The following is a 57,671-nucleotide window of genomic DNA, read 5'->3' as shown; positions in this document are numbered from 1 at the left end:
GACGCGGGTGACGCAGAACTCTTCTCTTGAGAAAGAGGGGAGGGAGTTTCTGTTGTGGCGTGGTGCGCGTTACGGCGAGTAGAAGGAGCCGCTTCGCGGCGCGTCTTTGGGAGGCGCAAGCGCCGAACAGCAAGAAGAGCACCCGGGGCGTTTGTCGTGCCCGGGGTGCTCTTCTTGCTTGTGCCGACCGGTGCCCCAGGTCAGAGCAACGGTGCTTGTTCGTGTGGCGGCGGGTCCGGAGCCGGGGCCGGTGGCCGACTCATTTCGATGTAGCGGGCCGTTCTGGTGCGGCCCCAGTCGATCAGGACACCCCGGGCCGCCAGGGTCGGTTGGAGACGCTTGAGGCGATCGGAGAGGACTTTTCCGGTGGTTGGCCAGCCCTTGGGCGGGGTACGGCAGTCCTCCCCGGCGTAGAGCTGGGTGAGATTGTGCAGCCACTCAGCGGACGTCTTCCGCTCCTCTGCGCCTGGCGTGAGGCTGGCGGCGTGCTGGAGAACGGTCTGTGCCAGTACGTCGCCCTCGATCACGTCGTCGTTGAGGTCATCCAGGCTGGCCCGGTACGCCTTGAGCGCTCCCAGGCCGGTGGCCACATCGAGCTGGGCGCATAGGTGGGCGAAGTCAGCCATCCGCAGGTCGGTGGGAATGTCCGCCTGGGCCGCGCGGACTTGGACCGTCAGATCCAGGAGTGACCCCAGGACGGTGGGCAGGATCTCCTCGAACTCCGCCCACAGCTCCGCCTCGGTCCGCCGCACTGTGGGGCGTACCAGGCGCAGCGGGAGAAGACGCTCGGCGAGGTCGGGGCGGATGACGCCGACGTCGATACCGGTCATCAACAACGGGCGGCGGTAGCCGACACGGAATACATCCCCGTCGGTGAACAGGGCACGCTTGACGTTCTCCGCACCGGTGACGATGCAGCACATCGCGTCCGAGAGGTCCGGGCCCAGGTGCGAGAGGTTGTCCAGCGCGGTCACCCATCCGGCGGCCACTGCGGCGATCAGGTTCTCCTCATCCTTGGGTGCGCGGCGTAGGTCCCCGCTCATGCCCTCGATGATCCTCACCAGCATGCGCCCGCCGGTGGACTTGCCCGCGCCTTGCGGGCCGGTGAGGAACGGGGCAGGTACCGGCACGGACGGTCCCAGGCAGCCGATCAGCCAGGCCAGAGCCAGGCATTCGGTCTCCGCGCTGGCGAAGTTGCACAGCCGCAGCAGCAGATCGATGCCCTTGCCGTCGGTGTCTCGTGCGGGGAGGGGGAGTTCGCCGGTGAGCTGGGTGCGGCGCCAGCACACCTCACGCGGGTCGGGGGTGAGGATGTCCCACCCGTGGGGATGGATGCGTACGGACTGGCCATCTGCGCGGCCCAGGTCCAGCCACGTCGCTCCGTCGACTCCGGGAGCGACACGGATGTGCACGGACTGGGTGGTCTCGTTCATCGCGAGTGCTTCAATCAAGTCCAACGCCTCCTTGAGGGCAGTGCCGTTGAACACGCCGTGCCCGTCGTGGAACAGGCCGACCATGAGTTCCTGCCGGTGACTGCCGGTCGTCCCTTGGGAGCGGATCGGACGGGCTACAGGCTGCCCATTGCGCTGCGCGTACACGGTGCCGTCGGTGGTGCGGAAGTACCGGAAGTGCTGGTGCGCGTACTGTGCGATGACTTCGCGGGCCGGGGTCTTTTCGTCGTCGGACATGGCTACATCCCCAACTTGGTACGGGCGTTGGTCCACGCCTCGTTGCAGTGCCGGGCGGTTTCACCTTTGGTGTGGGCGGCGGTGAACAGCCGCTCGACGTGCTCGGGAGCGAGGCAGCCGCACCGGCCGTGCGCGTTCAGCACCGCGAGGAAAGTGCGGTAGACCGTCGCGTGAACCCCACCTGCGGCCTCACGGATCTGCTGTTCGGCCATGGTGATGCCGCGTTCCAGGTAGGCGGGCGTGCGGTGCCGGCACTCCCCACCCCCGCTCTGCGCCGGCACGGGGATGGTCTGCGGCGCCGGCTGGCGCGTGGCGGTCTGCTTCACGGCCAGCGCACGCACGGCGTCCGGCAGGTCGACCAGGTGGCCGGTGCCGGGGCTGATCCAGCGGGCGTAGGACATGCGGGACTTGATGTCGACCCCGTCCCGGACAGCGTTCGCGGAGAGCATGGTGCCTCGGTAGATCCAGTGTTGGCCGCGCGTTGTCGGCACGGTGCGGGTGGGCGGCAGCGTGGCGCGGGCCCACCCGATGGCGTCGGAGTGGTCCAGGTCCACGACGGTGATTCCGGCGCCGCCGGGGTGGTAGGCCACCGCCGCCGCCACGCGCCACGCCCGTGCCCATGTTGGTGAGTTGATGGTGTGCGGGTCGGTGGTGGCAGCCGCCCAGCCGTGACAGGGCTCCGGACAGGTGCAGGGGCCGGCGGTCTTCATGTTCGGCCGGCCACCGCACACGTTGTCACGGCAACGCGAGCAGTTGCCCACCGGCAGCTTGGCGGCCCTGAGCGGTAGTACCGGCAGACCCGAGGCTGCCAAAAGCAGCGCTGAGCAGATCGGGAAGGGTTGAGTCATGATGGAGTAACCTCCAGTTCATTGGGTTGTGCTGGATGGACGGCGGCCCCGGTCATTGGCGTGAGGGGGCCGCCGTACTCGTTGGGATCGCTCTGTGCGGTCAGGCCGCCGATTCGAGGCGTGCGGCGAGTTGGGTGGCGGCGGTGAGGAGTACGCGGATGTCCGCTCCCACGCCCGTGGATGGTGCGGTGGGTGCTGGCATCGGGGGAGAGGGTTGCGGAGTCGGGGTCCGGCGGGGCCCGTAGAGGGCCACCGCTAGGACGCCGAGACTGATCGTGAGGCAAAGCAGGTAGGCGAGTGCCATCACGCGGCCTCCACATCGATCGTGGTCTGTCCCTTGAGGGGTTGGGGTCCGCGCTCGGCATCGAGTTGTGCGTAGACCTTGTGGACGTAGGAGCGGGAGCGGGTGGAGGCTTCGGCTGCCTCGGTGACGGACTGGCCCATGACCCAGGCGACGCGGATGCGGTTCTTCGCTTCGAAAGCGGAGAGCCGGTCAGTGTCGGTGTTCCCCTCGGTGTCCACCTCGTTGGTGGTCTCTCCTGGTGCGGACTCCGGCTGTCCCCCGTCTGTGAGCTGGGGTGACGCTGATTTCGGCCCGAGAGGATGGTGGTTGGGGGGTGTCACCTTGGTGTCCTCTTCGACGCGTTCCAGGGTCACCGGCTCCACCGGTCCCCACAGCGGCAGTTCCCACCGGGGCCGCGTCCCGCCCACTGGGGTGGTCACGGAGGTCAACGCCCGTGCGGTTTCGGTGCCGGTCCGGGCTGCCTCCACAGTCGACCATGCTTGGGCGAGTCGGCCGGCTGTCTCGGCTTGGGCCTCAGCGACGCGTGCGCCGGCCTCAGTCACGGCCTCCAGCCGGGTTTGCTCTGTGCCCGCCTCGGCCCGGAGCTGGGCACGTGCTACTGCGGCTTCATCGCGGGCGCTTTGCTGGATGTCGCGGATCTGGTCCAACGCGTCCGGGGTGAGCGCGGTGTGCTCCCACAGGCCGTGCACCAGCCACAAGGCTTTGGCCGCCAGAGGGAGCCAGGCGACCGCCAGCCAGGCACCGGGGGAGCCCTCCCCGAGCGCGTGCGCGATCAGCACGAGGGTCGCTACCGCGCCGAAGGCCCAGCCCGTCCGCGTCACGGTGGTGTTGTGGTCCCCTTGGGCGGCCAACCGCCGCTCGTAGGCGAGCGTGGCCAGCCAGCCGCCATCGAGGCCGAGGCCAACCACCAGGGCGACCGGCCACGGAATCGACTCCCCGAGCCACATCAGGACCACGGCTAGCGTCAGGACCATGGAGACGGCCGTCATGGCGACGGCTGGCAGGACGGTCACCAGCCGCTTGAAGCTTGGTTTCTTCATGAGTGCACCTCCGTGCGGGAGCGGGAGAGCATCCCGCGCGTCTGCGGCGTGACCTGGGTGTGTTTGACGACCGGAGCGTTGTAGACGTGGGTAGAGCTGCTGCTGCTGCTGCCCGCCCGGTTGAGGGCGGCGCCGACCGCGAGAACGACCAGGGCGACGCCGACGAACGGCACCAAGGCGGCCAGTACGCCGGTCAGGGTGATGGCGGCGAGGCCCTGAGCGGCCAGCCATATGGCGCAGCCGATTCCGACCGAGCCGGCTCCCAGGCCGATCGAGGCAACGGCCGTGCCCACGGCCCACGTCGGGACGACACGGGTATCGGGCTGTGCGACCGGCTCCGCTCCGGTCGGCTCCGGCGGAGCGTTGTCACGGAACGAGGTGTATGCCGGGACGGGAGCCTCGAATGCTTCAGCGATGATTCGCTGTGCCTCGCGCTCGGCTTCCTGAGGTGTCATGGACTCGCTCATCAGGCCGCTACCTCCCCGGTGGTGAGCATCCCGTCCTCGCACTTGACCAGAGCGCCCGTCGAGATGAGCGCTTTCACCTCGCGCGAGACGGTGCCCTTGTTCAGCCCGGTGCGGTCGGTGATGTCCCGACCGGTGCGGGCACCTTCGACGACGGCCGACAGCACGCGGTTTCGGTTGCTGACCGGCTCGGCCTGTACCGGGGAGGCAGCCGCGGGCTTCTCGTTCTTGACCAGTCGCAGAGCAGGCCGGGCGGTCTCCGTCTCTGGTGCGGGTACGGACTCCTGGGGCCCGGTGTTGTTGCGGTGCCAGATCGTGGTCGCGGGTAGGTTCACGACTTCGTCGTCGGTCATGTACCGCACCTTCAGCGGGTCGGGCGTACGCTGCCCGTCCCGCAGCATCGCGACGCCGGGCATGGGCAGTTCGTCAGCCTTCCAGCCCTTGTCTTGGGCCGACTCCCCGAAGACCACCCGGGCCTCGCTCGGGGACTCGACCGCGAGGCCCAGGCGGGTGCCGAGCTGTTTGGCGATCTGCCGGGGGACGCCGTCGCCGTAGGTTGGGGACTGCGTCATCCACCACAGGTCGATGCACGCCGCGCGGCCCATGCGGGCAATGGAGTCGAGACCTTCCAGGGCGTCACGCTTCTCGGTGATCGCTTTGCCCTTGTCGGTGTAGCCGACGGTGGTCTCCACCGTCGTGCACGAACTCATGACCTCGGCGCCCTCATCCACCACGAGCGTGATGCGGGGCCGCTGGGCCGTGGGCACGAGAGTGGCCTGCCCCTTGGGCAACACGTCCAAGCGCTCGTCCAGTTCCTCGACCAGTTCGTCCACGAGGCCGACGACGCTGGCCGGGTCGTGGGCGACGCGGGCCCGGTGGTCCCACAACCGCCCCTCGACCTTCTTCAGGTCGATGATGACCAGCACGTTCTCCGGCCCCTCGGATGCCTTGTGCAGCAGCGGGCGGGACGCGGTGGATTTACCCGAGCCCGACATGCCCGCGATCAGCATCCGCAGACCCAGCGGCACATCCACCTCCGTGCCGTTGACCATGTCCACCGCGAGCGCGTCCCCAGGCTTGAAGGGGATCGCACCATCGGGCGCCGCCGAGCGAGTACGTAGCCGGAGCACGGCCCAGCCGCCCCGCGAGGCGGACGCGACCAGCATCGGCAGTCCGGTGCGGGCACCCAGCAGCGCGCGGACCGAATCGGCAGCCACCCGCAGCTTCTTGACCGTCCACTGGCCATCCAGCCGGATCTCGCACTCGATCCCGGCGCTGGTGATGGCCGGCGGCGTGGTCACCGTCCCAGCCAACCCGCGCGCGTCGGCGTGCTCGACCCAGTACGACGGGCCCAGCCGCTCCATCAGCTGCCGCTCTTCCGCGCTCACGTCCTCGGTGATTGGGGCGGTGACCTTCCGGCGCCCCAGCAGCAGACCACCGATGTTCGCCGCGATGAGCACGGCGGAGACCGAGGCCGGCCATATCGTCCAGTCTTGCTCGGTCGAGAGCACGTAGGAGGACAGTCCGGCCGCGCTGGCGTGCGCGGCATGAACCTTGGTCGCCACTGAGGTGAGCGTGGCGGGGTAGTTCTTCCGCGCGGCTGACAGCCCCTGCTTGGCCTGCCGCGCGTGCTTGGATGCCGCCTTGTCTGCCCGCTTGGCTGAGCGGCGCGCGGCCGAGAGCGGGTTCTTCTCGTTCCTACGCGCCAGCGCCCGCTGTGACCGTGCCGAAGACGCTTGCACCCGTGCGGAGTTGTGTTCCTTCTGCGCCTTCAGCAGCGCCTTGAGGTTTTCCTGGGTGCGCAGTTGGCGACGCCGGTCGTCCTCCGCGTCCCAGCGGGCCGCGAACGGAGCGCACAGCGGGGCCGCCGCATCTACGGCAGCCGAGGTGTGGTTGATGCCTTCAGTCGAGAAGCGACGGGCCGTCTTGGCGGCGGCGCTGATCTTGTCCGATGCTGCTGTGTAGTCCACGAGGCTCCTCCAAGATCGTGGATGCGGGCCGGAGACTTCGTTGGCGCGGGGCTCCGGCCCGACCGTTCATGACGGGTTGCGCCCACCGGTTGCACCACGGTGGGCAGTTGACCCCCTGCAACCGCTTGTGACCTGCGAAGTTGCCGGTTGAGGCGAGGTGCGGGGAGAGGACTCTACGCGTGCGCGTGTGCGCGCGAGGGCAGAAACATCCCTCACACAGCGCCGCAAAGGGGGTTCTCGCGGCCCGACAGACCCCGGGGGTCTCCGCCCTACGCGGAAGGGGTGCCAGGCGTTCAGAAAGCCGTCTGTCGCGTTCGGCCCGACCAGAGACCGGACGACTTCCTACAGCGCGCTCCCTACGACCGTGATCGCTGCGGCTACGGCGAACAGTCCGCCCGCGATACGAGTCAGGTCGACCGCCCGCGCGACGCCCTTGTGCTTGGCCACCGCGATACGGGCCAGCACCGTCACCGCGTCCGCCCGACGGTCCGTGCCCAGGTCCGCGCGCACCCCGGCCGCATCCAAGCTGGCCCAGTGCGGGAACGTCCCCTCACACGGCGTCAGCCGGGGCCGAATCACCGACAGCAGCACCGTGCACGCGGCCACCAGCACGGTCAGCCCGGCCACCCCCGGGACCATCGCGGCCAATGGAACGCGGACACTCGCGGCGACCGTTCCCAAGCCAGCCAACACCGCACCGGTGAAGGCGAACAGCAGCGAGGCTTTCGTGTCCGTGCGGGCGATCTCGGCCTTCACATCCGCGTGCGCGGCCGTCAGCGAAGAATCCAAGGAGTACGTCATGCCGACTCCTCCACCCCGGACACCTGGTTGGTCTGCTCACACACAGCGGCCAACAACCGACGGCGAGCACGACGAATACGACGCTCATCCAGCTCCGATACCGGCCGGCCCAACACGAGGATCTGGGCGTCCAGCAACTCGACCTCCGCCGTGATGACGGGCATCTCGGCCTCGATCTCCTTCAGTTCCGCGTCCGTGGGCTCCATCCACGGTGCGAACGCCGTAACAGCTTCCTGAACAGTGACGATGTGCTCCATGGGTTGTGCTCCCTTCACAGTGGAACGGCCCGAAAGCGGCCCCGGTGTTGCACCACCGGGGCCGCGCCGTTGAAGTCGGGAAACCCGGCTCCCCACGCCCCGCCCGTACGAGACGGGCGGGGGAGGCAACCGGCCGCAGCACACGGAGCGCTGCGGAAGGTGTGTGACGTGCTAGTTCGTCTCCTTCGGGGGCGACGACTCCCGTATCAGGTAGAGCCGCCTTGTCCCGTGTAGGCGTATGGAGACATGGCCTTTCGGCCTAGCCCTCCGGATGACAAGGCCCCGGGGTGCCTCGGCCCGCTCTGTCCCGGGCCCCTCACCGCGCAGCGCAGGAAAGCCCAACGGGCACCCGTACTGTCTCGCAGTCCTAGGACTGCGTCGGCTGAACATGACTATGCCCACTGAGCCCGATGCTGTCAACAGTCCTAGGACTGTGTTTCACTTGAGGTGTCGAGAGGAGCTGGGCATGGCACCGAAGTGGCGAGAGCTGGCTGACGAGCTGGCTGAACAGATCAAGGCGGGCGAGTACACGCCTGGCCAGCAGTTGCCCGAGATTCGGGAGCTAGTCAATGAGGGCAAGGGCTCCAAGCAGACCGTCCACACCGCGTACAAGACATTGGAAGCGGAAGGGCTGGTCACCTCGTCACGTGGCCACGGCACGGTCGTCCGCCCGCAGACTCCACTCAAGCGCCTCGGCATCGAGCGGTACGACAAGGCCAAGTGGCGCGACGGTGACCAGGTGGCGTTCATTGCCGACCGAGTGGCGTCGGGACGTGCCTACCGCCGTGGTGAGCAAACCCAATCCGTCCAGCGCGTGGAAGCGCCCCCGGCTGTCGCGGCTGCCCATGGGTTGCCTGCCGGTGCCGAGGTGTACGCCCGAGAGCGGCTGGTCAAGGAAGGCCAGCAGCCGACGCACACACTGACCAGCTACTACCGACCGGAGCACGTGGAAGGGACACGGATCGTTGACCCGTCCCCTGGCCCGGCTGGTCGCGGAGGTGGCTTCCGGGTGCTCTACGACGCGGGATACGAGATCGACCACATGCGGGAGGAACTGGACCCACGGATGCCTACGCCGGATGAGGCGAAGCTCCTGCAACTGTCTCCCGGGGAATGGGTGGTCGAGCTGCATCGGACGACCTTCACAGCGGATGGCACGGTGGTGGAGTTCGCCATCGGCGTGCACGCTGCCTCGCGCTTCGCGTGGGCGTACGACTTCAAGGTCCCCGACTCGGCATCGGATGAGGGGACAGGCAAGTGATTTCCGCGCAGGCATGGGCCGACGCTCGGCAGCTGTGGGACTACCACCGGATGCACCATGAGCTACGGCCGTGCTCGGTGGCGGTCGGTCTGGGCAGCCATGACTTGGGCGTGGCTGACACGGCCGTTGACCTGTACGAACGCGGAATGGCCCCGCTGATTGTCTTCACCGGGGCGACAAGCCGCACCACCGAGGCGCGGATGCCGCGAGGCGAAGCAGTCCACTACCGGGAGCGGGCGCTCGAACGCGGGGTGCCCAGTTCGGTCGTACTCGCGGAGCCCAACGCCCGGAACACGGGAGAGAACATCCGCTTCACACGCGAAGTCCTCGATCAGGCCGGCGTCGAAGTGTCCTCCGTGCTCCTGATCAGTAAGCCGTACGAGGAGCGGCGCGCGTACGCCACAGCACGCAAGCTCTGGCCGGAAGTTGAGATCGTGAGTGCGTCTACCCCGATGGAGTTCCAGGAGTATGTGGACTCCATCGGGGACACCCGCATGGTGATCGACATGCTGGTCGGCGCGCTACAGCGGCTCGTCATCTATCCCGACCAAGGGTTCATGATCCGTCAGAAGGTCCCGGACGATGTGCTCGCGGCGTACGAACGGCTGTGTAGCGCGGGCTTCACAAGCCGCCTTCTGCCAAGCAGCTGACCCCGGCAGACACTGGGCACCGCAGCCGGGCGCCGTACTCACATGAGACGGAGCTCTGACATCAACGCCAACATCAAAGTCAGCGAACAAGGGCGTACGCCCACATACCAATGCTGGCCCTACTTCGGAACGACCGGTCCAGCTCCCGGGCTAGTGACCGCCTGAAAAGCGGAAGGTCGCCGGTGAGGGACTGGGCGGTCGAATCCTCGATTGGGTCGGCGCGGTCGCCCGGAGCCGTGGCCTTCCTTGGGTGCGGCTCCACTGCTGGCGCACCAACACGGCCTTGCTGGACTACTACCTGCGCGAGGGCTTCACCCACGTACGGACAGAAGCGCCAGAGCATCGTCTCTCCGGCTGGATGGCACAGCGAGACGCGTCCGTCGTCATGTATCCCGATATGCAACTTGAATTGACACAGGCGAGTAGCAGTGCGCCGCCAGCCGCGTAAGAGGTTGAGAGCAGTCGTCAGAGCGTGTTTCCGACCGCGGAACACCCCCGCATGGGCGGGGAGCACGCCCTCCGCAGATCTTCGGCCAGTTGCACGTACGGAACACCCCCGCATGGGCGGGGAGCACGTGCGGGGACACTAGATGTGGTGTCTCAGGACGTTGGTTCCACGAAGTCGTCGAGCGCGAGTTGCCGCGGGAAGACGTCCATGGGCTCGGGTGGGTGGCCGAAGGTGATGCGGTAGTCGCTGCTGGCGGTCCGGCTGACCGGCGGCTGGCCGCCAAGCGCGGTGTGCGGGCGTTCGTGGTTGTAGTAGTTGAGGAAGTCCGCCAGTGCGGCTTGGCGGTCGCGCTCGGAGGTGTAGGCGCGTACGTATGCCCACTCGCGGGCCAGCGTCGAGTGGAACCTCTCGACCTTCCCGTTGGTGCGCGGGGTGTAGGGCCGGGTGCGCTTGTGTCGCGTGCAGGTCTCGGCGAGCGCAGCAGCCCAGGTGCGGGAGCGGTAGCAGGCGCCGTTGTCTGTGAGCACGCGGTGGATCGGGGTGACGTCGTGTTCGGTGAAGAAGGCCACCGCGCGGCGCCAGAACGCGGCCGCGGAGGCGGCACGTTCGTCTTCGAGGGACTCGGTGTAGGCGAGCCGGGAGTGGTCGTCCAGCGCGGTGTGGAGGTAGACGTATCCGACGCGGCCGGTGCCAGGACCGGCGCGTTTGGAAGCACGGGCAGCGTGGGTGCCGATGCCGTGTATTCGCCAGCCGCCGCCAGTTGGTATGCGGCCGAGTTTCTTGACGTCGACGTGGATCATGTCGCCTGGCTGGTCATGTTCGTAGCGGATGACCTGCTGTAATGGCTCGCCGGTGGGTGGGTCGAGGTCGCGTAATCGGTTCAGCCCGCGGCGGGTCAGGATGCGGTGGATGGTGGCCGGCGCCAGCGTGACGTCGTGCAGTCGCTTCAGGTCGGCGGCTAGTCGGACCGGGCCGTGCTTGGTCTGCCGCCGTAGCGCCTCGACCAGGTCAGCGACGTCGCCGGGAGTTCGGGCGGGGCTGGCGGCGGGACGTGAGGTGCGGTCGTGGAGCCCGTCCTCGCCGTGGGAGAGCCAGCGGGCGTACCACTTGGCCAGACAGCGGCGGGAGATCCCAGCCTCCGAGGCGACGTGCGCGAGTGGGCGTCCGGCGTCAACGCGCAGGCATAGGCGCAGACGCCCTTCCGGCGTCAACGGTGCATTGCGGTGCCCGGCCATGGCTGTCCGCACAGGCGGCAGCCATCGACACAGCGAGAGCGGGGAGGGTCACGCGGACGATGTGCTGCACCGTGCGCTCCCTCCCCTCCGGGTCTATGCGACGTCGAACAGTGACAGCGTCTCGCTGTCGGACTCTTCATCCTGCACGCCGGCACTGACAATCGCGCTGACGTCTGAGTCGGCGCCGTGGTCGATGAGGTCGTCGGCGGCCAGGTGCGCGATGATCTGATCGGCTGCGGCGCTGGTGGCCGGGTCCTCATCCACGCCCCACCGCTGCCGCAACTCCCGCAGGCACTTCAGGAGACCGCCGTCCGGCTCGGGTTCGGCGATGACCTGCCCGACGCGGGCAGGTGACAGCGCGACGAGATCGGCGATCTGCCGCACCGACATCCCGGCCCGGTGCTCGCGCCGGATGGTCGTATCGCGTTCCAAGCGGGCGGCTTCATCGCGGAACGCCGAGAGCGTCAGACGGGCGCGACCCTGCGCACGACTGTCCAGTTTTCTGGACATCTGGGTCCCCTTTCCGGGAGACGTCGAGAGATGGATGCGGGTGGAGTGGCGGGCCAGGGAGGTCAGCACCCGCTCACGCCAACGGAAGGCAAAACGGGGGCAGTTCGCGCAGTTCTTGTGTTTGGTCTCGCAGCCGGGCAGCGCGAAGCGCTTGCGGCGGGCGTCGTAGGACCAGGCCATGGAGTCCGAGGACGTCAACTGCCTGCCGTAGGCGCCCAAGCCGGAGGTCTTGATGCCGAACCCGTGGAGCCGGATTCCCGGCACCGCCTCACGTACGGCGGTGATGATCTCGGCCGCTTCGAGTGTGCCCTGGCGCCGGCAGACGCTGCCGATACCCACCGTCGCCTCCGATGCAAGGTCTGCCCCGGCCTCCCGGTACATCTGAGCGCAAGCCAGGTAGTCCTCTGTGAGGTTGCCTTGCAGTACGTAGATGAAGGGCAGGTCAGGGGCTATCGCCCGCAGGTGCAGTCCGTTCTCCACGGTGCGTTTCTGGTGCTCGGTGACGCTGAGACCGGTACCGACAAAGCCAGCTCCGCCCTGGATGACGACGGATTCGCACATCCAGTCTTGCGGGGCTGCCCACAGCAGGCCACCGATCTCGTCCCGGTACCGGCGCACCCGGTCCGCGTACTCACGCGGGGAGGTCTCCCACCGCCCGTACTGCTGGAGTTCGGTGAATCCCCCCGAGTCCAGCGCCCACGTCCCGCGGGCGGTCGGAAGGGTCTTGTATTCGCGCAGCCGCCGGTCGGAGATGAACAGCGGCGCGGTCGTGAGCCGCAGCCAGTGCGGCTGATGAGTACCGAGGAAGAACCTCATGCGCTTATCCCCCTGATCAAGGTGGCTAGCCACCTCAGTCTACTGACGGGATGGACGGGTGGCTAGCGACCGTGACACGCTGTTTTCATGCCCAGCCGACACAGGAATCCCGCAGCGGTCTACCGCCCCGATCCCGACCTCCACGAGCGAGCCAAGACGGCCGTGGCCGACGTCGGATCGGACATGAACGCCCACATCCTTGGCTTCCTGTCCTGGCTCGTCGGCGACACCGACGAACTCCCCCCACGCCCGGCTTCAGCCGGGCAGGCCGCCGTCACTCGCGAGGCGACCACGACCGCGCAGTAACCGCGACCGTGGCACCAACCTCACGAGACAGCACAACTAGAGGTGAAGGTGTGGTCGTGGAACACCCCCGCATGGGCGGGGAGCACGAGGACATTCCGGATCGTCTGGTACCGGACATCGGAACACCCCCGCATGGGCGGGGAGCACCCTTTCTGACCTGCAACTTAGCAGCGACTTTGCCATGTTTTAACTGTCTGAGTTCGTTTGTCGCTGCTGCTCACGCAAGAAGCATAGGGGCTGCAGAGTCTTGTCGCCGACGTGACTGTCAGGACTACGTCCGGCGTGCTGCTTTACGGTCTCAGTAGCGGTCTCAGTCGGCTTGTGGTTCGTGACGGTTCGTTGCCGTCCATAAATGTCCAGCAAGTCTTGTGACCAGCAGCGCGAATCTCGTGGTGGATACTCGCGGACGCTGACGGACCAAGATCGGACAACTCGTAATGCGTAGGTCGGGGGTTCGACTCCCCCAGGCGGCTCCGACGAAGCCCAGGTCACCTAGCCCGTGACCTGGGCTTTCTCTTATGCGCTGACCCTCCGGGGTCGGAACTCAAGGATCTTCGCACCCTCATGTGAGGCCCATGTGAGGCCATCGGGTTCGCTGGCGGTTTCGGAGTTCCGCGGGTCGGCCTCACGTGAGGCCGGTTTCCGGCGGCGATGCCGATCCCCGCGAACGCCGCGGGCAACGCCGCCAGCGCCCCGCCCGCGACGAGCGTTCCAGCGGACAGCGCGGTCATGGACGCCTTCACCACGCTGCCCAGACTCACGCCCGCGCGGTCCGCGCCCCCACTGACAGCCTCACCCAACGCGATGCCCATCGCGGCGGATTCCGCCACGAACCGGCCCCGCATATCCCGCAGCCGCCCATCGGTCGACCGCTGCAACCCCTGCATCGCGTTCTGCGTACGAGCCACACCGCGCCGCGCACCCGAGGCGTCCAGGTTGATGTACCCGACCAACTCGCCAATGGTCAGCGCGATACGGCATCACCCCTTTTCAGTTTTTGGTTGAGGAGCTTCGAACCTGTTCCACTTAGAAGTGGTGACAAAGTGGGGAAGAGGAGCTATTGCGAATGTCCATCAGGAATGCTAAACGGTAGCAACTTGATGCTTGTCAAACTCACGTAAAATAGGGCAAATTGCCCTTGCATGTAATCAACGTGGGGATTTCGACGGTTCAGAGCGACACGGCTACCCTCTTGTCGCCGTTCTCGTGGCTCAGTTCCTCGAACGTGCCCCAGTTGGAAGTGGCGACTAAGTGGGGGTGAACTGCTACAAGTTGTGGCAGTTCTATGCCGATCAAGTCCGGTAAGGTCGTACCTGACTTGACCCCGACTTGCCCAAGCACCGCCTCAAAAGGGGCGGCTCGCATCAGCGAGCAAACCAACGCAGGAAGGGGTCAGGTCAGGTATGGCAACACAAGAGGGCGAGGAGCCGCAGCGCAGTCGTTTCACGCGAACGCAGCGATTCGAACTGATGCTTGCGCTTCTGGTCGCAGTTTCCGCTGTTGCCGGGTGCGTGGAGGCTCTCGCGGGATGAGTCCCGCGTGATGGGGCTAGGTGGGCCGGGCTGAGTCGAGACCGCCGCAAGGCGGGTCCGACCGGGTACAAGTCGGCCGGACCTCGCCCTGGGCACACGCAACGTGTCTGGGCTCCGGGTGGTTCCGGAGCCCAGACCTGCGTGCGGCCTGGACCTGCCTATGTTGCGATGATTGCCAGAGGCAAGAATAGAGTCTTAAGAGTCAATCTTGGCACAACTCTAACACTTGGGCACGTGTAGCCGGGTTAGTTGGTGAGGTGCTGAGGGCTCTACGCTCCGACAGGTGTCGAGGTCAACGCGGCGATCTCGCTTGGGTTGGTGACCGTGCTGGGCGTACGGGCCCATGTGTGAGGGAACGCGGCCTTGGCGGGTAGCCCGCCGATCGAAGATGTCGGCTGTGGTAGCGCAGCTCTGTTCGATCGCGCCTTGGTGAAGCTGGGCGACGACGAGGTGCGCTGTGGCCATGGCGCGGTTAGTTGTCGTTGGTGCGCCAGCATAAAAGTGGAGTTCCAAACCCGTATCTGTGCCGCTGGGTCTTGCGACATCCCTGCCAGTCTCAGTCCCTCATTCAAATGTTCCTGCGCCCGGTCGAGTTGTCGTGCGTCCACACAGGACCAGGCCGCAGTGGAGAAGTAGGCCGCGGCCACTGTGAACAGGCTTTGCCTCAGGGGTCCTTTCAGAATGCTGGGATCTTGCGGGCGTGGGTCATGCGGTGGGCGAGTTGGAGGAAGCTGTCATGGGATGTCGTCGCGGGTCTCCCAGCGGATGCGCAGGCATCGGGGTCCGTGCCGCCAGGAGAGGGCCGCTTCGGCGACCCAGCGGGTGCGGCCCAGGCCGGAATCGTGTTCTGTGCCGCGGCGGCGAGGCGGGGGTGATGTCGTGCTCGCGCAGTCGACGCCGATAGATATCCGTGGTCGTAGGCGCGGGTTGGCACACACCCGCCCCGGGCTCGCGGCGTGGACGGCCTCGCTTGCCGCCCACCGCCGAGGCGGTGTCGAACAGGGGCAGCACCTGGGTGACGTCGTTGCGGTTTCCGCCGGTCAGCGACACCCGTAGCGGTGTCCCGTGCCCGTCAGTGAGGACATGACGCTTCGAGCCCGGCCGTCCCCGGGTCAACCGGACTCGGTCCGAGTTTTGGGCGGCTTCGCCCCCGCTTGGCCTGCACGTGCGAGGCGTCCACGGTCGCGCGGGAGAGTCCAGCCGGTCCGCCGTCCGCAGCCGGGCCAGCAGTACCTGCTGCAACTCCTCCCACAGTCCCGCCTCCTGCTTACTGCGCCAGCCGACGCCAGCACGTCGGACCCGATCCACAGCCCAGCTCCCGTGGCGGGTACTCCCACTGAATACCGGTGTAGAGCACGAACAGGACCCCCTGAGGTGCGTCCTGCGGTCATCGATCCGCTTACGGCCCGGAGGTCGGAACCGCCGCTGCGGCTTCGGAAGTAACGACTCGAGCACCGCCCACAACTCGTCACTGACCTCCCATGGCTTCGTCCGTGCCACCAACACCCCGCACACGCGGTCAGTTACACACTCCCACCGTGCCACACAAGATCATTCTGAAGGAACCCTCAGGGCCAAGGCATGACCACAAGTCATCCTCTCCAACTGTTAGCTTGCAGGTGCATGGCATTCGCAATAGAGGTCGGAGGACGTTGAACATGGCGCTTTACACACTTCCGGAGCTTCCGTACGACTACGCGGAGCTGGCCCCGGTCATCAGTCCCGAGATCATCGAGCTGCACCACGACAAGCACCACGCGGCGTACGTGAAGGGTGCCAACGACACCCTCGAACAGCTGGAAGAGGCCCGGGACAAGGACTCCTGGGGCTCGATCAACGGACTGGAGAAAAACCTGGCGTTTCACCTGTCCGGTCACATCCTGCACAGCATCTACTGGCACAACATGTCCGGCGACGGCGGTGGCGAGCCGCTGGAGAAGGACGGCACGGGCGAGCTGGCGGACGCCATCGCGGAGTCCTTCGGCTCGTTCGCGAAGTTCAAGGCGCAGATGACGAAGGCCTCGGCCACCACCCAGGGTTCGGGCTGGGGCGTGCTCGCGTACGAGCCGGTCACCGGCCGCCTCATCGTCGAGCAGATCTACGACCACCAGGGCAACGTCGGCCAGGGCTCGACCCCGATCCTGGTCTTCGACGCCTGGGAGCACGCTTTCTACCTGCAGTACAAGAACCAGAAAGTCGACTTCATCGAAGCCATGTGGAAGGTCGTCAACTGGCAGGACGTGGCCAAGCGCTACACCGCGGCGAAGCAGCGCGGTGACAACCTGCTGCTCGCCCCGTGACGGAGTAGCGCGCGAGTGTCCTGCTCGTGATCGTCTTCTCACCGCTCACCGGCAGGCAGTAAGGGAGGGTTCCCGCGGACAGCCACCCGCGGGAACCCTCCGTGCTCACGTCACCGGTGTGAGCTGTGGCACTGCGTCGGCAGCTTCACCGAGGACCTCTCCGCGGCCCCCGCGTCAGCAACGTGGACGTCGACCTCGCCGCCGAAACGGTGACCATTCGCGGTGCTTCTCTTCGGTGACGTCTGTGGTGCCGGGCAGGTCTGTGGTGCAGGGGCAGGGGAGTACCCTCGGCCGTCCGCGGGCCGACCTCACGTGTCCGACCAGCGTGCTGATCCTGCCAGCTGGCCCAACTCCTTGGTACGGGCTCGGGCGTTGGTCTAGCGTCTGTGCCGAGCCGGGTTGCTCCGTCCGGTCGTGGCGGGGCGGGGTTCCGGTGTCGTTCTGGAGTGAAGGAGTGAATTCCGTGGCGGGTGGCAGGTGTTGGTTCATCACGGGCGGCTCTCGTGGCCTGGGCCGTGCGCTGGTTGAGGCCGCGTTGTCCAACGGAGACCGGGTGGTCGCGGTCGCTCGGGACGTTGAGCCACTCGCCGGGCTGGCTGACGAGTATCCGGACGATCTCGTACGGCTTCCTCTGGACGTGTCCGATCGCCGAGCGGTGTTCGCGGGAGTCGAGCAAGCACTCGCGACGCTCGGGCAGTTGGACGTCGTGGTCAACAACGCCGGCGGCCTGCTGTACGGCATGCTGGAGGAAGCCACGGAGGAGCAGATCAGGGCCCATCTCGACGTCAACTTCCTCGGTGCGGTGTGGGTGACCCAGGCCGTGCTCCCGCATCTCCGTGCGCAGGGCTTCGGACACCTGCTTCAGGTCACGTCGATGACCGTGGGTGGTATGGCGTCCGTCGGGCTGTACGGGGCGGGGAAGGCGGCGCTCGACTCCGTCAGCGAGGCGGTGGCGATGGAGGCCGAGCCGTTCGGGGTGAAGGTCACCGTGCTGCAGATGGGCGGCTATGACACGGGTCTGTTCACCGCGGGCGTCACGATGACCGAGCCCGACCCGGCGTACGAGGCGTTGCGTGCCCGGATGGCCGAGATGTGGGGCGACGAGGTGGCCCCGGACCCCAGCACCGTGCCTCCCGTCCTCATGAAGCTGGTTGAGCTGGCGGACCCGCCGCGCCGCCTGATCGTGGGCGACCGGTCGTACGACCAGGTCCAGGAGATGCACAAGGCCCGTGCCGAGCAGTACGAGGCGTGGGAGGCCCTCAGCCGGATGGCGCCGGGCTGAGGTTGAGCGAGCAGCGACCCGGGCCCGGGCGTGAGCACGGGTGGGTCACTGGCTGACGTTGTCCGTCACTGGCCTGACGCGGCGTCCGGTCGGCTGACACCGAGTCGGTCGGACGGGCCCGGGCGCGCGCATGCCCCGGGCCCGTCTCCAGGGGCTGATCGCCCCGCCCGGTCCGCAACACCTAGACTGCGCCGGCATGAAGGCTCTCGTACTGTCCGGTGGGGCTGGGACCCGCCTGCGGCCTATCACCCACACTTGTGCCAAGCAGCTCGTCCTCGTGGCGAACAAGCCCGTCCTCTTCTACGGACTGGAGGCCATCGCGGAGGCAGGCATCACCGACGTCGGCATCGTCGTCGGCGACACGGCCTCCGAGATCGAACGGGCGGTCGGTGACGGCTCCGCCTTCGGTCTCGACATCACCTACATCCGGCAGTCGGCGCCCCTCGGCCTCGCCCACGCCGTCCTGATCGCCAGGGAGTTCCTTGGTGACGAGGACTTCGTCATGTACCTCGGGGACAACTTCATCGTCGGCGGCATCGCGGATCTCGTGGACGAGTTCCGGAGCAGCCGTCCGGACGCGCAGATCCTGCTCACCAAGGTGCCCGACCCCAGCGCCTTCGGCGTCGCCGAACTCGACGTCTCGGGCAAGGTGGTGAACCTGGAGGAGAAGCCGGCCGTCCCGCGCAGTGATCTGGCGCTGGTCGGCGCGTTCCTTCTGACTCCGGCCGTGCACGAGGCCGTGCGCGGGATCGAACCGTCCGCGCGCGGCGAGTTGGAGATCACGGACGCCCTGCAGTGGCTCATCGACCACCGGTGTGACGTCCGGTCCACGACCATCTCCGGTTACTGGAAGGACACCGGGAACGTCATCGACATGCTCGAGGTCAACCGGGCCGTACTGGAACGGGTCGGGGGCCGTGTCGACGGCTGGGTCGACGCGGACAGCGAGATCATCGGCCAGGTCACGATCGAAGCCGGCGCCGAGATCCGGGGCTCGCGGATCGTGGGACCGGCCGTGATCGGCGCGAACACGCTGGTCGTCGATTCCTACGTCGGCCCCTCCACCTCGATAGCCCCGGACTGTCGGATCGAGTCCAGCGAGATAGAGTTCTCCATCATCCTGGCGGAGTGCACGGTCCGGGGGGTCCGCCGGATCGAGGGCTCGTTGATCGGGCAGAAGGCGGAAGTCACCCCCGCCACCGGCGTACGGGCGGCCCATCGGCTGGTTCTCGGCGACCACAGCAAGGTGCGTATCTCGTCGTGAACACCAACAGGATTCTTGTCACCGGTGGTGCCGGCTTCATCGGCTCGCACTACGTCCGCACCCTGCTCGGCCCGGACGGGCCCGACGGAGCGCGGGTCACCGTGCTCGACAAGCTGACCTACGCGGGCAACCCGGCCAATCTCGACCCGGTGCGCGCACACCCCGGTTTCTCCCTCGTCAAGGGTGACGTCTGCGACGCCGAGGTCGTGGATCAACTGGTCGCCGAGCACGACCAGATCGTGCACTTCGCCGCGGAGTCACACGTGGACCGGTCGATACGGGGCGCCGCCGAGTTCGTACGGACGAACGTCAGCGGGACGCAGGTCCTGCTCGACGCGGCTCTGCGCCACCACGGCGACGGCCGGGGCGTCTTCGTCCACATCTCCACGGACGAGGTGTACGGCTCCATACCGCACGGCTCCTGGCCGGAGTCCCACCCGCTGTCGCCCAACTCGCCCTACGCGGCCTCGAAGGCGTCCGCCGACCTCGTCGCCCTCGCCTACCACCGCACCCACGGTCTCGACGTACGGGTGACCCGCTGTTCCAACAACTACGGCCATCACCACTTCCCCGAGAAGCTGATCCCGCTGTTCATCACCCGGCTGATGCAGGGACGGACGGTCCCGCTGTACGGCGACGGGCTCAACGTCCGCGACTGGCTGCACATCGACGATCACGTCCAGGGCATCGAGCTGGTCCGCGCGAAGGGCCGTCCGGGCGAGGTCTACAACATCGGCGGCGGCACCGAACTCACCAACAAGGAACTGACCTCGCTGCTGCTGGAGGCGTGCGAGGCGGACTGGGACTCGGTGGAGTACGTCACTGACCGCCAGGGCCACGACCGTCGTTACTCGGTCGACTGCACCAAGATCACCCTGGAGCTGGGCTACCGGCCGCGTAAGGACTTCGTCACCGGCCTCGCCGAGACCGTCGACTGGTACCGCGAGAACCAGGACTGGTGGAAGCCGCTGCAACAGCGTGCCGAGCTGGGAGCGGTCGGGTGACCCGGCGCCCCGTGGTGCCGGCCTCGCGGAGGGGCCGGGCGGCCGTGACCGGCTGCCTCGGCCTCGTCGACCGGTGATGAGCTCGGACGGACTCCCGGCACCTCGTACGTCATGGTCAACCGGCCGCTCCGGAGCCGGGCGGTCACCTGCCCGCGGAGCGGCCGCGGAGCCGGCGGGCGCCCGGCGGACGGCGCGGGCGTGCTAGGGGAGCCAGCAGCGGCCCACGCCGCCGACCGGAACGGGACTAGTTCGCGGGAACGTTGGCGACGCCCTGCGGCAGGAACCTCCTGCCGGTCACCCGCTCCGACACGCCGGCCCGGTCGAGGTACGGTGTGATCCCGCCGAGCCAGAACGGCCAGCCGACGCCCAGAATCAGGCAGCGGTCGACGTCCTGCGGCTCGGCCACCACGCCCTCGTCCAGCAGCCGCCGGATCTCGTCGGCGAGAGCGGCCGTCGCCCGGTCCAGTACGTCCGCTGAGGTGGAGGGCGACGAGTCCGTCCGCCACAGTGCCGCGACCTCGGGGTCGAGGGTCTTGTTGCCCTCGGCGTCGCGGAGCCACACGGAGGTCCTGTCCGCCTCGACGAGTCGTTGGAGGTTGGCGCTCACGGCGAACCGGTCGGGGAAGCACCCGTGCAGCGACTCGGTGACGCGCAGCGCCACCGGGGGGCCGATGAGCTGCAGCAGGTCCAGCGGGGACATCGACAGGCCCAGCGAGTCCAGCGCGTGGTCCGCCACCTCGAACGGCGTGCCCTCGTCCAGGGTCGCCACGACCTCCCCCAGGAAGCGGGCCAGCACCCGGTGGAGCACGGAGGCGGGCGCGCCGGAGACCCGTACACAGGACTTCCCCAGGCCGTCGCCCAACGCCTCAGCCGTGGCCACCGTGGCGTCGTCGGTCCGGTCCGCCCGGATGACCTCCAGCAGCGGCAGCTCCGCGATGGGGTTGGCGGAGTGGAAGCCCACGAGCCGCTCCGGGTGCCGCAGTTCGCCGGCGATCTCCGTGACCGACAGGGCGGAGGTGGTGGTCGCCAGCACGCATTCGGCCGACACGTGTTCCTCCACCTCCGCGAGAACCCGCTGCTTCACCGAGAGGTCCTCGTCCACGGTTTCGATGACGAAGTCCGCGTCGCGGATCCCCTCGTCGTCCGGTGAGCCGGAGACCAGTGACCGGACGCGGTCGGCCTCGTCCCGGGAGATCCGCTCATCGTCGAGTAGCGTCTCGACCTCTTCTCGTACGCGGCCCACGGCCTCGTCCAGGCGTGCCTGGTCGGGGTCGGTGAGCACGACCGGGATGTCCAGCTGGCGTACGGCCAACAGGGCCAGCTGGGACGCCTCGTGGCCCGCACCGACGATCCCGAGCCTCTTCACCGGACGCGCCGGGGCGCCGTCGGGCGCGTCCTGGCTCAGGACGCCGTGGAACTGCACCAGGGTCATCGCGTAGAGGCTGGCGCGCAGTTCGTCGCTCAGCAGCACGTCCGCCATGGCCTCGGACTCGGCCGGGTAGCCGCGGTCCAGGTCGTTGTGTCGGGCGAAGTCCAGCAGTTCCACGGCCCGCGCCGGCCCCGGCGAGGCGCCGTGGGTCCTGGCTTCGACGATCCCGCGCGCCCGTACGATCGCCGCGTCCCAGGCGGCGCCGCGGTCCATCTCGGGACGGGGCACCTCTATCGCGCCGTCGACCACGCCGGCGATCCAGCGCAGTGACTGGTCGAGGTAGTCGGCGGGGTCCAACAGGACGTCAGCGATTCCCAGTTCGAGGGCCTCCGGTGGTTGGAGTAGCTTGTTGTTCAGGGCGTTCTCGATGATCACGGTGACCGCGTGGTCCGCGCCGACGAGATTCGGCAGCAGCTGCGTGCCTCCCCACCCCTGGAAGAGTCCCAGGCCGCACTCCGGGAAGCCGATCGCGGGGACGTCCGAGGCGACCGCTCGGTAGTGGCAGGCCAGCGCGAGCTCCAGGCCGCCGCCGATAGCGACTCCGTTGACGAGCGCGAACGTGGGAATCGCGGAGTCGGTGAAGCGGCGAAACGCGTCGTGGCCGCGCTTGCCGATGGTCAGCGTGGTGTCCCGGTCCATTCCGATCGCGGCCAGGTCGGCACCGACGGAGAAGGAGGAGGGCTTGCCGGTCACCGCGATCGCTGCCGGGCCGGTCGCCAGTGCCGCGTCGAACGCCGCGTCGAGGCTGCTGAGACCCTCGCGGCCGAAGGTGTTGGGCTTGGTGGGGTCGAGCCCGTTGTCCAGGGTGATGAGCGCGACCGGCTTCGTCAGCTCGGGCACTTCGACCACCCGGGTGGTCGCGTGGGTCACGACTTCGTCTTTCACTTGCCCCTCCAGTGTGGATTCTTCACGTTCACGACGCCCTCGGGCGGTCAGCCAGCGAGTGACTGGCAGCTCGTATCCCGCTCGCGGGTCCGTGGGTCGGTGACGTAGCGCGTACGGCACCGCACGAACCGGCTCGGGGCGCGAGTGGGCAGCGCGGCGGTACGTCCGATGCTCGATGTCGGTCGCTTTGATCCGCTTCAGCGGACACGGCTCGACGACGACGGTGAGCCCTTCGCCTCTCTCCCCCCGCGGCGGAAGCGGAGCGCTACCGCAATCTATCCCGAGTGTCCGGGGGCACGCGGCACAACCGAGCGATCACGGAACGGGCCGACGCCCAGTGCGTGGGGCGCGGCGTTGGACGGCCACACGGGCAACTCGACACCGCCTGCGCGACCTTGTCACGGCCGGGTTCGTCCCGCTCTGGGACGTACCGCCGCCGGGCCGCTGGCGAAACGCCGCGCCGCCCGCCTGGTTCACCATGCGACCGGGAGGGAGACCGGCCCCTGGATCGTGTCCCCCGACGAGAACGTCAACTGGTCGACCGGGGTGGCCAGGTGCAGGTCAGGGAGGCGGGTGAACAGGGTTCGCAGCGCGACCTCCATCTCGACCCGCCCGAGGTTGTGCCCGAGGCAGAGGTGGATGCCGTAGCCGAAGGTGACGTGCTGACGCGCTGAGCGGGTCAGGTCCAGTTCGTCGGGATCCGGGTACACGGCGGGGTCCCGGTTGATCAGGGAGGTGGCGAAGAGCACCGCTTCGTCGGGGCGGATGACCACCTCGCCTATCTCGATCTCCTCGGTGGCCACCCGGGCCAGACCCTCCACGATGGCCAGGAACCGCAGGAGTTCGTCCACCGCGCCCGGGTACAGCGACTCGTCCGCCCGCAGCGCGGCGAACTGCTCCGGGTGCTCCAGCAACGTCAGAGTGCCCAGCGTGATCATGTTGGCGGTCGACTCGTGTCCCGCGATGAGCATGAAGATAGCCAGGCTCACCAGTTCCTGGCGTTCCAGTTCACCGGCTCGCAGGTGTTCGACCAGGGTGTCCAACAGGTCGTCACCCGGCTCCTGTTCCTTACGGGCGACGAGCTCGCCCATGTAGGTCATGAGCTGGACGGCGGCGGCCGCGGACTCCTCGCCCGTAGTGGCCCGCAGCAGCAGCGAGGACTGCTTCTCGAAGAAGGCGTGGTCGGAGTAGGGCACGCCGAGGAGCGCGCAGATCACGTTCGACGACAGCGGAAGCGCGAAGTCAGTGGCCAGATCGGCGGTCCGACCCTTCTCGATCATGTCGTCCAGCAGCTCGTCCACGACCTGCTGGATGCGTGGGCGCAGCTCGGCGACGCGCTTGTTGGTGAACCTGGGGAGCAGCATACGGCGCTGGGCGTGGTGCTTCGTGCCGTCCGTGCCCAGCAACGGGGTGCTGCGCTGCTCGAGTGGGATGGCCTCGAAGCGCTCCGAGGTCACCGGGAAGGCGGGGTTCTCCCGGACCGACGACAGGCGCTCGTCGGTCAGTAGCTGCCGCGCTTCGGCGTGGCCCGTCACGATCCACACCTCGCGACCGTCGTAGAGCTTGGCGCGGGTGATCGGCCCGGCCTCCGCCAACGGCCGGTGCCCGGTGGGCGGGTGGTAAGGGCAGGAACGGTCCTGTGGAAAGGAAACGGCTTCGGTCACGGCTGAACCCCTCAGGCTGATCTCGGTCCCCGGCAGCGACTGTGCTTGGGGCGCTCGTATGGTCCCGATGTGTCCTTGACCGGTCAACGTCGGTCGGTCGTATGCGGGTTACCGCGACGCTGGGCCACCAGGTACGTCGGGGTACGCAAGCTCCATCCCCGTTGGTCCCGGATCTCGTCTCGTACCGCAGGCGGAGGGGCCGGTTCCGGATGTTGTTGCGTTGTCAACTACTTCTCCCGTAGCGGGTACTTTCCTAAGTGGGGCTCGTCATCTGTGTCAAGATTAGTCGGACCTTGAAGTGTCGACGCCATCGGGTATCGTTCCACCACCAGGGGAGCAAACCGGGGTCAGCAGTACCGGAGTTCGGGGGATGATGAAGGCAAGTTCGTGGACGGCGGGTGCGGTTCGTCGTACGTCGTCAAAGGTCCGCGGATCCACGTGCAGACGCTTCTCCACGGAGGGAAGCGGGGGAGGCACGACCACCTCCCGGCTCATCGGGTCGACCACACCGCGTCCGGCGAAACCCTGACCTCGCCGACCATTTGTTCAACGGGGAATTACTTGTGTGTTATGACCGGCGCTCAGCCGCTCTCTGGCGTCAACCGGAATACGGCACGGCTTCGAGAGAAAGCGTGTTGTCAGCCTGATTCGAAGGATTCCGGTGGGTGATGACGCCCGTGTGGCACGTGCTCTTCTCATGACGCTGAAGTGCTGAAGTCCTTTCCTGATTCGCCGCACCCCGGGGCGCGGCCTGTTTCGATCGGGATGTCGGGGATTGAAAGAGGATCTTTCCGTGCAGAGCAACGACGACGACATCGCTATCACCGGCATGGCGTGTCGATTTCCCGGCGCCGAGGACTATCGGCAGTTCTGGGTCACTGTGGAGCGCGGGGACTCGCATGTCGACGAGGTGCCTGACAGCCGCTGGGACTGGCGGGCGTACGCGGACCCCGACGGCGCGGGAACCAGCAGGTGGGGGGCGTTCCTGCCGGACGTGGCGGCCTTCGACGCCGCGTTCTTCCGGGTGTCCCCGCTGGAGGCGGAGAGCATGGACCCGCAGCAGCGGATCATGCTGCAGCTCGTCTGGTCCTGCTTCGAGGACGCCGCGGTGCCGCCCGGTGAGCTGACGGGAAGCGACGTCGGGGTGTTTCTGGGCGCCTTCAACCTGGACTACAAGACGTTGCAGGAAACGGGGGCGCGAGAGCCCGCGGCCCACCACGCCACGGGGACGGCGGGCGCCGTCATCGCCAACCGCGTATCCCACTTCTTCGACCTGACCGGCCCGAGCGTGACGGTCGACACGGCATCCTCCGCATCACTCGACGCCGTGCACCTGGCGGTGCAGTCCCTGCGTCAGAAGGAGTGCGGCGTCGCCATCGCGGGTGGCATCAGCTTGGTGCTGACCCCCGCGCGCAACGTCTCCTTCTCCAAGGTCGGAATGCTGTCCCCGACCGGCTCGTGCAAGACGTTCGACGAACGCGCGGACGGTTATGTGCGCGGAGAGGGCGGCGGCCTGGTGCTGCTCAAACCGCTCGCGGACGCGGTGCGGGACGGCGACAGCATCCACGGGGTGATCAAGGGCAGCGCCGTCAGCCACGCCGGGAGGACCCGTAGTCTCACGTATCCCAGTTCCGAGGCACAGGCCAGCGTCATCTCGAAGGCGCTCGCCCAGGCGCGTGTCCCGCCGGAGACCGTGAACTACGTCGAGGCACACGGCACCGGTACGCCGACCGGCGATCCCGTCGAGGTTCGCGGACTGGTGGAGGGGTTCCGGAACGCCCGTGGCGACGACGCGGCTTCCGGGCCGCACAACTACTGCGGTCTCGGCTCGGTCAAACCGAACATCGGTCATCTCGAACCCGCCGCGGGAATCGCGGGCCTCGTCAAGGTGCTGCTGTCGATGGCGCACGAGAAGCTGCCCGGCCTGCCCGACTTCACGAAGCTGAATCCGGCCATCACGCTGGACGAGACGCCCTTCTACGTCGTGGACTCCCCGCGGGAGTGGGCCTCGCCGCGCTCGGAGACGGGCGAGCCGTTGCCGCGTCGTGCCGGGGTCAGCTCGTTCGGCTTCGGCGGGACGAACGCGCACGTGGTCCTGGAGCAGGCACCGCCCAGGGAGCCGACCGCGCCGGAGACCCGCCCCGCCTACCTCGTCTGTCTGTCCGGCAGGACCGAAACGGCCCTGCGGCGCCGAATCCACGATCTGGCGGACTGGTTGGAGCACGAGGGGGCCGACGCCGACCTGACGGACCTCAGTGCCACGCTCCTGCTGGGGCGGGAACACCTCGACGTCCGGGCGGCGTTCGTCGTACGGAGCACCGCGCAGCTGCGCGCGAGGCTGGAACACCTGATACGCAGGGGCCACGCCGCCGAGTGTTGCCACAACCTCGGAGAGGACAGGGGGACGCCCGGGAAGACAGTCTGGCCGGAACCCCCCGACCCGCACCTCGGTGCGGAGGCCCCCGCCGCCGAGTACACCCAGCACCTCCTCGCCCTGGCCGAGTCCTTCGCCGCCGGTGGCGAGCCACACGGGAGGGATCTCCTCGCGGCGGTACGGACCAGGAAACTGCGGTTGCCGACATACCCGTTCGACGAACAGCGGTTCTGGATCGCCACCGACACGGCGCCCGGCTCCCCGACCGAGCGGGCCACTACGGAGCCTGCCCCCGCGGCACCGATCCCCGCGGAACCGACCTCCTCGGAGCGGAACGGCCCACCGGACGTCGCGGATCTGCTGCGCGCCGACCTCAGGCGACTGGCCTGCGACGTCGTCAAGTTGGCGGCGAGCGAGGTCCACCCGGACGACAGGCTCTCCGACCTCGGCTTCGACTCGGTCGGCAACACCCGGCTGGCCGCCGACCTGAGCGAGTACTACGGGATCGCCCTCACCCCGTCGGACCTCTACACGCACTTCACGCTCGGCATGCTCGAGGACCATCTGACCCGGGATCACGGTGCCGCCGTGACACGGACGTACGTGGGTACCGCCGACGCGTACGGGTCGCCCTCGCGGCGGACCACCACCCCGCCACCGAGTCCGGCGGCTGGTACCTCGCCGGCGGTCGTCTCCGACCGGGACGACATCGCCATCATCGGGCTGAGCGGACGCTTCCCGGGGGCGCGGAGCGCCGACGATCTCTGGGAGATCCTCGAGAGCGGCCGGGACGTGGTGGAACTCCTGCCGGCCGAGCGACGGGAGGACTGGGCCGGGGCGCCCGGTGATCCCGTGCCCAGGGGCGGATGGCTGCCCGGACCGGCCGAGTTCGACCCGCTGTTCTTCGAGATCGCGCCCAGCGAGGCCGAGTCCATGGACCCGCGGCAGCGACTGTTGCTGCAGGAGTCATGGCGGGCGCTGGAGGACGCGGGCTACGGCCCCCGAAGGCTGCGCGACAGCACGATGGGCATGTTCGTCGGCACCGAACAGGGCGACTACCAACGGGTCGCCGGCCGCGAGGAAACCCTCACCTCGGCCCACGACGGCGTTCTGGCGTCGCGCCTCGGGTACTTCCTGAACTTCTCGGGCCCCGTCCTGTCGCTCAACACGGCGTGCTCGGCGGGCCTGGCCGCCGTACACCAGGCCAGCGTGAGCCTGCGTACCGGCGAGTGCGACACCGCGCTCGCCGCGGGTGCCAACATTCTCGCGACCTCGCGGTTCTTCCAGCACGCCAGCCAGGCCGGCATGCTGTCCGAGGACGGCGTCTGCCGCCCCTTCGGCAAGGACGCCAACGGGATGGTGGTGGGTGAGGCGGTCGCCGTCGTGGTGCTGAAGCGCCTCTCGAAGGCGCTGGCGGACGGGGACCGGGTCCACGCCGTCATCAAGGGCAGCGGCATCAACTACGACGGCCGTACGAACGGCATCACCGCGCCCAGCCAACCGGCGCAGACCTCTCTGCTGCGTTCCGTCCACGAACGGTTCGGCATCAATCCGGGCGAGATCGACCACGTCGTGGCGCACGGCACCGGCACCCGGCTCGGTGACCCCATCGAGGTGAACGCCCTCGCCGCCGCCTTCGGTCCGTACACCGACAAGAAGCAGTACTGCGCGCTGACCTCGACCAAGAGCAACCTCGGTCACACTCTGGCCGCGTCCGGGTTGGTGAGCCTGATCGGACTGGTGCAGTCGCTGCGGCACGAAACCCTGCCGGCCAGCCTGCACTGCGAGCAGGACAGTGACTACATCGACTGGGCGCGGAGTCCCTTCTACGTCAACAAGGAGTCCCGCCCCTGGCGCAGCACGCCCGACAGGAAGCGGCTGGGGGCGGTCAGTTCGTTCGGCATCAGCGGGACGAACGCCCACGTCGTCGTCGAAGGCCATGACGCGCTCGGCACCGCGGACCCAGGTGACGCTTCGGCGTCCCGACTCCTCGTGCTCTCGGCCAAGACGGATGAGGCTTTGACCGCCCGGGTCGCCGACCTGTTGGAGTTCCTGGAGGACACCGACCGGGACCAGCCGGGCCTCGACCGGATCAGCGCCACACTGCTGCTCGGCAGGCACCACTTCGCGCACCGCCTCGCACTGCTCGCGGCGACGCCCGAGGAGGCCGCGCGACAGCTCCGCCTACTACTCGAAGGCGGGGAGGCGCCCCAGGCATTCCAAGGGGTTCGGCCACGCGACTTCGTACCGCAGACGGCACTCGTCGAGTACGGCGACGAGTTGACCGCGCGTGCGGACGGCTCGACCGCCGACCGGCGAAAGCACCAGGACGCCCTGCGCGCGCTCGCCGACCTGTACCGCCAGGGCTACGACCTGGACTGGGAGGGCCTGTTCGGCGAACGGGTACCGCCGGTCACGTCGCTGCCGACCTATCCCTTCGCCCGTGAGGAGTACTGGATAGGCGAGCCACCCGAGCCCGCGGTGACGCTCTCCCCGACCGAGGTTCAGGGGACCGGGGGCCTGCACCTCTACGTCCCGCGCTGGGTCACGGAGCGCCCCGCCGCGGAGCCGGACGCCGAAGCAGTTGCCGGGACGACCCTGCTCGTCCTCGACGAGGACCCGACACGTGTCGCGCTCTTCCGTCGGCACCACGCGAGCACCGTGATCCAGGTGCGGGCCGGCGCGGGCTTCGAGGAGTACGCCGCTGGCCACTACGTCGTCAACCGGCGTGCGGAAGCCGACTTCGACCGGCTGTTGACCGCGGTTGACCCGCTGGGGCGGACGCCGCTCGTCATCGCCAACCTCTGGCCCCTGATGTCGGACGGGACGGACCGCACGCTCGAGTTGGAGAGTCTGCTCCACCTCTTCCGGGCGGCGCACCGCACCGGGCCCGAGCGCGAACTCCAGCACCTGTCCGTCGTACCGGGGGAACGGGAGGTCGCGGGAGCGACGGCGAAGTCGCTCTCGGGATTCGCGCGGGCGATGGTTCCGGTGAACCACCTGATCCGGATGAACACCCTCCAGTTCGGCGGGATGCCGAATGCCGAGTCCGTGGTGCTCGGCGTGCTGGACGAACTCCGTGTCGGGGCGGGGACCCTCGCCCGCGGCGGGCAGGAGATCCGACGTGCCGACGGCGTTCGTTCGACGAGGGTGCCGCAACGGTGGACCAGCGGGGTGGACCCCGTGGCATCCGGTCTGCCGTTGAAGGAGAACGGCGTCTACCTCATCAGCGGGGGCGCCGGCGAACTCGGCGGACACCTCGGCAGATACCTCGCCGAGCAGTGTCGGGCCAGGCTCGTCCTGCTCGGCCGCAGGGAACCGGACGCCGAGCTGGGGGAGCGGATCGCGTCGCTGGAGACGGCGGGCGCCCAGGTCGCGTACCTGCGCTGCGACGTCTCCGACCGCGGCGCGGTGCGCCGCGCGCTGGACGCGGCCCGAGCACGGTTCGGCGGCCTGGACGGCGTCTTCCACAGCGCGGGCGTCCTGGGGGGCGTCGACGCCCTGTCCGCGACGCCGGCCGACTTCGACGCGGTCCTGGCACCCAAACTGCACGGGACACTCCACCTGGACGAGTTGACGTGCGAGGAGCCGCTGGACTTCTTCGTGCTGTTCTCGTCGATCGCCGCTCACGTCGGTGACTTCGGGCAGGGCAGCTACGCGGCTGCCAACCGCTTTCTCGACGCCTACGCCCAGCACCGGGAGGCACTGCGGGCGGACGGGCTGCGCCGGGGCCGGAGCATCGCGGTGGACTGGCCGTACTGGGACGAGGGCGGGATGCTCGGGGAGATCGAGCGGGACGCCACGTCCAAGGCCCTCTACTTCGACCACTCGGGCCTGCGCGGGCTCGGGACGGCCGAGGGCATCCGGACGCTCATGGCGATCCTGGCCTCGGACGAGACACAGGTCGTGGTGGCGAAGGGGGAGCGCGGGAAGATCGAGCGGGTCCTGCGCGTCGCGGAACGCGACCGTACGGAAGCGTCCGTCGCGGCACGCGACAGCGAGCCCCGTCCGGAACCGCTGGCCGGGACCGGCGAACGATCCGCAGCGGAGGCTCCCGCCCTGTCCGCCCGGACGGCCGACTACCTCAGGGACAAGATCTCCCGGGTCTTCCGGATCAGTGCCGACCGCCTCGACGACGCCGCCGAACTCGGCGAGTACGGCATCGAGTCGATCCAGATCATGGAGCTGCTGCGGCTGTTGGGCAAGGACTTCGAGTCCCTGCCCGCCACGCTGTTCTTCGAGTACCGCACCATTCGCGAGCTGGCCGGGTACTTCGTCCGGGAACACGCGGAGCGGATGGCGACGCTGCTCGACACCGGCCGGCCCGCCACCCCGGCGGTTCCCGCCGCGCACGCGGCCCGTACCGGCCGGAGCCGGGTGACCGCCCGGGTCGAGGCGCTGAGCGCGGCGGAGCGGTCCCGGGACGAGCGGTCCCGGGACGTGGCCATCATCGGGATCAGTGGCCGCTACCCGCACGCCGACGACCCGGACCAGCTCTGGGACGTGCTGCGCGGCGGCGAGGACTGCATCGAGGAGGTCCCCCCGCACAGGTGGGACAAGGACGCGTACTACGACCCCGAGACCAAGCCCGGCAAGACCACCAGCAAGTGGGGCGGCTTCATCGACGGGGCGGAGCACTTCGACGCCATGTTCTTCAGCGTCCCCCCGAAGCGTGCCGCCGCGACCGACCCACAGACCCGACTCGTGCTACAGGCCGCCTGGGCCGCGATGGAGGACGCCGGCTACACGCGGCGGGGCCTGAACCCGGACGGCGCCGGGAAGGTCGGCGTGTACCTGGGCATGACGTGGAACGAGTACCAGCTGTACAGCGGTCAGGACGTGTCCGACCGGGCGGAAGCCGCCAACCTCGTCTCCTACTTCCTCGACCTGCACGGGTCGAGCCTCACCGTCGACACGGCCTGCGCGTCGTCGCTGTACGCCGTCGCCATGGCCTGCGAGAGCCTCAGGCGAGGCGACACGTCGATGGCCTTCGCGGCCGGCGTGAACCTGTCGCTTCACCCGAACAAGTACGTGGCGCTCAGCCAGCTGAAGTTCCTCGCCGAGGACGGGCGTTGCCGTCCGTTCGGGGAAGGCGGCACCGGCTACGTACCGGGGGAGGGCGTCGGCTGCGTCCTGTTGAAGCCCCTGGACCAGGCCGTCGAGGACGGGGACCACGTCCACGCGGTGATCCGGGGCGTGGCGACACGGCACGGCGGGAAGACCAACGGCAGCACCGTGCCCAACCCCTCGGCGCAGGGTGACGTGGTGGTGGACGCGCTGCGGGACGCGGGGATCTCCGCCGAGGACGTCAGCTGCGTCGAGGCGCACGGTACCGGTACGTCCCTGGGCGACCCGATCGAGGTCACCGGCCTGACCCGAGCGTTCCGCGAGTACACCGACAGGTCAGGGTTCTGCTCGATCGGGTCGATCAAGTCGAACATCGGTCACCTGGAGGCCGCGGCGGGTATAGCCGGCATCACCAAGGTGGTCCTACAGCTGCGGCACAAGAAGCTGGTGCCCTCGCTGCACTCGCGGCGGCTGAATCCGCACATCGACTTCTCCGACTCCCCGGTCCGGGTGCAGCAGGAGTTGGAGGAGTGGAAGCGGCCCACCCGGACCGTCGCCGGAGCGACGACGGAGGTCCCGCGCATCGCCGGCGTCTCCTCGTTCGGTGCCCACGGCGCCATCGCCCACGTGCTCATCGAGGAGCCCACCGAGCCGGAGGAGCGGCCGGCACCGGTGCCGGCGCCGGAACTGGTGCTGTTGTCGGCGAAGAACGCCGAGCGTCTGCGGGAGCGGGTGCGCGCACTGGTGCGCTGGCTCCCCGAGGAGGGCCGGTCCGCCCGGTTGGACGACATCGCGTACACGTCGCAGGTCGGTCGGGAGGCGATGGAGGAACGGCTCGCCCTGCTCGTCGAGAGCCGGGAGGAACTGCGGCAGAAGCTGCGGGCGTTCCTCGACGGCGTCGGGGACGTGGACGGCGTCCGCCACGGGCGGTCGCGCCAGAGCCTGGAAGCGCTCGCGGACTTCGAGGCCGACGAGCAGCGGCAGCGGACGGTGCGGTACCGGCTCGAGAACGCCGCGTACGAGGAACTGGTGGACCTCTGGCTGGAGGGCCTGAGCGTGGACTGGCGGCTGCTCGCCCGCGCGACGACGCCGCGCCGAGTTCCGCTGCCCACCTACCCCTTCGCTCCCGAGCGCCACTGGGTCGCCGCCCCGCCCGATCCCGAGGCGGCCGGTCGGGAGGGCGTCGCCCGTGCGCACCCCCTGGTGCACACGAACACCTCCACCCTGGAGGCTCAGCGCTTCGACTCGGTCTTCTCCGGTGCCGAGTTCTTCCTGCGGGACCACGTCGTCCAGGGGGACCGTGTGCTTCCTGGGGTGGCGTACCTGGAGATGGCGCGGGCGGCGGTGTCGGCGTCGGTCGAGAGCGCTCCGGGCGCGCTGACCCTGCGCAACGTGGTGTGGGCACGGCCGGTCACGGTGGGGGAACGGCCCGTCGGCGTGCGTACGGTGTTGTTCGCCGCCGGGGCCGGCGAGGCCGTGTTCGAGGTCTCCAGCCTGCCCGACACCTCCGGTGGCGAGGCGGAGCCGATCGTGCACAGCCAGGGCGTCGCGGTGTTCGGAGAGCCGATGCCCGCCGACCCGGTGGATCTATCGGGACTACGGGACAGGTGTGACGGGACGCGGCTCGACCCGGAGCAGTGCTACCGGACCTACCAACGGCTGGGTCTGTCGTACGGGCCCGCGCACCGTGCGCTGGAGAGCGTCCGGGCCGCTGACGGGCAGGTGCTCGCGCGGCTACGGCTGCCCGCGGAGGTGCGCGAGTCGCTCGACGCGTTCGTGCTGCACCCGAGTCTGCTGGACTCGGCGCTGCAGGCGGCGATCGGTCTGGAACCGGTCGAGGACGCCGCCGTGGCCCATGTCCCGTTCGCGCTGGACGAGTTGCGGATCCTCGGGCCGTGCCGGGAGGTGATGTGGGCCTGGGTGCGCCGTAGCGCCGACGATCGGCCCGAGAGTCGGGTGCGCAAGCTCGACATCGACCTGTGCGACGACTCGGGCGCCGTGGCCTGCCGGTTCACGGGCTTCTCCGCCAGGCCGTACGAAGCCGGTGGTGCGTCCGTGCCCGCGTCTCGGGAACTCCCGGACGGTGACATCCCGGAGGCACGGAGCGAGACCTCCTCCGCCCCCGACGAGTCAGCCCCGGCCGGGGACGGGCTCGACGAGCGGACCACCCGGTACCTCATCGGGCTGCTGGCGGACGAGCTGGGCCTGCCGGCGAACCGGATCGACGCCGACGACGCGCTCGAGGTCTACGGCATCGACTCCGTCATGACGATGGCCCTGACCACCAAGCTGGAGCAGGTCTTCGGCTCCCTGCCCAAGACGCTGTTCTTCGAGTACCAGAGCATCCGCGCTCTGACACGGTACTTCCTGGAGACCCGTGAGGACGAGCTGGAGGCACTGCTCGGCGTCGGATCGCCGGAGGCGGACGCCGGCTCCCCCGACGACGCCGAGGAGCAAACCGCCGACACCCCCACCAGCACGGGCCGTTCGGCGGTGGCCTCCCGTACGCGCTTCGTGTCGCCGTCCCGACGGGTGGCGCGACCCCGAGCCGAGGCCGGCGCGGGTTCCGTCGACGTGGCCGTCATCGGCCTGGCGGGGCGGTACCCGCAGGCGCGGAACGTACGGGAGTTCTGGCGGAACCTGGTGGAGGGCAAGGACTGCGTCACCGAGGTTCCGCCGGATCGGTGGGACCACAGCCGGTACTTCGACCCGGACGTCGACGCCGCGGACAGCACGTACTCCAAGTGGGGTGGCTTCCTGGCGGGCGCGGACCACTTCGACCCGCTGTTCTTCACCATCTCCCCGAGCGAAGCGGAGTACATGGACCCGCAGGAGCGGTTGTTCCTGGAGTGCGCGCAGGAGACCTTCGAGGACGCGGGCTACACCCGTGCCGCACTGGGCCGCGACCCGGGTCAGGGCGGTCCCGGCGGCAACGTCGGCGTGTTCGTGGGGGTGATGTACGAGGAGTATCAGCTGTACGCCGCCCAGGAGCAGGCCAGAGGCCGGAACATCACCCTGGCGGGCAGCGCGTCCTCCATCGCGAACCGGGTGTCGTACTTCTACGACCTGCACGGCCCGAGCATGGCCGTCGACACGATGTGCTCCTCGTCGCTCACGGCGATCCAGCTGGCGTGCCAGAGCCTGCTGACGAACGGGTGCGAGATGGCCGTGGCGGGCGGCGTGAACCTCTCCCTGCACCCCAACAAGTACCTGATGCTCGCGGACGGCAAGTACCTGTCGAGCAAGGGGCTGTGCGAGAGCTTCGGCGAGGGAGGCGACGGATACGTTCCCGGCGAGGGCGTCGGCGCCGTCCTGCTGAAGCCGCTGGCGAGGGCGGAGGAGGACGGCGACACGATCCACGGTGTCCTCCGGGGCGTGGCCGTCAATCACGGGGGCAAGACGAACGGCTACTCGGTTCCCAATCCCCGTGCGCAGTTGGGCGTCATCGATCAGGCGCTGCGGGAGGCGGGCGTGGACGCGCGGTCGGTGAGCTACGTCGAGGCGCACGGCACCGGTACGTCGCTCGGCGACCCGATCGAGGTCGCGGGCCTGACCAAGGCGTTCCGCGAGCACTCCGACGACGTGCGGTATTGCGCGATCGGTTCGGTGAAGAGCAACATCGGACACGCCGAGAGCGCCGCGGGCATCTCCGGTCTGACCAAGGTGCTGTTGCAGATGAGGCACGGGCGACTGGTGCCCTCGCTGCACTCGGAGACGCTGAACCCGCACATCGACTTCGAGGGCGGCCCCTTCTTCGTACAGCGAGAGCTGTCGGAGTGGCGGCGTCCGCTGTCGGCCGACGGCACGGAGGCGCCACGCGTCGCCGGTGTCTCCTCCTTCGGAGCGGGTGGTTCCAACGCTCACCTGATCGTGGAGGAGTACGTCCCGGCTCCGCGGCAGCGTCCGCAGGACGGCCCGTCGGTCGTCGTGCTCTCCGCGAGGACACCGGAGGCGTTGCGTGCGCAGGCCGAGCAACTGGCGGGATGGGTCGCCGACGAGGACGGCGCCGCCGCCTCGCTCGCGGACATCGCGTACACCCTGCAGACCGGCCGGGAGGCGTTCGAGGAGCGACTCGGCCTGGTGGTGGACACGACCGCCGACCTGGTCGCCAAGCTGACGCGCTTCCTCGACGGCGAGGGCGGCGTACCAGGTCTGCACCGCGGGACGGTCAAGCGGCGACAGGACGACGCGCTGCAGGCGTTCGCCGCGGACGAGGACATGGCGCGGACGCTGGGCGCGTGGGCGGAGAAGGGCAAGTTCGACAAGCTGCTCCGGCTGTGGGTGACCGGGGTGACGGTCGACTGGGACAAGCTCCCCCGCCGGGGCGTCCCGTGCCGTGTTCCGATGCCGACGTACCCCTTCCAACGCGAACGCTACTGGCCCGCTCAGGGCACGGACGTCACGCCGGCTCCGGCGGGCCCGGCGGGACAGCTCCACCCGCTGGTGCACACGAACACCTCCAGCCTGACCGAGCAGCGCTTCACCTCCGTGTTCACCGGGGAGGAGTTCTTCCTGGCCGATCACCGGGTGCGTGGGGAGCGGGTGCTCTCCGCGGCGGCCTGCCTGGAGTTGGTCCGCGCCGCCGTCGAGGCGTCGCTGGACGAGCCGCACGGCCCGCTCAGCATCGCCGACGTCGTGTGGGCGCAGCCGGTGACCGTGGGCGAGCGGCGGCAGACCGTCGAGGTGCGCCTCCTGCCCAGGGGACAGGACGAGGTCGGCTACGAGATCGTCAGCCGGGAGCCCGTCGCGGAACCGGTGGTGCACGGCGGTGGCGTGGTACGGGTGACGCAGGAGTCCGTCCCGGCCGCCGCGGGCGTCGGGTTGGACCTCGCGAGCCTGCGCGCGGAGTGCGACCTCGGCGCGTGGGACGCCGACCAGGTCTACGACTGGTTCCTGTCGCGGGGCATCGCCTACGGCCCCGGGCACCGGGGTGTCGAGCGCCTGTGGGTCGGTGACGGTCAGGCGCTGGCCCGGCTGACGCTCCCGGACGCCGTCGGAGCGACCCTGGGGGACTACGGGCTCCATCCCGCCCTGCTGGACTCCGCGCTGCAGACCTGCGTCGGCCTGGGACCCCTGGAGTCGGCGCGGTCCGAACTCCTGCTGCCCTTCGCCGTGGACGAGGTGCGGGTCCTCGGCGAGTGCGCCGCGTCGATGTGGGCGTGGGTGCGCGGGAGCGGCGACGTGTCGTCAACCGCCGGTTCCACTGACCGCCGTATCGACATCGACGTCTGCGATGACGCGGGGAAGGTCTGTGTCCGGCTCAGCGGCGTCTCGCTGCGGGCCGTTCCGGTGGATCGGCCCACGGGTGAACTGCTCGCCTCGCCGCGCTGGACCGCCCGGGACAGGACGGGGGACGTGAGCGGGGCGGGAGGCACTCCGGCCGCGCTCGCCCTGGTCATCGGTCTTCCCCGGGTCGCGGAGGTGATGCGGTCACGCGGCACGGGGCGGGTCGTGCTCCTGGACGCTGGTTCGGCGCGCGTCGACGGGCGTTACTCCGACTACGCGCGGCAGGTCTTCGCGGCCGTCCGGGAACTCCTCGCGGAACGGGCACATCACCCTGTCAACGTCCAGTTGGTCGGCCCGGCTGACGCGGACGCGTGGCTGTGGGCCGGTCTGGCGGGCGTACTCAGGACGGCTCAGCTGGAGAACCCGCGCGTTCTGGGCCAGATGGTCCTGGTCGACCCCCGGGAGGAGCCGGAACGTGCCGCGTACCACGTGGAAGCCGATCGTGCCGCGCCGGAGGACACGGCGATCCGGTACCGGTCCGGTGTGCGCGAGGTGCTGCGGTGGCGCGAGTTCGAAGGCGCCACCCCGGCGCCACTGCCGTGGAAGGACGGCGGCGTCTACCTGATCACCGGTGGTGCCGGCGGGTTGGGGGCGCTGTTCGCCCGGGACATCGCGACGAAGGTGGAGCGGCCCCGGATCGTGCTGACCGGGCGTGCCGCGCGGGACGAGGACAAGGACGCGCTCCTGGAGCGGTTGCAGCTGCTGGGGGCCGAGGCGGTCTACCGGCAGGCGGACGTCGGCGTCGAGGCGGACGTCGTGGCGCTCACGGGCTGGACGCGTCGGACGTACGGCCGGCTGGACGGGATTCTGCACTCCGCGGGGGTAATCCGGGACGGTTTCCTCCTGAAGAAGACGGACGAGGACTTCTGCGCCGTGCTGGAGCCGAAGGTCTCCGGCCTGGTGCACCTGGACGCCGCGACCCAGGATGCGGACCTGGACTTCCTCGTCCTGTTCTCGTCCTTCTCGGGTGCGTTCGGCAACGTGGGGCAGGCCGACTACGCGGCGGCGAACGCGTTCATGGACGCGTTCGCGGAGCACCGGAACGGACTCGTGGAGCGGGGCGAGCGCCAGGGCCGGACGGTGTCGGTCAACTGGCCGCTGTGGGCCGCCGGCGGGATGGGTGTCGATCCGGGCGTCGAGCGGTGGCTGCGGGCGCAGTTCGGCATGGTCCCGCTGAGCGAGGACACCGGAGTGCGGGCGCTGTACCGGGCGTTGGCCGCGCGGGAGGACCAGGTCCTCGTCCTCGAGGGTGACCGGGCCCGGATGACGCACGCCCTGTTGGCCGATCCCGCGGACGAGCCCGAGCCCGAGCCCGAACCTGAGCCCGAGCCCGAGCCCGAACCTGAGCCCGAGCCCGCGACGGAGACCGGGGAAGGACTGATCCGCAGGGCCGAGGCGTACGTCAAGAAGGCGCTGTCGTCGGTGATCAACCTGCCGCCGGCAAGGATCGACGCGGAGGCGACGCTCGACGACTACGGCGTCAACTCCGTGATGACGATGAGCATGACCCGGGCCCTGGAGGAGGACATCGGGCCGCTGTCGAAGACGCTGTTCTTCGAGTACCAGACGGTTGAGGCGCTCGCCGGTCATCTCCTGGACGCACACGCCGACCGGATGCGGGAGCTCCTGCTCGCCGGCGAGAATCGTCCCGAGGCCCGGGAAGGGGCAGCGGTCCAGGCCGCCACCTCGGCGGGCGTCGCGCGGCGGAACCGCACGTGGCGGACCAGCGTGCCGGTCACGGCCGTCAGCCCCGTACGGGCCGCCGCTCCGTCGGCCGCGGCGGAGCGGACGGACATCGCGATCGTGGGGTTGGCGGGCCGCTACCCGCAGGCGCGCGACGTGGCGGAGTTCTGGGAGAACCTCGCGGCGGGCAGGGACAGCGTCACCGGGATTCCCGAGACGCGCTGGGACCACGGGGAGTTCTTCGACCCGGACAAGGGTGCCGCCGGGCGGACGTACAGCAGGTGGGGCGGCTTCCTCGACGGCGCGTACGACTTCGACCCGCTGTTCTTCGCCATCTCCCCGCGCGAGGCCGAGACGATGGACCCGCAGGAACGCCTGTTCCTGCAGTGCGTCCACGAGACGATGGAGGACGCCGGCTACACGCGGGGTGGGCCGAGGAGCCGGACCGGCAACGTGCCCGAGGGCGAAGTCGGTGTCTTCGTCGGGGTGATGTACGAGGAGTACCAGCTCTTCGGTGCCCAGAACCAGATGCTGGGCGGCGGTGCGGCGGTGGCGGGCAGTTCGGCCTCCATCGCCAACCGGGTGTCGTACGCCTGCGGGTTCCACGGCCCGAGCATGAGCGTCGACACCATGTGCTCGTCCTCGCTCACGGCGCTTCACCTGGCGTGCCAGAGCCTCAAGTGCGGCGAGTGCGAGGTGGCGGTCGCGGGCGGGGTCAACCTCTCGCTGCACCCGAACAAGTACCTGCTGCTGAGCCAGGGCAAGTTCGTCTCCAGCGACGGCCGATGCCGAAGCTTCGGGGCCGGTGGGGACGGCTACGTGCCCGGCGAGGGCGTGGGAGCGGTCCTGTTGAAGCCGCTGGCGAGGGCGATCGCTGACGGGGACCGGATCCACGGTGTCGTCAAGGGCACGTCGGTCAACCACGGTGGCAAGACCAACGGTTACACGGTGCCGAACCCGCGGGCGCAGTCGGACGTGATCGGCCGGGCCCTGGAGGCGTCCGGGGTGAGCGCGCGTGCGGTGAGCTACCTGGAGGCACACGGCACCGGGACCACGCTTGGTGATCCGATCGAGATCACGGGCCTGTCGAACGCCTTCCAAGACCACACCGGGGACAAGCAGTTCTGCGCTATAGGTTCGGTCAAGAGCAACATCGGCCATGCCGAGAGCGCGTCGGGCATCGCGGGCATCACCAAGGTGCTGCTGCAGATGCGGCACGGCAAGCTGGCTCCCTCCCTGCACGCGGACACCTTGAACCCGAACATCGACTTCACGGACACCCCGTTCGTCGTGCAGCGCGAGCTGGCCGACTGGCCCAGGCCCGCACCGCCCGGCGGTGGCACGGGCACGGAGTCGCCACGCGTCGCCGGGGTCTCGTCCTTCGGGGCGGGTGGCTCCAACGCCCACGTCGTCATCGCGGAGCACATTCCGGACCACCACGAGGCCGGGTACCGGCTCGACCCCGCGCTGGGGGCCGTCGTGCCGCTCTCGGCGCGTACCGAGGACGCGCTGCGGGCACAGGTCGCCAACCTGCTGCGGTGGCTGGAACGGCCGGAGAACGCGGCCGTGGAACTGGCGGACGTGGCGTACACGCTGCAGGTCGGCCGGGAGGCGATGGAGGAGCGCCTGGGCGTGCTCGCCACCACCGTGCCGGATCTCGCGGCGCGCCTGCGCGGGTTCCTGACCTCCGGCGACGGTGACGCGGGTGACGGTGACACCGGTGACGTGACGCGCGGCTCGGCCGGGCGTGACGGCACCGTACGCACGCTGCTCTCCGCCGACGCGGACCTGAGCACGATGATCTCGACCTGGGCCGATAAGGGGAAGTACGACAAGCTCCTGGAGCTGTGGACGAACGGGGTGCCCGTCGACTGGCGCGTTCTCTACGGCGATCGGACTCCGCGGCGTATCGGACTGCCGACCTACCCGTTCGCCCGCGAGCGCTACTTCCCCTTCGCCGACCAGCCGTTCACCGTGCGGGAGCGCGTCGATCAGGACGCGTCCACGGATGACCCGCCGGGGCCCGCGCGGCCTCTCGTCTTCGCCGAGGGCTGGGAGCCCGAGCCGCTGCGGGACGGCCCGGCGCGCGGTACCGGCAGCGTTGTCTGCCTGTGCGACGGTTCCGACCGTCAGGTCGAGGCCGCGCGGGCGGTCCACGCGCTCGACCCCGCCGCCCGTGTCGTCTTCGTCGGACGCGGCCCCGCCTTCCACCGGGTCTCGCCGCAGTCGTACGAGGTCCGCGAGGCGGAGGTCGACGACTACGCGGACGCGTTCCGCGACATCGCCGAGCGCCACGGGGACGTCGACGCCGTCCTTGATCTCAGATGGCTGGAGGCGGGTTCGCGCCCCGAGGGAGTCGGCGAGGTCATGCTCGCCGTCCAGGGACTGGCCCGGGCCGGGGTCCTCGCGCGCCGGTTCGTACTGGCGGGCGAGTACCGCGACGGAGTGGAGCGCGCGCACCTGGAAGCGGCCATGGGTTTCGAGCGCTCGCTCGGACTGGTGCTGCCACAGCCGGCGTTCACGGTCGTGCTGCAGGACGCCGCTGATCCGAGGCGGCCGGCCGGAGTCGCGGGCTGGGTCGAACGACTGCTCGCCGAACTGCGCCAGGAGACCCCCTCCAGTGCCCTGTACCGGGCGGGCGGGCGTTTCGTCAGCCGTGTCCGGCGGGCGGAGGCGACCGAGGCGCCCAGCCCCTTCAAGCGCGGTGGCACGTACCTCGTCACCGGTGGCCTCGGTGGTCTGGGACTGATCGTGGCCGAGCACCTCACCAGCGGCTACGCGGCCAACGTCGTGCTGACCGGTCGGTCCGCGCCGGACTCGCGGCGGCGGGAGAAGCTGCGCGGGCTCGGCGCGGACCGGGCTCTCTACCTGCGGGCGGACGTATGCGACGCGAACGACATGAAACGTGTCGTGGCGCGGGCACATGAGCGCTTCGGACCCGTGCACGGCGTCATCCACGCCGCCGGGGTCGAGGGTGAGGGGAGCGTCCTGGACAAGAGCGTGGCCGACTTCGAGCGAACCACGGCCGCCAAGATCGCGGGCACGCTCGCGCTCGACGAGGCGTTGGCGGGCGAGGTCCTCGACTTCGTCTGCTACTTCTCCTCGACCTCAGCGGTCGTCGGCGACTTCGGCACCTGCGACTACGCGTTCGGGAACCGCTTCCAGACGGCCTACGCCGCCCACCGCGGCCAACGGTGCGCCGCGGGGGAGGTGTCCGGCAGGACCGCGGTGATCAACTGGCCGCTGTGGCGGGACGGCGGCATGGGCCTCGACGAGGACGTGGCCGAGCTGTACCTGCGTTCCAGCGGCCAGGACTTCCTGGAGACACGGGACGGCCTCCGGCTGTTCGAGACCCTGCTGGCCCAGGACGCCGTACAGCACATGGTCGTGGTCGGAGAGCCGGACCGGGTGCACCGCTTCCTCGGCCTACGGCCCGCACGCCCGGCGATTCCAACGGGCGAGACGGCGAGCGCGGAGCCGTCGGCCCCGGAGCCGTCGACCCCGGACGAGGCCTCGCGTTCCCGGACGTCGGGAACAGCGGTCGATGAGCGCCTGAACCAGGACCTCCGGGACGTCATCGGCCGTGTCGTCAAGGTCCCGCCCGACCGGATCCACCCGAACGACAACCTCTCCGAGTACGGCTTCGACTCCGTGAGCCTCGTCGAGCTGGCCGCGGGCATCGGCGAGCGGATCGGCGTCGAGATCACACCGTCGATCTTCTTCAGCCACCCCACGTTGGAGAAGCTGCGGAGTCATCTCGCCGGGAAGCACCGGGACGTTCTCACGGCTCTCTACGGCGCGGCCCCTGCGACGTCGACGGACGGACCACCCGCCAACGAGCCCGTCGTGCCCGTCCGGGAGGAACCGACACCAGCCGCGTACGCGGACCCCGTGCCTCGGGACGGTGCGGCGGAGCGCGGCGACGCCGTGGCCGTGATCGGTATGAGCGGGCGCTTCCCCGGGGCGCGTGATGTCGATGAGCTGTGGTCCGTTCTTGAGGAGGGCCGTGACGTCGTCAGTCCCATCAGCGCCGAACGTCTCGCGCTGTGGGGGGAGGCGGCGGACAGCCCGCTCGGCGCCCTGCGTTGCGGTCAGCTCTCGGGGCCGGAGGAGTTCGACCCGCTGTTCTTCGAGATCTCCCCCAAGGAGGCCCGCGACCTGGACCCGCGGCAACGCCTGCTGCTTCAGGAATCGTGGCGGGCGCTGGAGGACGCCGCGTGGAAGTCCGGCTCGCGGGACAGGGTCGGCATGTTCGTGGGCGTCGAGCACGGCGACTACGAGGGGCTGGCTGGGGAGACGGGCAGCATAACCGCCAACCACGAGGGCGCCCTCGCCGCTCGGCTCGCCCACTTCCTCGACTTCACCGGCCCGGTCATGGCGATCAACACCGCCTGCTCGTCCGGGCTCGTGGCCGCCCACCAGGCATGTCTGAGCATCCGCGACGGCGAGTGCGACACGGCGGTCGCGGCGGGCGTCAGCCTGATCACCACGCCCCGACAGCTCACCTACATGCGGCAGGCGGAGATGCTGTCCGAGGACGGTGTCTGCTACGCCTTCGACGAGCGTGCCAACGGCATGGTGGCCAGCGAGGCCGCCGCCGTCGTCGTGCTGAAACGACTGTCGGCGGCCATCGCGGACGGAGACCGGGTCCACGGTGTCATCCGCGCCAGCGGGATCAACTACGACGGCAGGTCCAACGGCCTCACCGCCCCCAACGGTGCCGCTCAGGTCGAACTCCTGCGGTCCACCTACGAGAAGTACGCCATCGACCCGGCGGAGATCGACCACCTCGTCGCCCACGGCACGGGCACCCGGCTCGGCGACCCGGTGGAGGTCAACGCGCTCAACGACGCCTTCACCTCTCTCACCGACGAGCGGCGGTACTGCGCGCTGACCTCGACCAAGCCCAACGTCGGCCACACGCTCGCGGCGTCCGGGCTGGTCAGCCTGATCGGAATCCTCCAGGGCATGCGCCACGAGACCATCCCGGCCAGCCTGCACTGCGAGCGGGAGAGCGACTACGTCGACTGGCGGGACAGTCCGTTCTTCGTCAACCGGTCGAACAGGCACTGGCCGCGCGCCGCGGAGCGCGAACGCGTCGCGGCCCTGAGCGCCTTCGGCATGAGTGGGACCAACGCACACATGGTGGTGGAGAGTTTCGTGACCCCCGATCACGAGCACGACGTGCCGACGCCCGCCCATCTCTTCGCGGTGTCGGCGAAGGACGAGGAGGTGCTGCGGCAGCGGGTCGCCGACCTGATCGACTTCCTCGACGGCGACGGGGGCGCGTACGGCCCGAGCCACGTCAGCGCGACCCTGCTCGACGGCCGGACGCACTTCCGGTACCGGTGCGCGGTGGTGGCCCGCGACCAGGGTGAGGCCGTGCGACTGTTCCGTGACTGGCTCGACGACGGTGCCGAGACGCCCGACGCCGCCGACGGCACCGTGCCGAAGGGCTTCGCCCCGAGGGCCGAGATGCTGGCGTCCGGCAACGATCTGGTGCGCGAAGTGAGTCTCCTGCGCCACGACCACGAGGCGTTCGCGGAAGCGCTGCGCGCCGTCGCCAGGCTCTACTGCCAGGGTTACGAACTGGACTGGCGGGAGCTGTTCGGCGGCAGGCGCCTGACGCCCGTGTCCCTGCCCGCGTACCCGTTCGCGAGGAGGCGTTGCTGGCCGACCGAACCAGCGCGGCTGACGGAGACGGTGGGGGAGCCGGTCGTTGACGGGCAGTCCGACGACCCCCGGCTGCGGCGGGTGATCGCCGACTCCGGCAACGGCCGTGGTTTCGATGACGACCTCCTCTGCGGGCTGCTGGTCACGCAGTTGCGGTCGATAGGCATGGCGGCTGCCGGCGGCGGCTCCGTCGCCGACCTCGTCGACGGGCCGAGTTCCGGGCGCGTACACGGCCGTTGGCTCGACGTGAGCCTTCGCTTCCTGGCCGAGCACGGCTATCTGGAACTGGACGGGGAGCGTTACGCGCTGACCACGAGGGCGTCGGCGGGCGGTGACACCGCGTGGCGGCGCTGGGCGGACGTCTGTCGGGAGAGCGGGGGCACGAACCCGTACGTCAACCTCATGGACCAGGCTATCCGCGGGTGCCCGGACGTCCTCTCCGGACGCAGCAAGGGTACCGACGTGATCTTCCCCGACGCGTCGACGTCACTGGTCGAGGGCGTCTATCGGCACTGCGACGGTGCCGAGGCCCTCAACGAGGTCGTCGCGGAGCAGGTGGCGGACCGGGTCGAGGCCCTGCTGGCCGCGGACCCCGCCCGACCGGTCCGCGTCCTGGAGATCGGCGCGGGCACGGGAGGTACCACCGACAAGGTGCTGCGCGCACTGAGCCGTCACCGGGAGCGCGTCGAGGAGTACTGCTACACCGATGTCTCCGCACACTTCCTGCGCACGGGGAGGAAGGAGTTCGCCGCGCATCCGTACCTGCGGTACGAGCACTTCGACGTGGAGCGGAGCCCGCTCGGCCAGGGACTGGCCGGGAAGGCGTACGACATCGTCCTCGCGACCAACGTCCTGCACGCCACCAGCGACGTCCGGGCCGCGGTGCGCCACGCCCGGGAACTGCTGACGCAGGACGGCACGCTGGTGCTGAACGAGCTGGCCGCCCGCACGTTGTTCTCGCACCTGACCTTCGGCCTGCTCGACGGGTGGTGGCTCCACCACGACCCGGAGCTCCGGATCGACGGCTGCCCCGCGCTGGAGCCCGACAGTTGGCGGAAGGTGCTGCACGAGGAGGGCTTCTCGGCCGTGTCCTTCCCCGCCGCCGCGGTCCACGAGGCGGGGCACCAGATCGTCGTCGCCCGCACCGGCGCCGCGGCGACCGCGCGGGACGCGGATCACCGGGACCTGGACGTGCTCGTACGGCGGGAGGTCCTGGCGCGGCTTCAGGAGAGCCTGGAACTGGACGAGAGCGAGATCCATGTCGAGGACTCGTTCGCGGACTACGGCGTCGACTCCATCGTCGGAGTCCGGTTGGTCCGCGACCTCAACGAGGCCCTCGGTGGCGTACTGGAGCCCACCGACCTGTTCGACCACAGCTCGGTCCGGCGCCTCGCGGCCTACGTCACCGAGACGTTCCCGGAGCAGGTCGCGGCTCGCCTGGCGCCGCCCGGGGAGGCGCGGCGGGACACCCGTCCGGACACCCCCACCCGGGCGGACGCGGGGCCCGCGGCGCGAGCGGCGGACGTCGTCGGGGCGCCGCCGGAGAGCCCCGACCCGGACCTGGAGCCGGTCGCGATCATCGGCATGAGCGGGCGGTTCGGCCGCGCGGAGAGCGTCGACCGCCTCTGGGAACACCTCGCGGCCGGGGACAGTCTGGTGGGCGAGATAACCCGCTGGGACATCTCGCGGTTCGTCGAGCCCGGCGCGGACTTCCCCCGGCACGCCTCGCTGATGGACGACATCGACCAGTTCGACCCGGCCTTCTTCCAGATATCCGGTGTCGAGGCGACCTATATGGACCCCCAGCAACGCATCGCGTTGGAGGAGACCTGGCGGGCGCTCGAGGACGCGGGCTACGCCGGAGTGGGGGCCCAGAGCACTGACTGTGGCGTCTACATCGGTACCCAGCCCGTCGACTACCTGCCCTCGCCAGGGGCGGACGCCCCGGCGCAGGCCATGTGGGGCAACGCCGAGTCGATCATGCCCGCCCGCGTCTCGTACTACCTCGACCTGCGGGGCCCCGCCATCGCCGTCGACACGGCGTGCTCCGGCTCGCTGGTGGCCGTGCACCTGGCGTGTCAGGCGCTGCGCGCCGGCGAGGTCGGGATGGCCCTGGCCGGCGGGGTCTCCGTCCAGTGTGCTCCGCACTACTACCTACAGGCCCATCGGGCGGGGATGCTCTCCGCGAGCGGGCGGTGCCACACCTTCGACGAACGGGCGGACGGCTTCGTCCCCGGCGACGGCGTGGGTTTCGTGGTGCTCAAGCGTCTCCGCGACGCGCTCGCCGACGGCGATCACATCCACGGTCTCGTGCGCGGCTCCGGCCTCAACCAGGACGGCAGCTCCAACGGCATCACCGCGCCGAGCGCGAAGTCACAGGAGCGGCTGCAGGGCGCCGTGTACGACAAGTACGGTCTCGACCCCGCGGACATCGGACTCGTCGAGGCGCACGGCACCGGCACCCGGCTGGGCGACCCGATCGAGTTCCAGGCGCTGACCCGGGCGTTCCGCGGCCACACCGACAAGCGCGAGTACTGCGCCATCGGTTCGGTCAAGACCAACATCGGTCACACGTCGCCGGCGGCGGGTGTGGCCGGGCTCATCAAGATCCTGCTCGCGTTGCGGCACCGCGAGATCCCGCCCTCGCTGAACTTCGAGCGGGGCAACGCGCACATCGACTTCGCGGCGAGCCCGTTCTACGTCAACACGGTCCACCGGGACTGGATCGCCGAGCCGGGACGCCCGCGGATCGCGGCGCTGAACTCCTTCGGGTTCAGCGGCACCAACGCCCACATGGTGGTCGAGGAAGCTCCCGCAAGGTCCCGCGAAGGGGCGCGTCCGGCCCCGCACCTCGTGGTGCTGTCCGCGCTCTCCGCGGAGCAACTGCGCAGCCAGGCCGAGCGCTTGGCGGAGCACCTGAGTGTCCGCCCGGACACCGACCTGGGCGACGTGAGCATGACGCTGCTGCTCGGGCGCAGGCACTGCGCGGTCCGGCTCGCCTGTGTCGCGCGGAGCACCGCCGAACTGGTGGAGCGACTGACGGAGTGGCTGACGACGGGAAGGGAGGAGCACGTACGGCTCGCCGACCTGTCCGAGAGCCGCCCGGGGGAAGACACCGCTCGGGAGCAGCGCGGGGACTTCCGTATCCGGCGGGCCGCCGACGTGGCGGAGAGCGACCGCGTCGATTACCTCACGACCGTCCGGGACCGCTACCTCCGGGATCGTGAGCCGGACTACGCGGAGCTCTTCGCGGACGGGGCGTGCCGGCGGACACCGCTGCCGACGTACCCCTTCCGACGCCAGCGGTACTGGTTGTCCGAGGAGATCGACGCCCCCAGCAGGCCCGCCGCGCGCGTCGAGCCCGCGCCGGTGGAGCCCGCGCCGGTGGAGCCCGCGCCGGTGGAGCCCCTGCCCGCGGCGCGCCCGGCGCCCCCGGCAGGCGGGAACGACCTGACGCTGGCTCCCGTGTGGGTCCGGGACCGGACCCCCGCACAGGCGCCCGCCGTGTCGGACGGCGTGATCGTGTTCGGCGCGGACGCCACCGAACGCGCCCGGCTCGCGGCCGTGTTCGGCGCACCGGTCTTCCTCGACGTCGAGGACACGCTCAGCGTGGACGCGCTGACAGAGCGGCTGCGGAGTGTCGGGGCCATCCGGCACCTGGTGTGGGTCTCGCGGACGGGCGAGGACTCGGACGCCACCGCACTGCTCCGGTACGCCGGCAGCGGGGTGGTCCTGTTCTTCCGCCTGATCAAGGCGCTCCTCGCGCTGCGGCACGCGGGCTCGGAGCTGAACTGGACCGTCCTCACCCGGCAGACCCAGCCCGTACTGCGCGGCGAGCGGGTGCACCCCGCGGACGCGGCCGTGCTGGGCCTGGCCGAGGTTATGGCGAAGGAACTCCCCAACTGGCGGGTGAACTCGGTCGATATCGGAGTGGGAGACGACATCTTCGTGCCCGCCCCACCCAGTGCCTCCTCGCCACCGGTCCGGGCACTGCGCGGCGGGCAGTGGTTCCGCCAGCGGTTGGCGCCCGCCGCGCTCGCCGCGCCGGCGGACAGCCCCTACACCCGGGGAGGCGTGTACGTCGTGCTGGGCGGGGCCGGCGGTCTCGGCGAGATCTGGAGCGAGGACGTGATCCGGCGGTTCGGCGCCCAGGTCGTGTGGATCGGGAGGCGGGAGCGGGACGACGCCATCCAGCGCAAGATCGACAGGCTGGGGGCGCTCGGGCCCGCGCCCTGGTACGTCCGTGCCGACGCGGCCGACCGCGAGTCCCTGGCCGCCGCCCACACGCGGATCAGGCGACGGTTCGGCACGGTCAACGGCGTGGTCCACTCCGTGTTCGGTCTGGTGGACCAGAGCCTGCCCAACACCGACGAGCGGCGGTTCCGGGAGGGCCTGAGCGCCAAACTCGACGTCAGCGCGTGGATGGCGGAGGTCTTCGACGCCGACGACCTGGACTTCATGCTGTTCTTCTCGTCGGTCTCCTCCCTCAACCCGGCCATGGGCTACTGCAGTTACGTCGCGGGCAGCGCCGCCGAGGACGCGCTCTCCCACCGGCTGTCCGTCGAACGGGCCTACCCCGTGAAGGTGGTCAACTGGGGATACTGGGGAGCGGTGGGCAGCGGCCTCGACGTGCCGCAGCACATCAGGGAGCGTCTCTACGCGCAGGAGGGGCTGGCCGACATCGACCCGGCCCTCGCCATGGCCACCGTCGAGGAGCTTCTGGTGTCGCCGCTGGTGCAGGTGGCTCACCTGAACACCCACAAACCAGAGAAGTTCGAGTCCTTCGACGGGCGGGAGTCGGTCCGTGTGCTGGGCCCCAGGGCGGTGACAACCGCGCTCACCCCGGCACTGCCGTCCCGCGACGACCAGGTGCGGGCGGTTCGTACCGGCACGAAGGCCAAGGCGGCGGAGCTGGACGAGGTCCTGGCCAGGCTGCTGTGGTGTGACCTGAGGGAGCGCGGCTGGTTCCGCGGGCGGGTCTTCGACGTGGAGTCCTTCAAGCGGGACAACGGCGTCCTGGACAAGTTCGACCGGTGGGTGCGGGAGTGCTTCACGATCCTGACGCGCTTCGGTCACCTCGTGGAGACCGGTTCCGGGCTCTTCACCGCCGCCGAGGAGGGCTTCGACGCGGGCGAGGCCGAGCGGGAGTGGGAGCGCGGCAAGGCGGTGTGGCTCGCCGACCCGGAATTGCGGGCCACGGCCGACCTGGCCGACCGGACCGTCCGCGTGCTGACCGAGATCCTTGCGGGGACGGCCTCGGCCGTCGAGATGATCTTCCCGGGGTCCTCACTCGATCTCGTCGAGGGGATCTACAAGCGGAACATGATCGCGGATCACTTCAACGACGTCGTCGGAGACTGCGTGGTCGCGTTGGTCGAGCGCGCGATCGCGGAGAACCCCGACGTCCGGTTCCGCATCCTGGAAGTGGGTGCAGGAACAGGCGGCACGACCGCCACCGTCACGCGGCGGCTCCGCCCGTACGCGTACAACATCGGTGAGTACTGCTACACCGACATGTCGAACGCCTTCCTCATCCACGGTACGCGCGAGTTCGGCGCGGAGAACCCGTTCCTGCGCTGCCAACTGTTCGACGCGAGCAAACCGGTGGCGGAGCAGGGCTTCACCGAGGGTGCGTACGATCTCGTCGTCGCGACCAACGTACTGCACGCCACCCGGGACATCCGCGAGTCCTTGCGCAACGCCAAGGCGCTGATGAGGCCCGGGGCCGCGATGGTCATCAACGAGATCAACGGGTACACGCCCTTCAGCCTGCTCACGTTCGCTCTCCTGGACGGCTGGTGGCTCTACGACGACCCGGAGCTGCGCACCGAGGGCGGCCCGGCGCTGGAGCCTGACATGTGGCGGGCGGTGCTGGAGTGGGAGGGGTACGGATCGGTCGAGTTCCCCGCCACCGACGCGCACCCGCTCGGACAGCAGGTCGTCGTGGCCGCCAGCGACGGGGTGATCCGTCAGAACCACGGTGACGAGACGCCGGCCGCCGTCGAAGCGCCGGCTCCCGAGACGTCCGCCGTAGCGGGGGCGCGGACGGGCACGGAGCCGACTCAGGCGACACCTGGGCTTCTGCGGGAGAAGGCGCTCACCTACCTCAAGGACCTGGTAGCGCGCACCCTGATGATCCCGGCGGACTCGGTCAGGGGCGGAGAGCCGCTGTCCACCTACGGCATCGACTCCATCCTGATCCTCCAGCTGCTCAACGGCCTGCAGAAGGACCTGGGGCAGGTCAGCAGCACGCTCTTCTTCGAGTACGGCACCGTCGACGCGTTGGCCGACCATCTCGTCGCCGAGCGGCCGGACGACATCGCCCGTGCCGTCGGTCTCGCGCCAACCCCGGAGGACGGCCCCCTCCAGGCGAACGACGCCGCCCAGGAACCCACCGAGGCGCCTGCCACCAAGACCGGTGCGGCTGTGTCAGATGGCACCGGCCTCGGTGCCACCGAGGCACGTTCCTCCGTGCCACCGGCGCGCGGGGCCGGAGCAGGGCACGACGGGAGCATCGCGATCATCGGCATGAGCGCGCGGTTCCCACAGGCCGACACGCTGGACGCGTTCTGGACGGGCCTGCGGTCCGGCCGGCACTCGATCACCGAGATACCCGCGGACAGGTGGGACCTGGAGGGCTTCTACGAGCCCGACAAGGACCGGGCCGCGGAAGAGGGCAAGAGCTACAGCAAGTGGGGCGGCTTCCTCGACGGCTTCGCCGACTTCGACCCGCTGTTCTTCGCGATGACGCCGAACGAGGCACTGGAGGTCGATCCGCAGGAGCGTCTGTTCCTACAGGAGACGTGGCGGGCCTTCGAGGACGCGGGCTACCCGCGGGAGCGCCTGGAGCGACAGCACGGCGGACGTGTGGGGGTCTTCGCCGGCATCACGCGTGCCGACCACAACCTCCACGGTCCGGAGAGGTGGCGGCGCGGCGACAGGACGTCTCCCTACACCTCCTTCGGATCGGTGGCGAACCGCGTGTCGTTCAAGCTGAACCTGAACGGCCCCAGCATGCCCGTCGACACGATGTGCTCGTCCTCGCTCACGGCGCTGCACGAGGCGTGCGTACACCTGCTCCGGGACGAGTGCGAGCTGGCGGTGTCGGGCGGGGTGAACCTCTACCTGCACCCGTCGGGCTACGTCGCGCTCTCCCAGTTGGGGATGCTCTCGGACGAGGGCACCTGCCGCAGCTTCGGGCGTGGCGGCAACGGTTTCGTGCCGGGCGAGGGTGTCGGCGCGCTCGTCCTCAAGCGGCTCGACGACGCGGAGCGGGACAACGACCGGATTCACGCCGTCATTCGTGCCACCGGCGTCAACCACGGCGGGACGACGAACGGTTACACCGTTCCCAACCCGGTGGCACAGGGGAACCTCATCCGCGAGGTGCTGGACAAGGCGGACGTCGACGCCGGCACGATCAGCTACGTGGAGGCGCACGGTACCGGGACGGAACTGGGCGATCCCATCGAGATCAACGGCCTGAAGCGGGCGTTCTCCAGCGACACCCAGGACACCCGGTTCTGCGCGATCGGCTCGGTGAAGAGCAACATCGGCCACGCGGAGGCCGCGGCGGGTTTGGCGGGCGTGTGCAAGGTCGTGATGCAGCTGCGGCACGGCGAGCTCGCGCCCACGCTGCACGCGGACGAGGTGAACCCGCACATCGACTTCGGATCGTCGCCGTTCGTCGTCCAGCGAGAGCTGGCCGCTTGGCGGCGTCCCCGCGTGGACGTCGACGGAGCGACCCGCGAGGTGCCGCGCAGGGCCGGGGTGTCCTCCTTCGGCGCGGGCGGCGCGAACGCCCACGTCCTGATCGAGGAGTACGTCCCGGCGGAACCGGCGCCGCCGCGCGTCCCGGATGTCGGGCCCTTCGTGGTCGTACTCTCCGCGATGGACGAGGAACGGCTGCGGGAGCAGGCGAGCGCGCTGCTGCGGTGGCTGTCCGACCCGGCGACAGGCGCGGTTCCGCTCGCCGATGTCGCGTACACCCTGCAGGTTGGCCGGGCGGCCATGCCCGAGCGGCTGGGTACGGTCGTCGACTCCCCCCAGGAACTGGTCGACAGGCTGCGCGGCTTCCTCGACCGACCGGCGCGGACGGACGACGGTCTGCGCCGTGGTCGGGTGCGCCCCGACGGCGGTTCCGAACCCACCGCCGACGAGGACATGGCCGAGATCGTCGCCGCCTGGATCGCCAAGGGCAGGTACGTCAAGGTGCTCGACCTGTGGGTGCACGGCTTCGACGTCGACTGGCGGAGGCTGCACGTCGGTACGGACGTGCGCGCGGTGTCCCTGCCGACGTATCCCTTCGCCCGGGAGCGGTACTGGGTGGCCGAAGAAGTGACCAACCGCTCCCAGGACGCGGTGGACCCGGACCCAGGCCCGGACGCTGAGCGCCCGCCACCGCTGCTCGACAACGTACTCGACGACTATCTGAACGGCTCTCTCGACCTGGCCGCCGCGGCGGAGCTGCTCCGCCCGTCGGCCACGGCCGCCCGGGTCGGCACAACGGACAACGGAGGGGCGGCGAAGTGAACGACGCACTGGTCCAACTGCTGCGGGACCTCAAGGCGAACCGCATCTCCAAGGAGCAGTTCAAGGCGGCCGTGAACGGCTGGGAAGCGCCGGCGGGCGAGGAACCCGAACCGGAGCTGGTGAGGTTCGGCCCCGTCTGGGAGCGGGCGGCCGGCGACGCCGTGACGGAGGAGGTCCCGGGGCACGTCGTGCTGTTCGCGGGGCCGCGGCGCGCGGAGGAGACGTTGCGCGCGCGGGTCGGCGAGGCGGCGGTCCATGCCCTGGAGAGCCCGGCCTCCGGGAGTGCCACGCGCTACGCTGACCTCGCCTGCCGGGCGCTCGACATCGTCAAGCGACTCGTTACGGACCCGGCGCTGCCCCGTACGCTCGTCCAGCTCGTCTGCCCGGGCACCGGCGAGGACGTGCTGACCTCCGGCCTGCTCGCGATGCTGCGGACGGCGGCGGCGGAGAACCCGAGGATCGTGCCCCAACTGGTGCTCGTGGACCCCGGGTTGCGGGCGGACCCGGTGGTCGAGCAGGTCCTCCGGGGCCGGGATCACCCGGACACCTCGGCGATGCGGTGGCGCGACGGTGAGCGGGAGGTTCTGGTCTGGCGCGAACTGCCCGCCGTGGCACGTGCCGAGCTGCCGTGGAAGGAAGGCGGCACGTACGTCATCACCGGTGGCCTGGGCGGCCTGGGGCTGAAGTTCGCCGAGGACCTGCTGCGGTCCGTACGAAGCGCCACCCTCTTCCTGACCGGCCGCTCGCATGTCGACGCCGGGCGGATGTCGCCCTTGGAGGAACTGAGCGGCTCACACGCCCAGGTGCGTTACGTACGGCTCGACGTCGCGGACCCGGCGGCCGTCGAGGAGTTCGTGGCCGCGGTCCGTCAGGAGCGCGGCTCGATCGACGGCATCATCCACAGCGCCGGTGTCACCAGGGACGGCCTTATCCGTACCAAGAGCGCGGACGAAGTGCGGGAGGTTCTGGCCCCGAAGGCGGCCGGTACGGTCAACCTCGACCATGCCAGCCGGGACCTCACACTGGACTTCTTCGTCACCTTCTCCTCGGGCGCCGCGGTCACGGGCAACACCGGCCAGGCGGACTACGCCGCCGCCAACGCCTTCATGGACGCCTTCGCGCACCACCGCGACGCCCTCGTCACGGCCGGGGAGCGTTCCGGGCGGAGCCTGTCCGTCAACTGGCCCCTGTGGGCGGAGGGCGGAATGACCGTCGACGAGGAGACGGCACAGGCACTCCGAGCGGATCTCGGAACCACTCCGCTGCGCACGCCCAGCGGGCTTCGCGTCCTGCACGAGTTCCTCCTCTCGACACACAGCCAGGTGATGGTGGCCGAGGGCGACGGCCCTCGAATCCGTCAGACGTTCTCCGCCCGATCCGTCCCGGCGCGGTCCGCCCCCGCCCGATCCGCCTCGGCACTGCCCTCTTCGGGGCGAACCGCCGCGGCGCCCGTGACCGCCGTCGACGAGGACACGCTGCGCGACAGCGTGGTCGACAGGCTCGGCCGGTTGCTCGGTGGCGTCACCGGTCTGCGGGCCGGGCAGATCGATCCGAGCGGGAGCCTGGAGAGCTACGGGATCGACTCCGTCGTCGTCACCAGACTGAACCGGAAGCTCGCGGAGGTCTTCCCCGGGCTGTCGGCCGCGCTGTTGTACGAGTACAACTCGCTGGACAGCCTCGGTGCCTACTTCGTGGCGGAACACAGGGAGAAGTGCCTCGCCTGGACCGGCCTCGACGAGACATCTTCCGCGGAGCCGGCGGCCCCGGCCCCGCCCGTCTCGGCCACCGCCGGGGAGCGGACGCCCGTACGGGACGAGCCCGCTCCGGCCGCCGGCGTACGGGACGAACCGGACGCCGCCGAAGCCATCGCGATCGTCGGTGTCAGCGGGCGCTTCCCCCAGGCGCGCAACCTCGACGAGTACTGGGAGAACCTGGCCGCGGGGCGTGACTGCGTCTCGGAGGTCCCCCCGCAGCGGTGGGATCTGACGGGCTTCTTCCACGCCGACCGCGACGAGGCCGTCGCGAGCGGACTGAGCTACAGCAAGTGGGGCGGCTTCCTGGAGGGGTTCGCTGACTTCGACCCGCTGTTCTTCGGCATCTCGCCGCACGAGGCGATGAGCATGGACCCCCAGGAGCGCCTGTTCCTCCAGGAGTCGTGGAACGCCCTCGAGGACGCTGGTTACACCCGGCAGCGTCTGGCGGATCTGCACGGCGGACGGGTGGGCGTCTTCGCCGGGGTGTGCACGACCGGCTTCGAGCTGTACGGGCCGCAGTTGTGGGAGCAGGGCGAGAACCTCCACCCCGCGACCTCGTTCGCGGCGGTGGCGAACCGGGTGTCCTACTTCCTCGACCTCAAGGGCCCGAGCCTGGCCGTCGACACGATGTGCTCGTCGTCGTTGAGCGCCGTCCACGAGGCGGTGGAGCACCTGCGTCGCGGTGACTGTGACGCCGCTCTCGCGGGCGGGGTCAACGTCTACGCCCACCCGTCGAGTTACGTGCTCATGTCCCGGGTACGGATGCTCTCCGACGACGGAAGGTGCCGCAGCTTCGGTGCGGGTGGCACCGGTTTCGTGCCCGGCGAGGGCGTGGCCGTCCTGCTGTTCAAGCGACTGGCGGACGCCCGGCGGGACGGCGACGTCATCCACGCCGTGCTGCGCGGCAGCAGCGTCAACCACGGCGGCCGAACGCACGGCTACACCGTGCCCAACCCGGCCTCACAGGCCGAGGCGGTGCGCGCGGCCATGGACGGCGCCGGGGTGTCGGCGCACGACGTCGGCTTCGTCGAGACACACGGCACCGGGACCGCCCTGGGCGATCCCATCGAGGTCAGCGGCCTCTCCCGGGCGTTCTCCAGGGACACCGACACGCGCCAGTACTGCGCGATCGGTTCGGCGAAGAGCAACATCGGCCATCTGGAAGCGGCGGCCGGCGCCGCCGGACTGGTCAAGGTGCTGCTCCAACTGCGCCATGGGCAGGTGGCCCCGAGCCTGCACGCGGGGGAGCTGAACCCCGAGATCGACTTCGGCTCGACCCCGTTCCGTGTCCAGCGGGAGCTGGCCGAGTGGCGGCGGCCCACGTCCGGGGTCGGAACGCACGGGGCGGCGGGCAACCGCGTCGCCGGGGTCTCCTCGTTCGGTGCCGGCGGCTCCAACGCCCACGTGATCGTGGAGGAATACCGCGACGCGGACCCGTCTGACGTTGCCCCCGAAGACGCCGGGCCGCAGGTGGTCGTACTCTCGGCGAAGGACCGGGACCGGCTGCGCGAGCGGGCGAGGGTCCTGGTGGACTGGCTCGACCGCCAGCACTCCGCGCCTCCCCGCCTCGCCGACGTCGCGTACACGCTGCAGGTCGGACGAGAGGCGATGGAGTCGCGGCTCGCGCTGCGCGTGGCCTCGCTCGCCGACCTCGCGCGCAAGCTCACCGCGTTCGCCGAGGGCGACGACGACGTCGAGGACCTGCACCTGGGCGAGGTCAAGCAGCACCGGGAGACCCTGGCCGCGCTCGCGGCTGACTCCGACATGGCGGCGACCGTCGGCGCGTGGATCGACAAGGGTCGGTTCGCCAAGCTGATGGATCTGTGGGTCAAGGGGCTGGCGTTCGACTGGGAGACCCTCCCCCGCGCGGGCACGGTGCGTCGGGTGTCCCTGCCGTCGTACCCGTTCGCGCGGGAACGCTACTGGGTCGGTGACCTCGGCACGGCGGCGGTGCGCGCCGACGACGCGCGGCACGTGCCCGCGGTGCACCCGCTGGTGCAGGTGAACGCGTCGACGCTGGACGTGCAGCGGTTTGACTCGCGGTTCTCCGGAGACGAGTTCTTCCTGCGGGACCACCTGGTCAAGGGCGAACGGGTGCTGCCCGGTGTGGCGTACGTCGAGATGGCGCGGGCGGCGGTCGGGGCGTCGGTGGACGGCGTACGGGAAGTCCGGCTGCGGAACCTGGTGTGGGCGCGGCCGGTCCGGGTCGCCGAGGAGCCCGTACACGTGCGGACGACGCTGACGGTCGAGTCCGAGACGGAGCTGGGCTTCACGATCACGTCCTCCGACCCGGCGGACGGCGACGTGGTGCACTGCCGGGGCCAGGCGCTGCCGGACGGGTCCGGTCAGGTCGCGGCGGTGGACCTGGAGAGCGCGCGGGCCGCCTGCGACGCCGAGTGGTGGGACGCGGAGCGCTGCTACTCCCTGTACCGCTCGCTGGGGCTGGACTACGGCCCCACACATCAGGGAGTGGACAGTGTCGCGGTCGGTGACGGTCAAGCACTCGCACGGCTGGGACTGCACGCGGAGACGGCGGACTCGCTGGGCGAGTTCATGGTGCATCCGGGCCTGATGGACTCGGCGTTGCAGGCGACTGTCGGCCTGCTGTCGCAGGACGGCGAGGACGGCGAGGGTGCGGACGGTGCGCTGTTCCTGCCGTTCGCGGTGGACGAGGTGGAGATCCTCGCTCCGTTCCGCGCACGCATGTGGGCGTGGGTGCGCTTCAGCGCCGACGACACCCCGGGTAGCGGGGTGCGCAAGCTTGACATCGACGTGTGCGCCGACGACGGCGCGGTGTCCTGCCGGTTCACCGGGTTCTCCACACGCGCGTACGGCACGGACGACGCGCCCGTGCCGCGGCCCGCCACGGACCTGTCAGGGGCGGTACCCGAGCCGCGGCCGGTGGCGGACGCGGGCAGGGCCAGTCGCGCGGACACCGCGCGGCCGGACGAGTCGATGGACGAGCGGGTGTGCGCGTACCTCGCAGGGGTGCTCGCGACCGAGTTGCGCCTTTCCGCCGACCGCGTCGACGTCGATGACGCCTTCGAGGTGTACGGCATCGACTCGATCATGACCATGAACCTGACGAACAGGCTGGAGCAGGTCTTCGGGTCGCTGCCCAAGACCCTGTTGTTCGAGTACCAGAGCATCCGCGCGCTCGCCGGGTACTTCCTCTCGGCGCACGAGGAGCAACTCACCGCGTTGCTCGGCGTGTCCGGCACGACCGCCGGCGAGGACACCCGGCGTACCGAGGAGACGGCCACGGACGACGGGGGGACGGCGGCGGACAGTGCCGGCCCGGCCGCCGTGGCCGCGCGGCCCGCCGCGCTCTCGGGGAAGCGCGC

General features: G+C 69.7%; 18 protein-coding genes and 3 pseudogenes. 9 read left to right on the top strand and 12 right to left on the bottom strand.

The window, feature by feature from the left end:
• Positions 1 to 200 precede the first annotated feature (200 nt).
• The 7 genes and pseudogenes from AN216_RS23470 to AN216_RS23440 all read right to left on the bottom strand — a co-directional run bounded on the left by AN216_RS23470 (position 201) and on the right by AN216_RS23440 (position 7,372).
• Positions 201 to 1,688, bottom strand: coding sequence for an ATP-binding protein (locus AN216_RS23470; protein ID WP_070198716.1), 1,488 nt, complete (start codon positions 1,686 to 1,688; stop codon positions 201 to 203).
• A gap of 2 nt (positions 1,689 to 1,690) precedes the next feature.
• Positions 1,691 to 2,536 (bottom strand): bifunctional DNA primase/polymerase, encoded by an 846-nt coding sequence (locus tag AN216_RS23465; RefSeq protein ID WP_070198715.1) that lies wholly within the window; start codon positions 2,534 to 2,536, stop codon positions 1,691 to 1,693.
• 618 nt (positions 2,537 to 3,154) lie between these two features.
• Positions 3,155 to 3,880, bottom strand: a pseudogene (locus tag AN216_RS23460) (protein spdB); the annotation flags it as partial.
• The gene (locus tag AN216_RS23455; protein WP_070198714.1) at positions 3,877 to 4,347 is read right to left on the bottom strand and encodes a hypothetical protein; all 471 of its coding nucleotides are present in this window, start codon (positions 4,345 to 4,347) and stop codon (positions 3,877 to 3,879) included. The gene AN216_RS23455 and the pseudogene AN216_RS23460, both read right to left, overlap by 4 nt.
• Positions 4,347 to 6,314, bottom strand: coding sequence for an FtsK/SpoIIIE domain-containing protein (locus AN216_RS23450; RefSeq protein WP_079166908.1), 1,968 nt, complete (start codon positions 6,312 to 6,314; stop codon positions 4,347 to 4,349). The genes AN216_RS23455 and AN216_RS23450 overlap by 1 nt, the downstream gene beginning before the upstream one ends.
• A 342-nt stretch (positions 6,315 to 6,656) precedes the next feature.
• A complete protein-coding gene (locus tag AN216_RS23445) occupies positions 6,657 to 7,115 on the bottom strand; it encodes a Pycsar system effector family protein (RefSeq protein ID WP_070198713.1) in 459 nt (152 codons plus the stop codon).
• Complete coding sequence (locus AN216_RS23440) at positions 7,112 to 7,372, bottom strand: DUF6284 family protein (RefSeq protein WP_070198712.1); 261 nt, start codon at positions 7,370 to 7,372, stop codon at positions 7,112 to 7,114. Before AN216_RS23440 ends, AN216_RS23445 begins: the two co-directional genes overlap by 4 nt.
• Before the next feature lie 466 nt (positions 7,373 to 7,838).
• On the opposite strand from AN216_RS23440, the gene AN216_RS23435 reads away from it, so the two are divergent.
• Both AN216_RS23435 and AN216_RS23430 read left to right on the top strand, forming a co-directional pair.
• On the top strand, positions 7,839 to 8,633 hold the full coding sequence (locus AN216_RS23435) for a GntR family transcriptional regulator (RefSeq protein WP_070198711.1): 795 nt from the start codon (positions 7,839 to 7,841) through the stop codon (positions 8,631 to 8,633).
• Positions 8,630 to 9,283, top strand: coding sequence for a YdcF family protein (locus AN216_RS23430; RefSeq protein WP_070198710.1), 654 nt, complete (start codon positions 8,630 to 8,632; stop codon positions 9,281 to 9,283). Before AN216_RS23435 ends, AN216_RS23430 begins: the two co-directional genes overlap by 4 nt.
• 705 nt (positions 9,284 to 9,988) lie before the next feature.
• On the opposite strand, the pseudogene AN216_RS23425 reads toward AN216_RS23430, so the two are convergent.
• Together AN216_RS23425 and AN216_RS29830 are read right to left on the bottom strand one after the other, a co-directional pair.
• A pseudogene (locus AN216_RS23425) lies at positions 9,989 to 10,966 on the bottom strand (IS481 family transposase); the annotation flags it as partial.
• 93 nt (positions 10,967 to 11,059) lie between these two features.
• A complete protein-coding gene (locus AN216_RS29830; protein ID WP_070198708.1) occupies positions 11,060 to 12,292 on the bottom strand; it encodes a deazapurine DNA modification protein DpdA family protein in 1,233 nt (410 codons plus the stop codon).
• Positions 12,293 to 12,379: 87 nt separating this feature from the next.
• On the opposite strand from AN216_RS29830, the gene AN216_RS23415 reads away from it, so the two are divergent.
• Positions 12,380 to 12,598: a hypothetical protein gene (locus AN216_RS23415; protein ID WP_070198707.1), complete on the top strand. Its 219-nt coding sequence runs from the start codon at positions 12,380 to 12,382 to the stop codon at positions 12,596 to 12,598.
• 2,208 nt (positions 12,599 to 14,806) lie between these two features.
• Here the strand turns inward: AN216_RS23415 and AN216_RS27660 are convergent.
• A pseudogene (locus AN216_RS27660) lies at positions 14,807 to 15,630 on the bottom strand (IS5 family transposase).
• Between the two features lie 158 nt (positions 15,631 to 15,788).
• On the opposite strand from AN216_RS27660, the gene AN216_RS23410 reads away from it, so the two are divergent.
• From AN216_RS23410 to rfbB, 4 genes are all read left to right on the top strand, one after another.
• Complete coding sequence (locus AN216_RS23410) at positions 15,789 to 16,430, top strand: superoxide dismutase (protein WP_070198706.1); 642 nt, start codon at positions 15,789 to 15,791, stop codon at positions 16,428 to 16,430.
• 463 nt (positions 16,431 to 16,893) lie between these two features.
• Positions 16,894 to 17,712 (top strand): SDR family NAD(P)-dependent oxidoreductase, encoded by an 819-nt coding sequence (locus AN216_RS23405; RefSeq protein WP_070198705.1) that lies wholly within the window; start codon positions 16,894 to 16,896, stop codon positions 17,710 to 17,712.
• A 196-nt stretch (positions 17,713 to 17,908) separates the two neighbouring features.
• Positions 17,909 to 18,976, top strand: coding sequence for a glucose-1-phosphate thymidylyltransferase (locus tag AN216_RS23400; RefSeq protein WP_070198752.1), 1,068 nt, complete (start codon positions 17,909 to 17,911; stop codon positions 18,974 to 18,976).
• Positions 18,973 to 19,980 carry a dTDP-glucose 4,6-dehydratase gene (gene rfbB / locus AN216_RS23395; RefSeq protein ID WP_070198704.1) on the top strand — a complete coding sequence of 336 codons (1,008 nt, stop codon included), beginning with the start codon at positions 18,973 to 18,975 and terminating at the stop codon, positions 19,978 to 19,980. The genes AN216_RS23400 and rfbB overlap by 4 nt, the downstream gene beginning before the upstream one ends.
• 244 nt (positions 19,981 to 20,224) lie before the next feature.
• On the opposite strand, the gene AN216_RS23390 is transcribed toward rfbB, so the two are convergent.
• Positions 20,225 to 22,294 (bottom strand): 3-hydroxyacyl-CoA dehydrogenase NAD-binding domain-containing protein, encoded by a 2,070-nt coding sequence (locus AN216_RS23390; RefSeq protein WP_244502621.1) that lies wholly within the window; start codon positions 22,292 to 22,294, stop codon positions 20,225 to 20,227.
• Positions 22,295 to 22,767: 473 nt separating this feature from the next.
• Positions 22,768 to 23,958: a cytochrome P450 gene (locus AN216_RS23385; protein WP_070198703.1), complete on the bottom strand. Its 1,191-nt coding sequence runs from the start codon at positions 23,956 to 23,958 to the stop codon at positions 22,768 to 22,770.
• Positions 23,959 to 24,751: 793 nt separating this feature from the next.
• On the opposite strand from AN216_RS23385, the gene AN216_RS28400 reads away from it, so the two are divergent.
• Positions 24,752 to 52,573: an SDR family NAD(P)-dependent oxidoreductase gene (locus AN216_RS28400; protein WP_070198702.1), complete on the top strand. Its 27,822-nt coding sequence runs from the start codon at positions 24,752 to 24,754 to the stop codon at positions 52,571 to 52,573.
• On the top strand, positions 52,570 to 57,671 hold a 5,102-nt coding region (locus AN216_RS23375; protein ID WP_139140982.1), incomplete at its 3' end, for a type I polyketide synthase. The genes AN216_RS28400 and AN216_RS23375, both read left to right, overlap by 4 nt.

This window comes from Streptomyces oceani (assembly GCF_001751245.1).
GTDB lineage: Bacteria > Actinomycetota > Actinomycetes > Streptomycetales > Streptomycetaceae > Streptomyces > Streptomyces oceani.
This window is presented reverse-complemented; position numbering and strand designations above follow the sequence as displayed.

Bases quoted from the DNA above. Each gene is read 5' to 3' on its own strand.
- AN216_RS23455 (WP_070198714.1), bottom strand. From the start codon at position 4,347: ATGAGCGAGTCCATGACACCTCAGGAAGCCGAGCGCGAGGCACAGCGA.
- AN216_RS23440 (WP_070198712.1), bottom strand. From the start codon at position 7,372: ATGGAGCACATCGTCACTGTTCAGGAAGCTGTTACGGCGTTCGCACCG.
- AN216_RS23410 (WP_070198706.1), top strand. From the start codon at position 15,789: ATGGCGCTTTACACACTTCCGGAGCTTCCGTACGACTACGCGGAGCTG.
- AN216_RS23470 (WP_070198716.1), bottom strand. From the start codon at position 1,688: ATGTCCGACGACGAAAAGACCCCGGCCCGCGAAGTCATCGCACAGTAC.
- AN216_RS23445 (WP_070198713.1), bottom strand. From the start codon at position 7,115: ATGACGTACTCCTTGGATTCTTCGCTGACGGCCGCGCACGCGGATGTG.
- AN216_RS23435 (WP_070198711.1), top strand. From the start codon at position 7,839: ATGGCACCGAAGTGGCGAGAGCTGGCTGACGAGCTGGCTGAACAGATC.
- AN216_RS23465 (WP_070198715.1), bottom strand. From the start codon at position 2,536: ATGACTCAACCCTTCCCGATCTGCTCAGCGCTGCTTTTGGCAGCCTCG.
- AN216_RS29830 (WP_070198708.1), bottom strand. From the start codon at position 12,292: ATGAGGTTCTTCCTCGGTACTCATCAGCCGCACTGGCTGCGGCTCACG.
- AN216_RS23415 (WP_070198707.1), top strand. From the start codon at position 12,380: ATGCCCAGCCGACACAGGAATCCCGCAGCGGTCTACCGCCCCGATCCC.
- AN216_RS23400 (WP_070198752.1), top strand. From the start codon at position 17,909: ATGAAGGCTCTCGTACTGTCCGGTGGGGCTGGGACCCGCCTGCGGCCT.